This window comes from Methyloversatilis universalis EHg5 (assembly GCF_000378945.1).
GTDB lineage: Bacteria > Pseudomonadota > Gammaproteobacteria > Burkholderiales > Rhodocyclaceae > Methyloversatilis > Methyloversatilis universalis_A.
In genome coordinates this window covers 1,266,886-1,322,934 of record NZ_KB900539.1, presented here as the reverse complement: position 1 = coordinate 1,322,934, position 56,049 = coordinate 1,266,886, and the positions used below count along the sequence as shown (strand labels likewise).

The window sequence follows — 56,049 nt, the reverse complement described above, 5'->3', positions numbered from 1 at the left end:
CACGGGTCTGCGGGCAGCGGTAGAAGCGGTCGAACACCCGCCCCCTGTCCTCTTCCGCAATGCCCGGCCCGTCGTCCTCGACTTCGAGAAAGGGGCGCCCGTCCTCGACCCCGGTGCGCACCGTGACCCGGGCACCCGCCGGCGCGTGAGTCAGCGCGTTGTCGATCAGGTTGGACATCACTTCGCGCAGCAGCCAGGTCGATCCCAGTATCCGCGCCGGGGCCGCTTCGAGCCCGAGGTCGATGCCGCGCTCCAGCGCGCGGTCCAGCGCGTCGCTCACCGCCTCGCCCGCCAGCTCGGGCAGATCGACCTGATGGTGGTCGTGCCCGGCCGCCGCTTCAGGCGCCGCCCGCGCGAGCGCCAGCAGCTGGTGCGCCAGATGGCCGATGCGGTGCGCGGCCGCCAGCAGCTGACGGATGCGCCCCTGCTGCGCCGGTGGCGCCTCTTCGTGCGCCAGTTCGAGCTGGGTCTGCAGCGCCGCCAGCGGGGTGCGCAGCTGGTGGGCCGCGTCGGCCAGGAATTTCTGCTGCGATTCGGAGGCGGCACGCAGCCGGCCCAGCAGACGGTTGATCGCGCTGACCAGCGGCAGCGCCTCGGCCGGCACGCCTTCGACCGGCAGCAGGCCGAGATCGCGCGCCGAACGCGCTTCGATCTCGCGGCTCAGCGTACGCAGCGGACGCAGCCCGATGCTCACCGCCGCGATCACCAGCACCAGCGCGACCAGCATGAAGGTCAGATTGGGCCACATGACCGCAAACAGGATGCGGTCGGCCACCATGCGGCGCTTGTGGGTGGTTTCGGCCACCACCACGGTCACCACGCCGGCGCTGGTGGGCGTGCGCAGTACCGCAGTGCGCACCGGGCGGCCGTCCAGCGTGTCGTCGCCGATGCGCAGCGTGTCGCCGCGCGCTGGCGGCTGCAGGTCCGGCACCCCGGCCAATGTGTCGCCATCCGGCGCGATCACGCGGTAGAACAGCTGGTCACCCGAGCCGCGCAGGATGCGGATCACGTCTTCCGGCAAGGTGACCTCGATGCCGGTATCGCGTACCCGGATACGCGCGGCGATCGCGGCGGCGGCATCGGCCAGTTCGTGATCGTAGGCATCGTTGGCCTGGTCGAGCGCGAAGCGGTAGTCCAGCAGCAGGCTCACCACCAGCAGCAGCACCAGCGGCACGATGAGCAGCGCCATCAGGCGCCGGCGTATGCTTTTCATTCAGCCGGCGCCTCGATCCGGTAGCCCAGCCCGCGCACGGTCAGGATGCGCACGCCGCCCGGCTCCAGCTTGGCGCGCAGCCGCGACACATACAGTTCGACCGCATTCGGGCTCAGTTCGCGGTCCCAGGCACTGAGGCTGTCCAGTATCTTTTCCTTGGCCACGACACGCGGCGCCGCCAGCAGCAGCAGTTCCAGCGTCGCCCATTCGCGGCCGGTGAGCGCCAGCGGTGCGTCGCCCAGCTTCGCCTCACGGGTGGCCATGTCCAGCGTCAGCGCGCCGTGGGTGATCAGCGACGACGCCACCGCCCGGCTGCGCCGGATCAAGGCCCTTACCCGCGCCACCAGTTCGCTCAGGTGAAAAGGCTTGATCAGGTAGTCGTCCGCGCCCAGTTCAAGCGCATCCACCCGGTCTTCCAGCGTGTCGCGCGCGGTCAGGATGAGCACCGGCAGCGCCAGGCCGTCGCGTCGCATGCGGCGCACCAGTTCCAGCCCGTCCATGCGCGGCAGGCCGATATCGACGATGGCGAGGTCGTAGGGCGTGAGCCGCAGACCGGCCAGCGCCGCCTCCGCGGTATCGATCGCATCGACGTTATAGCCTTGGGCTTCGAGCCCTTCGCGCACGCCGCTCGCCAGCAGCACGTCATCCTCGACCAGCAGCAGTCGCATTGCGGTGTCCGTCCTTGTCAGGTCCGGCATCGTAGCGCGGCGGCGGCACTGCGAAACGGGCATAGAGCGTGGGCAGCAGCAGCAGCGTGAACAGCGTGGCCGAAATGACGCCGCCGACGATGACCACCGCGAACGGCCGCTGCGTCTCGGAACCGATGGCGTGCGACAGCGCAGCCGGCAGCAGGCCCAGTCCGGCCATCAGCGCAGTCATCAGGATGGGCCGCAGTCGCGCCACCGCACCTTCGGTCACCGCCTCGAGCGAAGGCTTGCCGTTGTCCAGCAGTTCGACGATCTGCTCGACCATGATGACGCCGTTCTGGACCGAAATGCCGGCCACCGCGATGAAGCCGACCGCCGCCGACACCGACAGGTGCAGGCCGGCCAGCCACAGGCCGACCAGGCCGCCGACCAGCGTGAAGGGCACCAGCGCCATGATGAGCGCGGCCACCCGCATCGAGCGGAAGGCCCAGAACAGCAGCGAGAAGATGGCCAGCAGGCTGACCGGCACGATGACCGCCAGCCGCTTCATCGCCCGCTGCTGGTTCTCGAACTGGCCGCCCCAGCTCATGCGATAGCCGGCCGGAAGCTTCACTTCGCGCTCGACCACACCCATGGCTTCGGCCACGAAACTGCCCTGGTCGCGGCCGATCAGGTTGGCTTTCACGGCCACCGTGCGGCCACCCGCCTCTCGCTGGATGCGCGACGCGCCCTGGCGGATTTCGATGTCGGCCAGTTCGGACAGCGGCAGCACGCCGCCGGCCGGCAGCGACACCTGCAGCCGGCCGAGGTCTTCGACCGCATCGCGGTGCGGCTTGTCCAGCCGCACCACCACGTCGAACACCCGCTCACCCTCGTAGAACTGGCCGACCGCATGGCCGCCGAATGCGGTCTGCACGACACCTGACACGTCGCCCACCCGCAGGCCGTAGCGCGCCAGGCGCGAGCGGTCCGGCGTGACCAGGATTTCCGTCTGGCCGCCGGTCTTGATCGCCGCCACGTCGGTGCTGCCGCGTATGCGGCCGAGAATGGCCGCCACCTGGTCCGCCTTGTCCTGCAGGATGTCGAGATTGGGCCCGTAGATCTTGACCGCCACCTCGCCTTTCACGCCGGACAGCGTCTCCTCGACGTTGTCCTGGATCACCTGCGAAAAGTTGGTCGGCAGGCCCGGTATCGCCTTCAGCTTCGCGGTCATGTCGGCCACCAGCGCTTCCTTGCTGGCGAAGCGCCACTGGTCGTGCGGCTGCAGGTCGGCCAGCACCTCGATGTTGTTCGGGCCTTTCGGGTCGGTGCCCTCGTCCGGCCGCCCAACCTGGGTGAGCACGCTTTTCACTTCCGGGTACTGGCGCAGCAGCGCGCGGATGTCGCGCTCGACTTCCTTGGTCTGTGCCAGCGCGGTGGCCGGAGCCAGCGCCACGGTGAGCCAGATGTTGCCTTCGTCCAGTTTGGGCAGGAATTCGCTGCCCAGCCAGGGCACCAGCGCCAGCGACGCGCACAGCGTGCCAACACTGGCCAGCAGCAACGCGGCCAGACGGTTGCGCAGCATGCCCAGCAGCGCGCGGTAGCGGTTCTGCAGCGTTTCCATCCAGTGCAGGTGCACCTCGGCCATGTCGCGCTTCATCAGCACACCGGCGAGCAGCGTGGGCACCAGCGTGAGCGTGAGCAGGATGGCGCCCAGCAGCGAGAAGGACAGCGTGTAGGCCACCGGCGAGAAAATCTTCCCCTCGACCCGCTGGAAAGTGAAGATGGGCAGGAAGGCCAGGATGATGATGGCCTTGGAGAACAGGATGGGCTTGGCCAGGCTGGTCACGGTGTTGCGCAGCGCGTGCAGCCGGAAGGACACCGGATGTTCGCGCGCCGACACGTCGTTGGCATGCACCGCCAGCCTCACCATCAGCGCCTCGACCATCACCACCGCACTGTCGATGATGATGCCGAAGTCGACCGCGCCGAGCGAAATCAGGTTGGCCGAAATGCCGCGCGCATCCATCAGGATGAAGGCGAACAGCAGCGTCAGCGGAATGATGCTGGCAACGATGAGGGCGGCACGCCAGTTGCGCAGGAACACGATGAGCACCGCCACCACCAGCGCGGCGCCGACCGCGAGGTTTTCCGCAACGGTGTGCACCGTGTGGTTGATCAGGTCGGTGCGCTCGTAGATCGAACGGATCTTCACGCCGGCCGGCAGCTGCCCTTCGGTGTTCAGGCGATCCACGCGTTCCTTCAGCGCCTCGACCACCTTGACCGCGTTCTCGCCCTTGGTCATCACCACGATGCCCTGCACCACCGAATCGCGGTCGTCATAGGCGACCATGCCGGTGGGCAGCGCTTCCCCGGTGGTGACGGCTGCGACGTCACCGACGGTAACGGTGCGCCCCTGGTCGGCGCTCACCACCACGGCACGGATGTCGTCCAGCGAGCGGAACAGACCGATCGAGCGCACCAGCAGGTTTTCCTCGCCGCGCCGGAGTACGCCGCCGGAGGCATTGGCATTGTCGGAAGACAGTGCCGCCGAAATCTGATCCAGCGTCACGCCATAGCGACCCAGTCGCGCCGGATCGACCGATACCTGGAACTGCTTGACCGTGCCGCCGAAGCTCACGATGTCGGCGATGCCGGGCACGCGGCGCAGCGTGGGCCGCACCACCCAGTCCTGCAGCGCGCGCACTTCGGCCATCGGCATGTCGGGCGGCGCGTCGACCACGTAACGGAACACCTCGCCCACCGCAGTGGCCAGCGGGCCGAGCTGGGGCTGCACGCCGGGCGGCAGATCGACGGTCTGCAGCTTTTCCAGCACCTGCGAGCGCGCAAAGCGGTCTTCGGTACCGTCGGAAAACACGAGCGTCACCACTGACAGGCCGGTCATCGACACCGAGCGGATCTGGGTGGCGCGCGGCACACCGCTCATTTCGCGCTCGATCGGCAGGCTGATCGAACGCTCGACCTCTTCCGGCGACTGGCCCGGAAACTGGGTGACCACCTGAACCTGCACGTCCTGCACGTCCGGGAAGGCTTCGATCGGCAGTTCAAGCCAGGCGCGCAGACCGAAGACGGTCAGCGCGAAGGTGATCAGCAGCACGAACACGCGCTGCTGGATGGCAAAAGTGGCAAGCCGCGCGAACATCACTTGGCCTCGCCCAGTTCGGCGTCCAGCAGCAGTGCCCCGCGCACCACCACGGTGTCACCGCCGCGCAGGCCGTCAGGCTCGGCCGGCTGCACATAGGCTTCGCGCGCATCCTGCCGCAACGCCTTGACCCGGCGCTTGCTGAACTGGCCGGGCGCGGTCTGCACGAACACGGCTGTATACAAGCCGTCACTGACCAGCGCCGAGGTGGGCAGGCGCAGCACCCGCTGGCCGCTGTCCGACAGCACGTGGGCGCGGGCGAACATTTCCGGGCGCAGGCGGCCGTCGGCATTCGGCAGGTCGCAGCGCACCTGCACGCGGCGGGTCTGCGGATCCAGCACCGGCGCGATGCGCGACACGGTGGCGGAGAAGCGCTCGTCCGGCCAGGCGTCGATGGACACCTCGATGCGGTCGCCGACACGGAACTTGCCCAGTTCCTGCTCCGGCAGGTCGATCAGCAGCCACAGCCGGGACAGGTCAGACACCACGAACAGCGGCTGTTCGGCGTCCGGCCGTACTTCAAGACCGGGCGTGGCGTGGCGCTCGGTGACCACGCCGGCCAACGGCGTACGCAGCGCCAGGGTCTGGCCGCTGACCCCACGCGGCGCCAGGCTCTGCAGTCGCTGACGCGCGCGCTGCACCTCGGCGTCGGCGGCAGCCGCTTCGGCCTGCGCCACTTCGAATTCGCGCCGCGGCAGCACCTCGGCATCGAGCAGCGTGCGCGCACGCGCCAGCGCCTTGTGCCTCAGGTCGGCATCGGCTTCGGCACGGCGGGCGTCGGCCGAAGCCTGGCCCAGATCCGGCGCGTCGATGTCGGCCAGTGTGGCGCCGGCCGGCACCGTGTCGCCCGGCGCGGCAGCCAGACGCAGCACGCGCCCGACCAGCGGGCTGAACACCCGTGCGGTGCGGTCCTCGGCCACCGCGACCCGTGCATTCAGCGGTGCGGTGAGCGGCAGTTCCACCTCGTCGGTACGGGCGGTGACGATGAAGGACAGCTGGCTTGCGCCCTGCGGCAGCGCAACGCCGCTGCCGGGGGCGGCCGCCGGCGCCGGCGCGGCGGCCTCGACCGGCGGACGGCTGCGCAGCAGTCCGTAGGCAGCAGCGGCGGCCAGCACGGCAGCAGACACGATGAGGACGGTACGACGCCGGCGAGCGGCGACAGAAGACGTTTCGGTCATGGCGGTCAGAAATCGGAATTGAGGGCAGCGGCCAGTTCAGCGCGCGCGCGGGCAAGGTCGGCCTGGGCGTCCAGTGCTTCGGATTCGATGGCGCGCAGCGTGCGGCGCGCATCGAGCACGTCGATCACGCCGACTGCGCCGTGACGGAAGGCGAATTCGGTCGCTTCGGCCGAACGGCGGGCGGTGGGCAGCACGGTGTCGAGGTAGCGGGCCGCGCGGGCGGCCTGCACGTCCAGTTCGGCGCGGCGCAGCTTCAGTTCGGCATCGGCTTCGGCAGCGACGCGCAGCCGGTCATCCTCGGCCGCGCCCAGTTCGGCATAGGCCGAATCGACCTCACCACGGTAGTCATAGCCGTTGAACAGCGGGATGGACACACCGAAGCCGTACATCGCACGCCCGTCCGGCGGGAAATGTTCGTACTGCACGCCGACCGTGATGTCGCGGGTGCGCAGGCTTTCCGCCAGGCTGCGCCCCTGCTGTGCGGCCTGCAGCCGCGACTGTGCGGCGCGCAGATCGGGCCGGTCGGCCGGCAGTTCGGCCGCGGCGACCGCGGTCACCGGCACCACCGGACGCGGCCACGGGTCGGCCGCATGCAGCCGGCCCGCCATGCCTTCCAGCGCCAGCAGGCGGGCCAGTTCGGCCTGGGCGCGGCGCTGCACGGTTTCGGCGACGCGCAGATCGGATTCGGCGCGCAGCCGGTCGAGGCGGATGCGTTCCAGGTCGCTGGGCGCCAGATCGCCCGCCTTCACCCGCACTTCGGCACGGGCGACCGTATCGTCCAGCAGGCCCAGGGTCTGCTGCAGCAGCGTCAGCTTGTCCTCGGCCAGCTTGAGATCGAAGTAGGCGACGCGCAGCGTGCGCAGCTGCTGGCGCAGCGCGTCGGCCTGATCGGCGCGCGCGGCGTCGAGCAGCGCATCGGCGCGGGCCATGCGCAGTTCGCGCTTGCCGCCGCGCTCGAAGGTCTGTTCCAGCCGCACCGTGGTGTCGACCTGCTTGTCCCAGACGGGCCCGGCGCCGATGCCGCGCCGGGGGTTGATGTCAGTGGTATCGATGGACAGCGTCGCGTTCGGGCGGGCGGCCGCACTGCCGGTCGCGGCCTGCGCACGTTCAACGTCACGGCGCGCACGCTGCAGGTCTCGGCTGGCTTCACGCAGCCGCGTCTCGGCAGCCTGCAGCGTGAGCGCGCTTTCGGGCGGCGCCGTCTGTGCCAGCGCGTCGCGGGCCGGATGCAGCAGGCCGAGCGCGCAGGCAAGCAGCAACAATCTGAGTCGCAGGCCACGATGCTGGCAGCGGGAACGCAGGAGGTGTGCGGAATGGGACATGGTCTGCACAGTCTAGACAGCCAGGCTGTCACTTTCCTGTCAGACGCGGTCAGGGATGACCGAATGCCGATGGTCTGCGCTGCCGCCACCGTCATGAGAGACACGCCGCGCGGCCGGCCCGGGGCATCTTCGAGCCGGATTTTCAGGCTGGCGAAGCCTGGCTTGGGTCGGGCTGCAGCACGGCGAAGCGGAGATTCCGTACCAGCGGCGCCGAGCTGCGGTCTTCCGGCAGGGGATGTACGGCCCACCGACGGGGAGACCCGGCACGGCTGACCGCCTGGACCGGCGGGTGACAATGCAGGCGGAAAACGGCACTGCTGCGACAGACGGCCATCCCGCCGATTGGCCGAAACCGGCCGAAACCGGCCGCATCAGGGCTGCACGAATGCAGAAAAGCAAAAGGCCAGTCCTCGCGAACTGGCCTATCTGCTTGATAAATCTGGTGCCGCTTGTCGGAATCGAACTGACGACCTACCGCTTACAAGGCGGTTGCTCTACCAACTGAGCTAAAGCGGCGGCGGCCATGATTATATCGCCTGTCGCAGCTCAATCCGCATGGATTAAACTCACGGTCACCCATAACGATGCCTTCGCGCGTCAGCGCGGCGACCGAAGTCGCCGCGGACGAAGGCCCAGCCGATGCCCGATCCGACCATGCCTACCCAGACGGCTCAGCGCACGCTCAACGTTCTCCTGATCGAGGATTCGGAGGACGACGCACTGCTGCTGCTGCACCGCTTCCGCCAGGCCGGCTACACGGTGCGTTCGACCCGGGTCGAGGACGAAGCCGGCCTGCGCGAAGCGCTGGCTGCGCGCACCTGGGACGCCGTACTGTCCGACCACAACATGCCGCAGTTTTCGGCCATGGCCGCGCTGGGCATCCTGCAGGCACTCGGCCTGGATCTGCCCTTCATCATCGTATCCGGCGTGATCGAAGAGGACATCGCAGTGTCGGCGATGCGCGCCGGCGCTCACGACTATCTGAGCAAGGGCAATCTGGACCGGCTGGTGCCGGCGGTCGAACGCGAGATGCGCGAGGCACGCAACCGCGCCGAACGGCACAGCGCACTCGACGCGGTACGCGACAGCGAGGCGCGCTTCCGGGCGCTGGCCGCCAACATTCCGGGCATGGTGTTCCAGCTGCTGCGGCACGACGACGGCGGCTGGCGCTTCCTGTTCGTCAGTGACGGCTGTCTGGCACTGCTCGGCCTGAAGCCGACCGATCTGATCGCGCAACCCAGCCGCTTTCTTGAAATGGTGGTGCCGGAGGACATGCCGGAACTGAACCGGGCGATGAAACAGTCCGCCCAGTCGCAGTCGACGGTGAACTGGGAAGGCCGCATCCGCCTGCCGGACGGCGACGTGAAATGGGTGAACCTGCGTTCGTCGCCACGGCTGCTGGCATCCGGCGTGCCGATCTGGGAAGGCATCGTTTCCAACATCACGCAGAGCAAGCTGACCGAGCGCGAACTGCGCCAGTCGCGTGGCCAGCTGGCCGAACTGTCGTCCCACCTGCAGATGGCGAAGGAAGAGGAACGTGAGCGCATCGCGCGCGACATTCACGACGAGCTGGGCGGCCTGCTGGTGGCGCTGAAGTTCGAGGTGTCGCTGCTGGCGAGCAAGACCACCGCCGACCCGGAGGCCATCCGCAAGCGTTCGGACAGCATGGGCAAACTGGTCGATGACGCGATTCTGACGGTGGGCCGCATCGCGCGCGAACTGCGTCCGGGCATCCTGAAGGAATTCGGCCTGGCGCCGGCGGTGGAAAGCCACGCTGAAGACTTCGCTGCCCGCACCGGCCTGCAGTGCGAGCTGCTGTGCGTGGACCACGATATCGAGGCGGACGAAGAAACGTCGATCGCGCTGTTCCGCGTGTTCCAGGAAGCGCTCACCAATGTGTCCAAGCATGCGCAGGCGCACAGGGTCGAGGTACGCATGACCCAGGAAGACGACGACATCGTGCTTGAAATTGCCGACGACGGCCGCGGCCTGTCGACGGCCGACCTGAACAAGCCCAAATCATTCGGCCTGCGCGGCATCCGCGAGCGGGTCGCCCACCTGAACGGCCGCTTCGAGGCCAGCGGTCGCGAGGGCGGCGGCACCCGGCTGCTGCTGCGCGTACCGGCCTGCCGCCGCACCGTACTGGAGTTCGCACGATGAGCAGCATTCGCATCCTGATCGCAGACGACCACGCCATCGTGCGCTCGGGTCTGCGGCAGATCCTGTCCGACAGCCCCGATCTGGTGGTGACCGGCGAAGCCGAAAACGGGGTCGAGGCGATGCACAAGCTGCGTGACGGCAACGGCAATGCGAGTTTTGATCTGGTGCTGATGGATGTGTCGATGCCCGACCGCAACGGCATCGACACGCTGAAGCTGGTGCGCAAGGAATATCCGAAGCTGCCGGTGCTGGTGCTGTCCATGCATCCGGAAGAACAGTATGCGATCCGGGCGCTGAAGGCCGGTGCGGCGGGTTATCTGACCAAGCAGAGCGCGCCCGACCAGCTGGTGACCGCCATCCGCCAGGTGGCCAGCGGCAAGAAATACGTGTCGCCGTCGCTGGCGATGGAACTGGCCAATGCGATCACCGACGACAGCGAACGGCCACCGCACGAAAAGCTGTCCGACCGCGAATACCAGACCCTGGTCATGATCGCCTCAGGCAAGACGCTGACCCAGATCGGCGAGGAACTGAACCTGAGCGTCAAGACGGTGAGCGTCTATCGCGCCCGGCTGCTGGAGAAGATGCGCATGAAGAACAACGCCGAACTGACCCACTACGGACTCAAGCACGGGCTGGTCGACTGAGCGCCAGGATCGCACGCGCCATCCGCCGTGAATCTTTTCACATGCGACACCCCTAAAGACCGTCGGACCGCTGCCGTTGTTGTCCTTCGTTACAGACCGTTAAACCCTGCCTTCCATGACTGACTCCATGCAGCCGCTCGATATCGCTCGCGAAGCCTTGCGACGGCTGGCCATGCGTCAGTTGCAGCCGACCCCAGAAAACTACCGCTCGCTGTACCACGAGATTGCCGGTACCAAGGCGGAAGAACTGTTTCCGGAGCGTGCCCTCAAGCTGGTGTGCTCCACGCTACCGCGGCTGAACCAGGCACAGATCGAATTCGCACAGCGTCTGGAAAGCGCGATCGGCAGCCGCAGCTGGTCCGCCATCAGCGGTTCGCTGGTCGGACTGCTGCGCGCCCAGGCTGCGCCGCAGCGCAAATGGACGGCCTTGCTCAAGGACGTGTTCAGACAGCTCGAACGCACGCATGCCTCGCTCAGCTTTGCCCAGAAGAACCAGTCATTGCAGCAGGTGCTCGATTCAAGTAACGGCGAACTGGATGCGCTCTATTCGCGATTGAGCGCGCTGGCGGACAAATGGGAAGCGGCCGATGCTGCCGCCACACCTTCGTCGGCGCCGGTCGAGGCACCCAGCGCAGCCGCGGCCACCGACAACAGCGACGCCGCACTGCGGGATCTGTTTGCACGCACGCTGGAAGGTGTAGTGTCCAGCCTGCTCATCGCCGCGCCTGAACTGCGTGACGAAGCCATAGAGCTGGGCGGTGTGCTGCGTGAAGTGCGCGACATGCGCGGCGTCGATGATCTCGCCGCCCGCCTGCGCAACCTGATCTACCGCCTGAACTGGGTGGTGGATGATCAGGCCGAAATACGCACCGGTCTGATGTCCCTGCTCGATCTGCTGCTGAAGAACATCAGTGATCTGGTGGTCGATGACCGCTGGATGCGCGGACAGATCGACGCGCTGCGCAATCTGTGCGACCACCCGATCAGCGCGCGTGAGCTGGACGAGGTCGAACGGCGGCTGCGCGAAGTGATCGAGCGTCAGGGCTCGCTGCGCGGCAACATCGACGACGCCAAGCACCAGATCAAGCTCATGCTGGCCGGCTTCGTCGAACAACTGGGCAGCTTCACCGATGCCACCACAGGCTTCGGCGACAAGATGGAAGGCTATGCCCGCACGATATCGGAAGCCGACGACATCGGCTCGCTGCAGGGCGTGATCGCCGAGGTCATTTCGGCCACCCACGAGATGCGGCAGACCACCGAACGGTCGCGCAACGAGGTCGACACCATGCGCGACCGCGTACGTGCGGCCGAAGCCGAAATCGAACGCCTGCAGCTTGAACTGGAACAGACCAGCGAACGCATGCGGCACGATCCGCTGACCGGTGCGCTCAACCGCAAGGGGCTTGAAGAGTCCTATGCCAAAGAGGTGTCCCGCGCCTCGCGGCGTGGCACGACGCTTTGCCTGGCAGTGCTGGACATCGACAATTTCAAGCGGCTCAACGACACCTACGGCCACAACACCGGCGACGAGGCGCTGCTGCATCTGGTCGCAACAGTGCGTGACTGTCTGCGTCCGCACGACACGCTTTCGCGCTACGGCGGCGAAGAATTCGTCATCCTGCTGCCGGAAACGTCAATCGACGATTCCGTGGTGGTGCTGCAGCGCCTGCAGCGCGAGCTGACCAAGCGTTTCTTCCTCGCCAACAACGACAAGCTCCTGATCACCTTCAGCGCCGGCGTCACCGTCGTGCTGCAGGACGAAAAGCAGAGCTCGGCCATCGAACGGGCCGACGTCGCGATGTATCAGGCCAAGGCCACCGGCAAGAACCGGGTGGTCGTATCACCGGCAGACGCTGCCACCGTCTGACTGTCGCCTCCGGCCTTCCGGTCGGCATTCCGCTCACATTTGGTAACAGTTGAAGCCCAGCACCGGCGCGGGTTTCCGGGCGGATTTCACGTCTGCCATGCAGCAGAAGGGGCGCGGCGCAAGCGCCCTAAAGTTTTCAGAGGCTGCGGCACAGCCGCACCGGCCGGCCATTTCCGCGGCATGCGCCTGAAAACCGCGAGCACAAAGGCTTTCATCCAGACAAAGGTCTAAAGTTTTGTCTGCCCTCTCCGTTACTTGACTCATCGGCGACACACACGCCGGGACAAACCCGGCAACGCCGTAACAAGACCACTTCGTGACAGGAGAAAGAAAATGCCGCAAATCATCAACACCAACGTTGCCTCGCTCACCGCTCAGCGCAACCTCAATTCCTCGCAGAACTCGCTCACGACCTCGCTGCAGCGTCTGTCGTCCGGCCTGCGCATCAACAGCGCCCGCGATGACGCCGCCGGTCTCGCGATCTCGCAGCGCATGACCGCCCAGGTCAAGGGTCTGAACCAGGCGGCCCGCAACGCAAGCGACGGCATCTCGATGATCCAGACCGCTGAAGGCGGCATGTCGCAGATCCAGGACATGCTCATCCGCATGAAGGAACTGGCCACCCAGGGTTCGAACTCGACGCTGGCCGATGCCGAGCGCTCCTTCATCGCCGATGAAATGACCCAGCTGCGCGACGAAATCAACAACATTTCGACCCGTACCAAGTTCAACGGTCAGCAACTGCTGAACGGTTCGTTCGGCAAGGCACTGGACACGACCTCGACCATCCAGGCCGGCTTCAACCTGGCCACCGGCGGTGTCGCCGCCGTGACCAAGGTGGATATCTCCGGTGCAGCCGCCGGCACGACCTTCACCTTCGCTGACGCCAACACCGGCGAACTGACGCTGTCCGACGGCGTGAATTCGCAGATGATCGACATCACCGCGCTGAACGTGGCTGCGGGTGGTTCGTACGAGCTGAACTACAACGAACTGGGCGTGAAGCTGACCATCCGCACCTCGGCAGCAGAAACCGGCGCGAACATCGCGGCCGACCTCGACGCCGGCACCATCATCACCACCGCTGCCACCGGCGCAGAAATCCAGGTGGGTGCCGATGACCAGGCCGACAACCGCCTGACGCTGACCTTCGGTGACACCCGTATCGGTGCAACGTCCGCTGATGCTCGCATGGTTGCGCTGAATGCGGACATCACGACTTTCTCCGGCGCCACCACCGCCGCGAACTCCCAGTCGCTGCTGACTTCAGTGGAAGACGCGCTGACCTACGTTTCGGAACAGCGCGCCGCACTGGGTGCCCAGCAAAACCGTCTGGACTACACCGTTGCCAACCTGCAGACCCAGGCCGAGAACATCACGTCCTCGAAGAGCCGGATCACCGACGCGGACTTCGCGGCTGAAACCGCGAACCTGACCCGCGCCCAGATCCTGCAGCAGGCCGGTACCGCGATGCTGGCGCAGGCCAACTCGCTGCCGCAGAATGTGCTGAGCCTGCTCCGCGGCTAAGCAAGCCCGCCAAACCGGGCGGGGTACGGGTAACCGTACCCCGCTCCTGATGTAAGGGAGACCATCATGGCTATCACGCCGATCTCGATGACCCCGGCCCAATTCACCCCGTCCGTCCAGGCGACGAACGGGGTGAAGTCCATGGGGGATTCGTCCACGCAGGTCGACGTCACCGCTGCCCAGGCGCTTACCAGCGAACAGATCGAGCAGACCGTCGATGAAATCCGCAAGCGGATCGAACCGGTGGCACAGAATTTGCAATTCTCGATCGACAAGGACACCGGAAAGACCATCGTGAAATTGATCGATACGAGTACCAAGGAAGTGCTGCGGCAGATTCCCTCGGAAGAACTGGTTGCGATCGCCCGCGCGCTCGGCAAGAGCCACGGCGGCCTGATCGAGCGCAAGGCCTGAGGAGACCGCCATGGCATCGTCGCTGGCATTCGGTACCAATCTGGACATCAACACCATCGTCACGCAGCTGATGACGGTGGAAAAGCGTCCGCTGACGCTGCTGGCTGCCAAGCAGTCGGCGATCGACGCCAAGATTTCCAGCTACGGCATGCTCAAGAGCGCCTTCTCCACGCTGCAGACCGCCGCGGAGGGGCTGAGCAAGGCAGACGTTTTTGCCGCCAGGAAGGCAACGATTGCCGACGGCAATGTGGCAACAGTTGCCGCCTCGACCACCGCCACGCCCGGGAACTATTCGATCGAAGTCAGCAGTCTCGCGCGCGCCCAGGTCACCGCGTCTGCCGCGTTCTCCGGCGGCTCAGCCGCCACCGTTGGCAGCGGCTCACTCACCATCGAACTCGGCAGCTACAGCGGCGGCGCCTTCACGGTCAATCCGGACAAGACACCGGTCACCGTCACGATTCCGAATACCGCCACCTCGCTGGGTGACGTGCGTGACGCGATCAATGCCGCCAATGCAGGCGTGACCGCATCGCTGCTGAACGACGGCACCGGCACCCGCCTCGTGATCAACTCGAAGGACGGTGGAACCGCGAATGCGGTGCGCATCACCGCCAACGACAGTGATGGCGACAACACCGACGCCGCCGGCCTGTCGCGGTTGATCTACGACGCGTCGACCGGCGGCAGCTCGAACATGAGCGAAAAGGTGACGGCGGCCGACGCGCTGCTCAAGGTGAATGGCATCGATGTGGTATCCAGCACCAACACGCTGACCAACACGATCGAAGGCGTGACGCTGTCGCTCAAGAACACGAATGTCGGCAGCCCGACCACGCTTACCGTCAGCAACGACTCGAGCGGCGCCAAGGCAGCGGTCGACAAGCTGGTCAAGAGCTACAACGACGCCATCCTGACCATCAAGAACCAGACCGCCTACAACTCAACCACCGAGAAAGGTGCGGCACTGAGCGGCGAAAGTACCGTGCTCAGCCTGCGCAGCCGACTGGCTTCGGTGGTGACCGGTGAGATCGCGCCCGGCGTGTCGCTTGCCAGTATCGGGGTGTCGGTGCAGAAGGACGGCTCGCTGAAGGTCGATTCGGACAAGCTGGCTACTGCGCTCGACAACGGCAAGGCCAAGGCACTGTTCGTCGGAAGTACCGGCGTGACCGGACTCGCCTCAAAGATCGGTTCGATGATCTCGGCTGCCATCGACGACGAGGGCCTGATCGGTAACCGCCTGTCCGGCATGGACGATGCCAAGAAGGCGATGAAGGTTCAGGAAGAGCGTCTGAACGTTCGCATGGATCTGATCGAAGCGCGCTATCGCCGTCAGTTCAGTGCGCTGGACTCGCTGATGAGTTCAATGAACCAGACCAGCGACTATCTCACCAAACAACTGGCCAGCCTTTCCAGTTCGTAAGCGGGCTTAAGGCGTTGCAGTTCCACCCACTCAACCGGGAATCCTGAACATCATGTTTGCCTCTCTTTCCAATCCGCGCATGGCCTACAACCAGGCTGGCGTCGAAGCCCGGGTTGCCAGCGCCGATCCGCATCAGCTCATCCTGATGCTGTACGACGGTGCCCTGATGGCCATCGCAACCGCCAGTCACCAGATCGAAATCGGCGATGTATCCGGCAAGGGCCAGTCCATTTCACGCGCGATCGACATCATCGGCAACGGGCTGAAGGTCAGCCTGGACATGGAAGCCGGCGGCGAACTGTCGCAGCGCATGTACTCGCTTTACGAGTACATGTGCGCCCGGCTGCTGCATGCCAACTCGCAGAATGATCGCGCAACGCTGACCGAAGTAAGCGCCCTGCTCGGCGAACTGCGGAGCGCCTGGGAGGAAATCCGGCAAAAATTGGCGCAAGGCGCGCCGCTCTGACCGGAATCGGTTGAAATAGCACGGTAAAAATCGGCCACATGCACGCCTCGAAAGCAGGTGGCACCTGTAGGCTAGCGGCAGGTTCGGATGCCCGGCGGTTCTGCCTCCGGCACCCCTCACGACAAGACGGTTCGGACACATGAACTCACTGATACTGCTCGAAAACATGCGTCAGATCGCCAGCGACATGGTCGAGGCTGCCCGGGCCAACGACTGGGATCGTCTGGTCACGCTCGAACAGACCGTGGCGGCCATGCGCAACAGCCTTGCCGCCAACGACGAACCGTCGTCATCGCCGGCGGAACGTGCCCGCAAGTTCGACCTGATGAAACAGATACTCGCTGACGATGCCGAAGTGCGTCGTCACGTCGAACCCTGGGTGCAGCACGTGAAGAGCTACCTCGGCCGGCTGCCCGCGGGAACGGCGGAGAACAGCTGAACGCGGCATGAACAACCTGCTGCCAGGGCTCGCACAGCGTCTGGCGGCGCTGACCCGCGACGCAGTCCAGACCACCGGGTCGATTGCGGCAATCGCGGACCAGCTTCCGGACTTCCAGCCGGGCGAACGCTACACCGCCCGCATCCTCCAGACGCTCAGAGACGGCCTGATACGCGCTGACATCGGCGGTCAGGCGGTCACCGTCAAGCTGCCGGAAGGTGCGCCGCTGCCTCCAGGCAGCACCGTCACCCTGACCCATGTCGAACGTTCAGCACAGACGCTGATCGCCACACTCGATGGCGATACCCAGCCTGCGCCAGCCAATGCGACGCCCCCGAACGATGATGCCGACCCGGTGCGCCTGAGTATCCCGGGCCGCACCATCGCCAGCCTGCTCGACGATCCGCCGCCACAGCCCCCCAGGCTGGCGAACGGTCAGCCCATGCTGGACCCGGCACGCATGCTGGATCCGAGCACTGGTGTGCCGACCGGCAATGCCACGCCGCAGATCGCTGGCCGACTGGCACAGGCGATCGGCGACAGCGGGCTGTTCTACGAATCACATCAGGCGCAGTGGGTGGCCGGCCAGCGGCCGATCGAATCGAGCGCAGCCGAACCTCAGCGCGCCTTCGACCCGGGTCTTCCGCAGCCGGCAACAGCCGATCGCAGCGCCGGCACGCCTCCCGCACCAACAGCCCTGCCCGCGACGACTGCCGACGACTTGCCGGCCGCCGCCACGGACAGCGAAGGCAACGAAACCTTGGCCGTACGCAGCGAGACCAGCACACGGGCACGGGACGACACGATCCGCACCGACGACGGCCCGCCGGCCGAACTGCGGCCGCTGGTGCAGAACCAGCTGCTCGGACTGTCCCAGCCGACGCTCGCGTGGGACGGACTGGCCTGGCCCGGCCAGCCGATGCGACTGGAGATCGACGACCCGCAACCCGAACGCAGCGGCAGTGGCGATGGCTCGGCGGACGAAGGCGCTCCCGAAGTCCCCTGGACCACGCGCGTGCGCATGGTGCTGCCCGGCCTGGGTGAAATCGAAACTTCGCTGACGCTGTGGAACCGGGAACACGCGCTCACCCTGGGCATCGCCGCTGACGACGACGCACGCCTGCGCATGGGCGCGGGACTGCTCGATCTGCAGCAGCGCATGACCGACGCCGGTTTGCGTCTGGGCACCGTCAGTTTCAGCGACGCACCGGCCGCCGATGATGACGCCGGAGCAGCCGCATGAACACCTCGCCCCGCGCCCAGGCGGTCGCGCTCGCCTATGGCGCGGGCGACGCCGCGCCGCGCGTGGTCGCCAAAGGCCGCGGCATGGTGGCGGACGAAATCATCCGTCGCGCACGCGAAGCCGGCGTGTTCGTGCATGAGTCGCGCGAAATGGTGTCACTGCTGATGGGACTGGATCTGGATCAGCGCATTCCACCCGAACTGTATGTCGCGGTCGCCGAACTGCTGGCCTGGATCTACCGGATCGAGAACGGAATGTCCGGCCTGCCCGCGCCACCCGTTAAACTCCCGCCTGCCCAGACATGATTTTCCGTGCGGAGGCTCATCGCCTCCGCCTTCCCGTGACAGGACTGCCTGAATGACCGACGCCATCCGCTTCGATCTGCTCGAGGCCGACGATTTCGCACGCTACGTGCTGGACGGCCAGACCGATATCGCCTTCTATCTGCGCGCGATGAAGGACAGACGCGTCAATCTGTCCGTGTACGCCGGCCGCGCGCCATCGCCCTTCCTGACCGCGGTACTTGCGGTCGATGACAGCCGTGGCACCGTGGTGCTGGATGCGCCGCGCGACCCCGCCCAGCTGGAGCAGGCCGCTTCGGCCTCGCCGCTGGTGGCGCTCACCTCGCTGGAAAAGGTGAAGATCCAGTTCATGGTGGAGCGCTGCACGGTGATCGACCACGAAGGCCATCCCGCGCTGGAACTGCCCTTCCCCGGCCGCATGCTGAGGCTGCAGCGCCGCGACTACTACCGCCTCATCCTGCCGCCAAACCCGCCGCTGCGCTGCCTGCTGCCGTCGCCCGACAGCGATGGGCGCATGGTCGATGCCGCCGTGGTCGATATTTCCGGCGGCGGTCTGGCGGTCATCGTGCCGCCGAGCGGGCTGGATGTGAAGGTGGACAGCGTGATCGACAACTGTCAGATCACGCTGCCCGAACTCGGCACCGTCACCGCCACGCTGCAGGTGCGCAACATGTTCCGGGTGACCGAACGCGGTGGTACCGAACTGCGCGCCGGCTGCCAGTTCATCGGCCTGCCGGCGGCGGCCGATGCGCTGATCCAGCGCTACATACTGCGCATGGAACGCGACCGCAACGCCCGCCAGGGCGGCTGAACACGGCCCCTGGACAAGGCCGGCCGATGAAGCTTTCGTGACAGCTGCATCCGTTTCCGGCCTTCCCGTGTAGAGCGGAGGACAACTCACCGATGGTGACGCGTCCCTCTTCAACCGCCCCGCACAGGAAAGGTCAGACATGTCCGCACGCCTACTCACGGCGCTCGTCGCCACGCTCGGCTTCGCCACCCACTCCGTACACGCCGCCGATTTCATCGGTCTCACCACGGGCAACCAGATCGGCCTGATCAGCGGCGCCAACCCGGCTGCCGCCAGCTTCACCGCCATTTCCGGCCTGACCGCCGGCGAGCGCATCCTCGGCATCGATCTGCGGCCGAGCAATAACATGGTCTATGGCGTGTCCAGCCTGAATCGGCTGTACACCGTGGATGCCACCACCGGCGCCGCCAGCTTCGTCGCCACGCTGAACAACGCCATCATCAACACCGGCATTGCCTACGGCATCGACTTCAATCCGGTGGCCGACATCAATGGCGCCGCGTCGCTGCGCTTCGTAAGCCAGGCCGGCAACAACTACGCCATCAACGCAAACACCGGCGCTGTCGGCAATCTGGCCGGTACCGTGCAGAGCGGCATCACCGCGGTCGCCTACACCAACTCGGACGCTTCGAAGCCGACGATGGCACCGGCCTCGACCGCGCTGTACTACATCAACACCGCAACCGACAGCCTGCTGTTCGCGCCGTCGGCCTTCAACGCCCCTACGCTGAGCACGGTGGGTTCGCTGGGCCTGGGTGCGGACGTGATCGGCGCCAACGGCTTCGAGATCGACGCCATGGGCCGCGGCTGGGCCGCGCTGACGCTGGACAACGGCGACAGCGGCCTCTACATGATCAACCTCGCGACCGGCGCGGCCACGCTGTCCGGCGCCTTGAACGCCAACCTGCGCGGCCTGACCTCGGCACCTTTCATGGCACCGGTGCCGGAGCCCGAAACCCATGCACTGCTGCTGGCCGGGCTCGGCCTGATCGGAGCCTTTGCACGCCGCCGCATGGCACGCAGCTGACCGCATCCGCTTCCGTTCGCGGCCTGCTCCCCCGGGCCGTGTTTCGGGCGCCGCGCTCCTGCGGCGCCCATTTTTCGTTCAGCGGCAGGCGAATGTCCGTGCCTCCCGGCCCGCAGGTTCAGTCAAGTTCAAACTCATCGTCCTGCTCCGGCACCACTGCCCGCCAGCCAAGCTCGCGCTCAAGCTTCTGCCGCAGGCTGTCGGCGGCGACCGGTTCGCCGTGGGTGACGAACACGCGCTCGGGCGACGGATTGACCGGTTTGAGCCAGTCCAGCAGCTCGCGATAGTCAGCGTGGGCAGACAGGCCGTCGATCTGTGCCACCTCGCAGCCTATCGGGGCATCACGGCCAAAGATGCGCAAGCTGCGTGCGCCCTTGAGCAGCGCGTCGCCGCGCGTGCCTTCGGCCTGGTAACCGGCAATCACCACGGTATTGCGCGGGTCGGCACCGAAAGCCAGCAGGTGGTGCAGGATGCGCCCGCCATTGAGCATGCCGGCACCGGCAAGGATGATTTTCGGAAAGCGGTTGGCCGACAGCGCCTCGGATTCCTCCGGCGAACGGGTATAGGTCACCATGGCCTGCAAGCGCTCACAGGCGTCCGGACCGAGTCGATGCTCGCCCTGGAAATGGCGGAACACGCCGGTCACGTCAATCGCCATCGGGCTGTCGAGAAACACCGGCATCGTCCGGATGCGCTGTTCGTCCATCAGCCGTGACAGCAGATACATCAGCGCCTGAGTACGGCCGACCGCGAACGAAGGCAGCAGCACGGTGCCGCCGCGTGCCGCAGTACGGTTCACGATGTCGGCCAGCGCGGCATAGGGATCGTGCTCCGGATGCAGGCGATCGCCATAGGTCGATTCCAGCACCAGCCAGTCGGTCGGCGCCAGCCGCTCCGGCGGCAGCATGACCGGATCATCCGGACGACCCACATCGCCACTGAAAGTGATGCTGCGCCCGGCGCACTCCACCCGCACACTGGCTGCACCCAGGATATGGCCAGCGCGCTGGAAGGTGATCCGGAACGGACCGACGCTCACCGGCTCGCCGAAACCTGTGGCGCGGAACTGCTTCATCACCTGCCGCGCATCCTCGGCGGTGTAGAGCGGCTCGGCCGGATGGTGCTTGCTGTAGCCGTAACGGTTGGCGTGGCGCGCGTCTTCCTCCTGCAGATGAGCACTGTCTGCCAGCAGGATGTCCGCCAGTTCGCGGGTGGCCGTAGTGGCCCATACCGGGCCGTGAAAGCCTTCGCGCATCAGTCGCGGCAGAAAGCCTGAGTGGTCCAGGTGAGCGTGGGTCAGCACCACCGCGGAAATGTCGCGCGGCGCAACCGGAAAGGGTTTCCAGTTGCGGCTGCGGATGTTCTTCACGCCCTGGAACAGGCCGCAATCGACCAGCAGCCGATGGGCACCGTGGGTGAGCAGATAGCGCGAGCCGGTGACGGTCGCCGCTGCGCCAAGAAATCGTATTTTCATTTCCGTGCCTCCTGCAGCGCAGTGTAGAACGCCTGAGCAGACGAAAACCGGGACGAAAAAAAACCGGCCCGAAGGCCGGTTTCTGTCGTCTGACGCGGCTTCCGTCAGACGCCCATGTTCATGATGTCCTGATAGGCATTCACCAGCTTGTTGCGCACCTGCACCATCTGCTGGAAGGACAGGCTGGCTTTCTGCGACGCGATCATCACGTCCTGAAGGTTGGCTTCGGTATTGCTGCCGGTGATGAAGCCTTCGGACATTTTCTGCGCTTCCTGCTGCGCCGCATTCACCTGTTCGATCGCGTTTTTCAGCGCTTCGCCGAAGTCGGCGCCACCGGACGCCGCGTCAACCTTGCCGACCGGTTTGCTGGCAGCGACCTGCGCGGTCGAGCGCAGTTCGGTAATCATCTGGTTCAGGCTGGTGTTCATGCACGTTCTCCTGTGTCCGCCGGCAAAAAATGCCGGTCGCGGACGACCCTGTGGGGCATTTCGGGCTTTTGTCCCCTGTTCAGCAGATTCCTTGCAATATCCGGGCCAGACGTCAGGCGCGCTGCTCTTCAGCCTTCGCGCAGCAGTCCGTCTGCCTTGTAGCGTGCCAGTTTATACCGCAGTGTGCGTTCCGAAATACCCAGTTTCTCGATCGCCTTCTTGCGCGAACCACCGACCGCGGCCAGCGTTTCCAGTATCAGGTCACGCTCCATGTCGCGCACCGACTTCACCTTGACCGGCGCTTCTGGCGTCGCGCTGGGCGGTGCGTCGTTGGCCGCGGACGGAGCGACCGGCGCGGCGGTCACCGGCGCCGGCTCGACCACCGGCCGGCCGGCCGGCCGCTGGCTGCCAAGCACGATGTGCTCCGCTTCCACCGTGTCGTCCGGCGCCAGAATGGCGGCGCGCTGCATGGTGTTTTCCAGTTCGCGCACATTGCCGGGCCAGTCGTGACCGGCAAGGATTGCCGCCGCCGATTCGCCCAGCTTGAGCGCCCTGCCCTGCGCCTTGGCGCAGCCGGCAAGGAAATGGCGCGCCAGCGGCACGATGTCGCCCGGCCGTTCGCGCAGCGACGGAATGGCGATCGGGAACACGTTCAGACGGTAATACAGATCTTCGCGGAAACGGCCAACGCGGGCTTCGGCTTCCATGTCGCGGTTGCTGGTGGCCAGCACGCGGATGTCCAGTGGCACCGGCTTCTTGCCGCCCACCCGCTCGACCTCGCGCTCCTGCAGCACGCGCAGCAGCTTGGCCTGCAGCGACAGCGGCATTTCGGAAATTTCATCGAGCAGCAGCGTGCCGCCATCCGCCTGTTCGAACTTGCCGGCCTGGGCAGTGGTGGCACCGGTGAAGGCGCCCTTCTCGTAACCGAACAGCGTGGCTTCCAGCAGATTGTCCGGAATGGCGGCGCAGTTGATCGCGATGAAGGGCTTGGCGGCGCGCGGCGACTGCTGGTGGATGTAGCGCGCGAACACTTCCTTGCCGGTGCCGGATTCACCGGTCAGCAGCACGGTCGCCTCCGATTTCGCCACGCGCGAAGCCAGGCCCAGCACCTGACGGGTGCGCGGATCTTCCGCCACCATGTCGGTCGGCGTCACCACCGGCGCCGCATAGCGTTCGATGTGGGCGAGCAGCACGTCCGGTTCGAAGGGCTTGAGCAGGAAGTCGCAGGCGCCGGCGCGCATGGCCGCCACCGCCTTCTCGACGTCGCCGAAAGCGGTCATGAGCAGCACCGGCAGCGCCGGCTCGCGGGCGCGGATTTCCTTCAGCAGTGTCAGGCCGTCCATCGGCAGCATCTTGAGGTCGGTGATGACCAGATTCAGTGCGTGCTCGCCGGTGTTGCGCTCCAGCATGCGCAAGGCCTGCGGGCCGTCGGCCGCGCCGATCACGCGGTGGCCGGCGCATTCGATCGCCAGGCACAGCGCATCGCGCAGATTGGGTTCGTCCTCGACCACCAGGATGTTCAGCTTCTCGCTCATTGCCCGTTCTCCAGCACTACTTCCTGCGTCTGCACAGGCAGGCGCAGGGTGAAACGGCTGCCCGCGCCGGGCGCGGACTCGCATTCGATGTCGCCGCCGTGCACGCGGGCCACGCCGCGTGCGATCGCCAGCCCAAGCCCGGTCCCCTCTTCCCGCGTGGTGAAGAAGGGCTCGAACAATCTTTCCTGTATCTCGCGCGGGATGCCGCGACCGTTGTCACGCACCACGAAACTGACGTCATTGCCGGCGAAATCCACCGACAGGCCGACTTCTCCGCCGCCAGCGCAGGCCTGTACCGCGTTTTCCAGCAGGCTCACCAGCGCGCTGGCCACCGCCTTGCGGTCGCCGGACACGGTGCCGGCCAACGGCGGAACCACCGTCAGCGTCACCCCGGCCTGACGCGCCACCGGCTCCACCGTGTGCTGCAGTTCATCAAGCAGCGCCACAACATCGATCGCTTCCCGCCCCAGCACTTCACCACGCGCAAACATGAGGGTGTCGCGGATCAGCCGCTCAAGGTGGCGCAGCCGGTCCTGGGCGCGCGACGAAATCGATCTGACATCGGCCGGCGCCATTTCGCGCGAAATCAGCGTGCCGACATAGAGCGTGGCGGCCGCCAGCGGCGTGCGCAGCTGATGCGCCAGCGAGGCGGCCATTTCGCCCATGGCGGCCAGGCGTTCGTTGCGCGCAGCGGCAATCTTCAGCGCGTGCTGGCGGGTCATGTCGTGCAGCAGCACGATGCGGGCATGGCCGCCTGCCAGCGCCGCTTCACTCATCGACAACCGGCGCGGCTGACCGTTCTCGCCGGTACAGTCCCATTCGGCCGGCGCATCGGCCGGCGCCAGCCGTGCCGCACTGGCGCTCCATTCGGCGCCGGGTCGGGCACCGACCATGTCGAGCGCAGCCGGATTGGCTTCTTCGATCATGCCTGCGCCATCAACCACCACCACGCCGGCCGGCAGCCGGTTCAGCAGCGTGCTGAGACGATCGGTGAGGCGGGCCTTCTCCTCGTACTGGCGGCGCAATTCGCCATTGGCCTGCGCCAGTTCTTCGGTCAGGCTGGCCACCTGCTTTTCCAGCGTGCCGTAGGCCTCGGTCAGTTCGGCCGATGCCGCGTTGAACAGGCGGAAAGCTTCCGCCAGCCGCGCAGCCTCTTCCGGGGCGATGCGGGCGGGTTCTGCCGGGCTGACGGGCGGTTCGGACATGCGCACGATGCAGGGGGATTGATCGACCGTTGCAGCGTAGCAAGCACAGCACCGCCTCTTGGCCGGAATCAGCCGGCCAAAAACCCGCCTTATCCACAGACCGCCGCGCGCGGGACAGTCCGAAAATCCGTGCCATCCTCGCAGAAGTGCCTGTTGTGCCCACTGGATGGCACCGCCCGGCGAGCAACCGCAAGAGACGAACCATGGCCGACGCCGTACTCGATCCGAACGCCGCACAGACCGCCCTGCCCTCGACGCCGCTCGCGCTGGCGCAGCAGCGTCTGGCCGCGATGCCGATGCAGAAGAAAATGGCGCTGGCCGGTAGTCTGGCGATGGCGATCGCGCTGCTGGTCGGTCTGCTGCTCTGGAGCCGGGTGCCTGATTACGAGGTGCTGTTCTCCAACATCAACGACAAGGACGGCGGCGCCATCGTCGCGGCGCTGCAGCAGGCCAACGTTCCGTACAAATATTCCGAAGGTGGCCACGCCATCCTGGTGCCGGCCCAGCACGTGCACGACACCCGTCTCAAGCTCGCCGCCCAGGGCCTGCCGCGGGGCGGATCGGTCGGCTTCGAACTGATGGAAAGCCAGAAGCTCGGCCAGTCCCAGTTTTCCGAACAGGTGACCTATCAGCGCGCGCTGGAGGGTGAACTGGCACGCACCATCGGCACGCTGGCCGCAGTCGATGGCGCCCGGGTTCATCTGGCCATTCCGAAGCAGAGCGCCTTCCTGCGCGACGACCAGAAGCCGTCGGCTTCGGTGGTGGTAAGCCTGCTGGGCGGCCGTACGCTGTCACCGGAACAGGTGGGCGGCATCGTGCATCTGGTGGCCTCCAGCGTGCCGCAGCTGCAGCCGACCGCGGTGTCGGTGCTGGACCAGAACGGCAACCTGCTGTCGAACAATCGCGACGCCAAGGACAACGCGTCGCTGAACCCGACCCAGCTCAAGTATGTGAGCGAGATCGAAGCGGCCACGATACGGCGCATCGAAGGCATCCTGGAACCGCTGGTCGGTCGCGGCAACTACCGGGTTCAGACCGCCGCCGACATCGATTTCAACCAGGCCGAACAGACCGCCGAAACCTACAAGCCGAATCCGCTGCCGCAGACGGCCATCCGCAGCCAGCAGCTGAGCGAGTCGGTAAGCAATCAGCCGAACGCAGGCGGCGTGCCGGGCGCGCTGACCAATCAGCCGCCGGCACCGGCCACTGCGCCGATCACCACGCCGCCGGCCCCGGGCACGCCCGCCCCGGCCGCAGGGGCGCAAGGCGCTCAGGCCGCCACCAACGCGGCCATCCCGATCAACAGCCGCAAGGATTCGACCACCAATTACGAACTGGACAAGACCGTCCAGCACGTGAAGCAGTCGGTCGGCCAGATCAAGCGGCTGTCGGTGGCGGTGCTGGTGAATCAGAAGGTCGAGACCGACAAGGACGGCAAGGCGGTGCCGGTGCCGCTCAAGGAAGAGGAAATCCAGCGCATCACCGCGTTGGCGCGCGAAGCGATGGGCTTCAACGAAGCGCGCGGTGACACGCTGAACGTCGCCTCAGCCCCCTTCACTGCGGTGGCTGAACCGGAACTGGATACGCCGATCTGGAAAGATCCGGAAACCATGGGCTTCGCCCGTGAGCTCATCAAATATCTGCTGGTCGCCGGCGTCGCCGCCTATCTGCTGCTGGGCGTGCTGCGTCCGCTGGTACGCAGCCTGACCGCACCGAATGACACCGAGGAAGATGAACCGGAAGTGCGCGATGTGACGCTGGACGAAAACGGCCAGCCGGTCGGCTCCTTGCAGGGCGGCGAGGCGGCCCAGATCGAAATGTCGCCGGAAGCGCGCGCCCAGCTGGATTTCGAAACCAAGCTGGGTGCGGCGCGCGACTACGCGAAGAACGATCCGAAGGCGGTGGCCGAGGTGATCAAGCACTGGGTGAGCGGCGATGAATGAAGAAGGAATCGAACGCAGCGCGCTGCTGCTGGTGACGCTCGGTGAAGATGCCGCCGCCGAGGTGCTCAAGCATCTGGGTCCGCGCGAAGTGCAGAAGATCGGTACCGCAATGGCCAGTCTGAAGAATGTGCCGCGCGAGAAGGTGCAGGCGGTACTCGATCTGTTCGACGAAGCGACGTCGGCTGGCAGCCGCCTGTCGGCCGACGAAACGCTGATCCGCAACATGCTGACCAAGGCGCTGGGCGAAGAACGCGCGGGCCATCTGCTGTCGCGCATCCTGAACGACTCCGACACCGCCGGCATCGAAGGCCTTAAATGGCTGGATCCGGCCACCATCGCCAATCTGATCAAGAACGAACACCCGCAGATCATCGCCACCATCCTGACCCATCTGGAATTCGATCAGGCGGCCGAAGTGCTCAAGCTGTTCGTCGAGCGGCTGCGCAACGACGTGGTACTGCGGATCGCGACGCTGGACGGTGTGCAGCCGGTGGCGCTGAAGGAGCTGAACGACGCCATGTCGCGCGTGCTGTCCGGCTCGGCCAAGATGAAGAAGACCACGCTGGGCGGCATCAAGGCCACCGCGGAAATTCTCGGCTTCGTCGGCAGCGCCAACGAATCGGCCATTCTCGACGCGGTCAAGGAATACGACGCCGATCTGGCGCAGAAGATCGTCGACGAAATGTTCGTGTTCGAGAACCTGCTCGACATCGACGACCGCGGCATCCAGACCCTGCTGCGCGAAGTCAGCGGCGACCAGTTGGTGCTGTCGCTCAAGGGCGCCTCGCCGGAACTGCGCGAGAAGATTTTCAAGAACATGTCGTCGCGTGCCGCCGAATCGCTGCGCGAGGATCTGGAAGGCCGCGGTCCGGTCAAACTGTCCGAGGTCGAGGCCGAACAGAAGGAAATCCTGAAGATCGCCCGCCGACTCGCCGAAGAAGGCCAGATCGTGATGGGCGGCAAAGGCGGCGAGGAAATGCTGTAATCGGCCCTGTCGCCGCATTCGGCTGAACCACGATGACAGGACAACCCTTTTCTGCCTGGCAGCTGCCGGTGTTCGATGCACCGCAGGAAGCGCCTTCCGCCCTGCCGGTACAGTCGGTCGAGCCCGACCTGCCGCCGGAGGTCGATACGCAAGCGGTCGCGCAGCTGCCGGCCGACAGCGCAGAGGTCAGCGAGGAAGACGCCCCCGTCTTCCGTCTGCCCACCGCGGAAGATCTCGAAAAACTGCAGCAGGACGCTCACCGCGAAGGCTATGCCGCCGGCTACGAGGAAGGTACGGCCCGCGTGCGCATGGAGGCGATGCGCCTGCACAGCGTGATCGAACAGCTGGAAGAGGCGCTGGCCACGCTCGATACCTCGATTGCACGCGAAGTGCTCAACCTGAGCGTGGAGATCGCCCGCAACGTGGTGCGCCAGACCATACGGGTGAAGCCGGAAACGGTGATCGCGGTGGTGCGCGAAGCGATCAACCAGTTGCCGCACCAGCACACTGCCATCTACCTGAACCCGGAAGACGCCTCGGTGGTGCGCAGCCATATCGGTGATCAGCTCACCCATGCCGGCCACCGCATCTTCGAAGACGTGGCGATCGCGCGCGGCGGCTGCAAGGTGGAATCCGGTGGCAGCCAGATCGACGCCACGGTGCCGACACGCTGGGGGCGCATCGTCGAATCGCTGGTCGATGGTGCCGAGTGGATGGAACATGACTGACGGCGCGACCGACGAAGCACCCGCCGTCGACAGCTCAGGCGTCGGCGAAAACGCGCAGCCAGCCAATCCGCATGTCAGCAAGTGGGCTGGCTTCCTGTCCGATTGCGGCACGCTGGCCGGCCGGGTCAGCCCCTACCAGCATGCCGGTCGCCTGACCCGCATCAACGGTCTGGTGATGGAAGCTGCCGGCCTCAAGCTGCCGCTCGGTTCAGGCTGCCGCATCATGGTGCCCGGTGGCAACAGCTGCGAAGCCGAAGTGGTCGGCTTCAACGGCGAAAAGCTGTTCATGATGCCGACCGACGACGTGGTTGGCCTCGCTCCGGGCGCCCAGGTCATTCCGCTCGAAACCGCACCGCAACGCCCGACGCCCACCGAGCGGCTGGAACCGCGCCGGCGCGCGTCCGACCGTGCCAAGCACCTGCCGGTGGGTGACGCGCTGCTCGGTCGCGTGGTCGATGGTGCCGGCCGTCCGCTCGACGGCATGGGCCCCATCGTCACCCGTCATTCGCGCTCGGTGGCCAGCCGCGCGGTCAACCCGCTGCTGCGCGAACCGATCAAGCGCACCATGGACACCGGCATACGCGCCATCAACTCGCTGCTCACGGTTGGCCGCGGCCAGCGCATCGGCCTGTTCGCCGGCTCCGGCGTCGGCAAATCGGTGCTGCTCGGCATGATGGCGCGCTTCACGTCGGCCGAAGTCGTGGTGGTGGGCCTGATCGGCGAACGGGGCCGCGAAGTGAAGGAATTCATCGAGCAGATTCTCGGCGCCGCCGGCCTGCAGCGTTCTGTCGTCGTGGCTGCACCGGCAGACACCAGTCCGCTGATGCGGCTGCAGGGCGCGGCCTACGCCACCACCGTAGCTGAATGGTTCCGCGATCAGGGCCGCCACGTGCTGCTCATCATGGATTCACTCACCCGCTACGCGATGGCACAGCGCGAAATCGCGCTGGCCATCGGCGAACCACCGGTCACCCGTGGCTACCCGCCGAGCGTGTTCGCGCGACTGCCTCAGCTGGTCGAGCGCGCCGGCAACGGCCCGGAAGGTGGTGGCTCGATCACTGCCTTCTACACCGTGCTGGCCGAAGGCGACGACCAGCAGGATCCGATCGCCGACTCGGCCCGTGCCATTCTCGACGGCCACTTCGTGCTCACCCGGCAGCTGGCAGATTCCGGCCACTATCCGGCGATCGACATCGAACAGTCGGTGTCGCGCGCGATGCACGGTCTGGTCAAGCCCAGCCATTTCGATCTGGTCCGTCGTTTCAAGGGCTACTGGTCGCGCTACCAGCGGGCACGCGACCTGATCGCGGTCGGCGCCTACGCGCCCGGTTCAGATCCCCAGCTGGATCAGGCAGTGCAGATGTTCCCGACGCTGGAGGCTTTCCTGCAGCAGCGCATGGACGAACGCGAAGGCTACGAGGACGCGGTGCTCAAGCTGCACCAGATCTTCGGACTGACGCCATGAGGCCGCCCTCACGGATTGCAAAAAACCGTGGCGGCTTGAAAATGCTTGACGCAGATCACGCCTGATCCCGGCGTGCGGATAGAATCTGCCGGACCATGGCTGAACCATTCCGACTCCAATCCATACTCGACCTGAGCATCACGCGCATGGACGAGGCCGCCAAGGCCCTCGCCGCGCTGATGGCCAGCGAGAAGGATCAGACCCAGAAGCTCCAGATGCTCGAGCAGTACCGTGCCGAGTATCAGGGGCAGTTCATGGCGGCTGCGCGCGCCGGCCTCACCCCCAACCAGTGGTCGAACTACCGCGCCTTCCTCGCCCGCATCGACGATGCCATCGTGCATCAGCAGCGCCAGGTCGATCATTCCCGCGACCGCGCCCAGGCCGGCCAGCGCGAGTGGCTGGACACCCGTACCCGGGTCAAGGCGTTTGAAACCTTGTCTGACCGGCATCAGGTCACGGTGCAACGCAAGCAGGCCAAGGCGGAACAACGGGTCGCCGACGACCGCTCAGGCCGTCAGGTCAATCAGGACTGAGCGGCACGCAGGGCTGGCACAGTTAGTGCTGTGAAGCCTCCGTCACAGGAGACTTCAACATGCCTGAAATCGCACTGAAAATCCCCACCAGCGCCACGCCCCTGGCCGGTTCCGGCCCGATCAGCGAAGCGCGCGCCATCACCGGCGAAATGGGCGCGGAAGACGCCGCCAGCTTCGCCAATCTGCTCAAAGGTAATCTGCAGGCCGCCCAGGGCAAGGAATTGCCGCCCGAACTGCTGGCCGACCTGATGGCCGACGCCATGAAGCCGGACGAAGACGTGCAGACCCTGATCACCAGCGAAGACTTGCCGGCAGGCGCCGAAGCCATTGCCGCCGCGCTGATGCTGGCGCCGGCGCTGCAGCAGGCCGAGGCCATGAAGGGCATCCAGCAGCCCGCGGCCGATGCTGAAGACGCCCTTGCGTCAGCCACGGAAGGCGGCGGCAAGTCGAAGGGCGATGATCTTGCCACCCTGTCGCGGCAAGCGGCAGGGATTGCCGCCGAAGTCGGCAGTGCAGCCGATGCCGCCGGCAAGCCGGTGCCGGAACTGGAGCGGGCCAACGAACTGTTGAAGGACAGCTTTGCCGACAGCACCGCGGGCACGCTGCAGCAGGCCCAGCACGCCGATTTTCGCGCTCACATGGCAGCGGCACAGGCGCCGAAGGCCGAACTGGCCGTGGCCACGCCAATCACCCACCCGGGCTGGGCAGAGGACGTCGGTCACCAGATCACCTGGCTGGCCGAACAGGGCACGAGCAAGGCGGAACTGGTGCTCACCCCGCCGCATCTCGGTCGCATCGAAATCAAGCTCGAAATCGGCACAGACCTCAGCACCGCACAGTTCGTATCAGCCAGCCCGCAGGTACGCGAGGCACTCGAACAGGCCATGCCGCGACTGCGCGAAATGCTCGCCCAGGGAGGCATTTCGCTGGGCGAAGCCAATGTGAGCAGCGACCAGCCGTCGCGCGACGGCGGTGGCAGCGATTCACGCAGCCAGCGCGGGCGTGACGGCGGTGGCGACATTGCGGTTGCACCTGCAGCACGGCGCGGCGTCGGCCTGGTCGACCTGTTCGCCTGAAGGTCTGATTGCACCTGTTGAGGCAGAAAACGGCACCAGCGCTAAAAAAACGGAACATTCGGCCGTTATTCGGACATTGAAAGGCATCAGTGCCCGCCGACAATTCCGATCCAGACAGGAGCAGACGATATGGCCAAAGCCGCCGCAACCCCAGAAGAAGCCGGAGCAGAGGCCCCCAAGAAGGGCAACAAGATGCTCATCATCATCATCGCCGTACTGGTGGTGGTGATCGTCGGTGGCGCGGCCGCCTTCTTCCTGATGGGCAACAAGCATGCTGACGAAGGCGAGGACGGCGGCGACGAGGTGGTGGCCGAAGAGGACCATGAAGCTGCCGCCAAGGAAGCCAAGAAGGCCAAGCTGAAGAAGAAGAAGGAAGCCGAAGCCAAGGGCCTGCCGCCGGTGTTCGTCGAACTCGACCCTTTCACGGTCAATCTGCAGGCGGAAAGCGCGACCGATCAGTATCTGCAGGTGAAGGCGACGCTGCGTGTCGATGAACAGCACGCGGCCGACCACCTGAAAGCCTACATGCCGGAAATCCGCCACAAGGTGCTGCTGCTGCTGTCGGGCAAGAAAGCGTCAGAACTGGCTACGCCGGACGGACGAGAACAGCTGGCGGACGAAATCAAGAACGCGGTCAACGCCATCGTCGGCGAGGTACCCAAGGGCAAGAAGGGCGAACCGCAGGAGCCGATAGGTCCGATCGAATCCGTGCTGTTCACCTCATTCATCGTGCAGTGATGCACCGACAGGCGTAACGGATCAGGAACAGACGAGGTCGAACATGTCCGACTTTCTTTCCCAGGAAGAGGTGGATGCCCTGCTCAAGGGCGTCACCGGCGAAACCGAAGAGGCGACCCAGGAAGAGGACACGGGCGGCATACGTCCGTACAACCTCGGTACCCAGGAAAGAATCGTCCGCGGGCGCATGCCCACGCTGGAACTGATCCACGAGCGCTTCGCCCGTTACCTGCGCATCGGCCTGTTCAATTTCATGCAGCGCAGCGCGGAAATTTCGCTCGGGCCGATCCGCGTGCAGAAGTACTCGGAATTCATCCGCAATCTGGTGGTGCCGACCAATCTGAACCTGGTTCAGGTCAAGCCGCTGCGCGGCACCGGGCTGGTGGTGTTCGATCCCAACCTGGTGTTCCTGGTCATCGACAACATGTTCGGCGGCGACGGCCGCTTCCACACCCGGGTCGAAGGCCGCGATTTCACGCTGACCGAACAGCGCATCATCCACGGGCTGCTGGAGGTGTTCTTCGCCGAATACGAGCGCTCGTGGGAGCCGGTGCACGCCATCAAGTTCGAGTACGTGCGCTCGGAAATGAACTCCCAGTTCGCCAACATCGCCACCCCGTCGGAAATCGTGGTGGCCGCCACCTTCACCGTAGAACTGGGCGGCGTATCGGCGGAAATGCACATCTGCCTGCCCTATTCCATGGTCGAGCCGATGCGCGACACGCTGAATTCGTCGATGCAGAGCGACAGCGTCAGTTCGGACAACCGCTGGATACGTCTGCTCACCCGCCAGGTGCAGGACGCAGCGGTGGAACTGGTGGTGCACCTGGGTGACGGATCGCTCACGCTGGGCGGTCTGAACAGCCTAAAGGTCGGCGACATCATTCCGATAACCATTCCAGAAACGGTCAAAGCCGAAGTCGATGGCATCGATGTTCTGGAGTGCAAGTACGGCATACAGAACGGCCATTACGCACTGAAGATCGAGCGCTTCATGGCCGGTGAGGACGAACTGATCGAGCACGCGCTGGGCGCGCGCAGCAAGAACACAGGTGAGGAAGAGCCATGAGCGAAGCCGCTGCAGAAGAACAGGTCAGCGAGGACGACTGGGCCGCCGCGATGGCGGAACAGACCACCGCTGAAGAAGCGCTGGCCGCACTGGATTCCGGCGGGGCTCCCGCCGCGCAACCGGCCAACATATTCCCCCAGTTCGGGGAAAGCGCGCACAAGCCGGACGAAGGCCTGCGCGACTTTGAAATGATTCTGGACATTCCGGTCCAGCTCACCGTTGAACTGGGCCGCACCAAGATTTCCATCCGCAACCTGCTGCAGCTGGGACACGGCTCGGTGGTGGAGCTGGATGGCATGGCCGGCGAGCCGATGGACGTGCTGGTGAACGGCACCCTGATCGCACAGGGCGAAGTGGTGGTGGTGAACGACAAGTTCGGCATCCGCCTGACCGACATCATCACCCCGGCCGAGCGCATGAAGAAGCTCAAGCGCTGATGCACACCTCCTCCTGATCCTCGACAAGGATCAGGCTTCGGGCGACCTCGGGGTCGCCCTTTTTATTTCCGCTTCACGAAAAAGGCCTGGGACAGCAGGCACTTGCGCCCTGCTGTCCCAGGCCAGGGCACTCACGCCAGTCGCGGTGTGCCGTCGGGGGCCACCAGCGGCAGGGTAGCGTCGCTCTCGTCCTTCAGGCCAACGCCGGTCAGTCGCAGCACGCCGGCCTGCTGCATCAGCCAGTTCAGGCGATAGGCCGCCGCGCCATAGGGCTGGCCCTCGGGCCGCACATTCGAAATGCAGTTGCGTTCGGCGTCCGAGCGGCCCACGCGCGGCGCCCAGGTGAGATAGATGCCCAGGCTGTCCGGCGAACTGAGACCCGGGCGTTCGCCAATCAGCATGGCCACCATGCGCGCACCCAGCGCCTCGCCCACTTCGTCCGCCAGGGCCACCCGGGCCTGGGTAGCGATCACTACCGGCGCGATGCACCAGTCCTCCGGCAGCAGCGGATACAGCGCGCCCAGCAGCGGCACCGCGTGACGCGCCACCGCCGCCGACGACAGGCCGTCGCCGATCACGATCGCCAGATCGCAGCCCTCGCCGCGCATGCCGTCCAGCCGCACCCGGTCGTCGGCGTCGAGCCGGCGACCGAGATCGGGTCGGCGCAGATAGATTTCACGGTCAGGTGCGCGGCTTTTCGCCGGCAGCGCCGGCCAGCCCTGCGCATTCAGTTCGGCCGCCAGTGCGGCCACGTCCAGCGGCGTGTGGATGGCGTCGCGTGCCAGCGCGTGCGCCAGTCCGAAGCCCAGGGTTTCGGCGGTGGGCACCGCGGTGCCCACACGGCCGAGACCGATGCGCGCCGAAGTCCAGGTTTTCCACAGCGCCCAGGCGTCACCGTTGTCGCTCAGGGCGGACTGCTTGTCATCATCAGCCATCGGAACTCTCTTCGCTTCACGAGGGCGTTGCCGGCGCTCACGCACCGGCAACGCCCGCCCATCAGAACGCCTTGGTCACGCTCACGAACAGCTTGTCCTTCGCGATATCGGAGGTCGAGCGGCCATTGTCCAGGCTGACGAAGTCCTTGTACGCGTTCGGCTCGCTGGACGCCGAATAGAACAGGCCGGCCGACCAGCCGTCGGGCAGCGTGCGGGTAACGCCCACCTTGTAGTAGCTGATGTCCAGCCCGGTCGAATGACGCACGATCTGGCGACCGATCTGGCCGCTCACGTTCCAGCCTTCGGCCACGTCGTAGGCGGCGTTCAGTTCGAAGTAGTGCGAACCGCGGGTGTTGCCGGTCACGCCGGCGTTCAGGTCACCGAAGAAGCCGCCATTGACCGGCGAATTGTTGGTGCTCCAGCCGAAGTACTCGTTCAGCGTGCGGCCGGTCTTGAAGGTGAGCCATTCCCAGCTCACCGCGACATAGGCTTCGGCGGTGTCCAGGCGGTTGCGGGCGTTGAAGCCGGTGAAGGGCGAATCGCTCCAGTTGGCACCCGGGTACATGTAGTAGACCGCGCCGACATCGACGCCGAAGGTGTCGGCCACCTTGGTGCGGTAGCCGCCGTAGAGGTCGGTTTCGACTGCCGCGCCCGGCAGCCAGTGGTCAGACACATTGGAGGCGAAGAAGCCGGCGTAGAAGCCGGAGCTGTGCGCTGCCTCGATGCTCACCTGCAGCGCCGGGCCGCCCCAGGTCTGGGACTGACCGCGGAAAATGTAGTCGCTGACCAGCGTGACGCTCATCGGCACGGTCCAGTCGGAAGCTGGCGCCGGATCGGCGGCGTGGGCGGCCGGCAGCAGGCAGAGGGCCGCGCAGGCGGCAACGAGGGTGCGGATGCGTGTGTTCATCGTGACTCCTGTTTTCATGAAGGGATTCGGTTTGTTCAGGCCGCACGCGGTGTCGGCAGCGCGGCCAGCGACGAGAAGCCATCGACCAGTGCGCGGCCGCTGCCGCGCAGCAGTTCGCCGGTCGGGTCGGTCAGGCCGATGGACTGCAGCCAGCGCTCGAATTCGGGCGCGCGCTTCAGGCCCAGCGTGCGGCGCAGGAACAGCGCGTCGTGGAAGGAGGTGCTCTGGTAATTCAGCATGATGTCGTCCGCCCCGGGCACGCCGATGACGAACGGAATGCCGGCCGCCCCGAGCAGCACCAGCAGCGTGTCCATGTCGTCCTGGTCGGCTTCGGCGTGATTGGTGTAGCAGACGTCACAGCCCAGCGGCAGGCCGAGCAGTTTGCCGCAGAAGTGGTCCTCCAGCCCGGCGCGGATGATCTGCTTGCCGTCGTACAGATACTCCGGGCCGATGAAACCGACCACGGTGTTGATCAGCAGCGGCTTGTAGCGGCGTGCCACCGCGTAGGCGCGCGCCTCGCAGGTCTGCTGATCGACGCCGAAATGCGCGTTGGCAGACAGCGCGCTGCCCTGCCCGGTTTCGAAGTACATGACGTTGTCACCGAGCGTGCCGCGACCGAGTGACAGCGCCGCCTCATACGCCTCGTCCAGCACCGCGAGACTGACGCCGAAGGACGAGTTGGTTTTCTCGGTGCCGCCGACCGACTGGAACACCAGATCCACCGGCGCGCCCTGCTCGATCAGCTTCACCGTATTTGTCACGTGGGTCAGCACGCAGCTCTGGGTCGGAATGTCGAAGCGCTCGATCAGCTCGTCCAGCATGGACAGCAGGTTGTGGATGGCCGGCAGACTGTCGGAGGCCGGGTTGATGCCGATCACCGCGTCGCCGGCCCCGCACAGCAGGCCGTCCAGCGTCGAGGCGGCCACGCCACGCAGGTCGTCGGTCGGGTGGTTGGGCTGCAGCCGCACCGCCAGGTGGCCGGGCAGGCCGATGGTGTTGCGGAACTGCGTCACCACGCGGCACTTGCGCGCCACCGCGATCAGGTCCTGGTTGCGCATGAGCTTGCTCACCGCGGCCACCATTTCCGGCGTCAGGCCCGGCGACACCGCGCTCAGCGCGTCGGCGTCGGCCGCGTCGTCCAGCAGCCATTCGCGAAAACCGCCCACCGTCAGGTGGGCGATGGTCGCGAAGGCGGCGCGGTCATGGCTGTCGATGATGAGGCGGGTGATTTCGTCCTCCTCGTACGGCACCAGTACCTCGTTCAGAAAGGTGGCGAGCGGGATGTCGGCCAGCGCGTGCCGCGCCGCCACCCGGCGCAGCGCCGAACCGGCCGCCACGCCGGCCAGCACGTCGCCGGAGCGGGCCGGGCTGGCGCAGGCCATCACCGTTTTCAGGTCGGGGAAGGTGAAGGTTTCACCCCCCACCATGACGCGATACGCCATGTCGTTCTCCTCAGCGGCTGCCTGCCAGCATCGCGTCTTCCGGCGCATCGGCACGCTGCTGGCCGGTCATGAAGAAGTAGGCGGCAGCCAGTGCGAACAGGCCCAGGAACACGCCGGCCAGCAGGGTGTTGAACCACACCATCGCCCCCAGGCAGAACACGCCGAGCGCCAGCGCAATCGCCGGGAACACCGGATAGAACGGCGCACGGTACGGACGTTCCAGATTCGGCTCGGCGGCGCGCAGCTTGAACAGCGAAGCCATGGACATGATGTACATGACGATGGCGCCGAACACCGACATGGTCACGATGTTCGCGGTCAGCGTCTGACCGCCGAAACTGATCCAGGAATCGCTGAAGATGGCGGCCACGCCGATCACGCCACCGGCCACCAGCGCGCGGTGCGGCGTCTGGAAACGCGGGCTGAGCGCGGCGAAGTAGGCAGGCAGGTAGCCGGCGCGGGCCAGCGCGAAGATCTGGCGCGAGTAGCCCATGATGATGCCGTGGAAGGAGGCAATCAGACCGAACAGACCGATCCAAACCAGCATGTGCAGCCAGCCGCTGTTGTCGCCGACCACCGCCTTCATCGCCTGCGGCAGCGGGTCGTTGATGTTGGCCAGCTGACGCCAGTCGCCGACGCCACCAGCGAACAGCATGACGCCGAAAGCGAGCGTGAGCAGGGTCAGGATGCCGGCAATGTAGGCGACCGGAATGGTGCGCTTCGGGTCCCGTGCCTCTTCGGCTGCCATGGCTGCGCCTTCGATCGCCAGGAAGAACCAGATCGCGAACGGGATGGAGGCGAAGATGCCGGCCAGCGCGGCGCCGGAGAATTCGTTCTCGCCGGCCCAGCCGTGGGCGATGAAATTGTCGAAGCTCCAGCCGGGGGCCACGATGCCCATGAACAGCAGCAGTTCGAAGATGGCCAGCAGGGTCACGAACAGTTCAAAGGTCGCCGCGATGCTCACGCCCACCCAGTTCAGCGCGATGAACACCACATAGGCGCCGAGCGCGATCATTTTCGGATCGACACTGGGGAACTGCACGTTCAGATAGGCGCCGATGGCCAGTGAAATGGCCGGTGGCGCGAATACGAACTCGACCAGCGTGGCGAAGCCGGCGACGAAGCCGCCGAACGGCCCGAAGGCTCGGCGCGCGTAGGCGAACGGGCCGCCGGCATGCGGAATCGCGGTCGACAGTTCGGTAAAGCTGAAGATGAAGGTCGCGTACATCGCGGCCACCAGCACGGTCGCCGCCAGAAAGCCCAGCGTGCCGGCGGTGTTCCAGCCATAGCTCCAGCCGAAGTACTCGCCCGAAATGACCAGGCCGACCGCAATGCCCCACAGCTGCAGCGGGCCCAGCACCTTTTTCAGCGACTGCGGACCACCCTGCCCCGCATTCAGTGTTGACGACATGTTTTTTTCTCCCGGATCCGTTCCGCCCCACGCGGAACCTTTTTCCATTCGAGCACCGGGGATGGAATCCAGACTATCCGGAATCGGAAAAGTCGTGTGCGGCGCACTATCCGGAATCGGAAAACATGTGTCCGCCGTCTGGCACGCCTGATGCTAAATCCCCGTAACAACGGTACATTCCTGTTCGCGCGAGCGACAGGAGGAGAAGCTCAAATGGGACAGAACGACTTCGCGCCAGCACGGAATCCGGAACACGCCGACAGAAGCGTGCCGGGTGACGGCATCCGTATCAGCCGCAGCCACGACGTGGCCGAGCATGCGGACAATATTTCGCGCTGGCATCAGGAATACGAGCAGTTGTCGGGCGGTGTATTCACCGGCTGCATCCGGGAAATGCTGGCCGAAGAAGGCCCGCAGCTGCAGGTGTTTCACGAATACACCGAGCAGGAAACCAGTCAGCAGTGCGGCCCCTGGGCCGGCTCGGTATGGATGGGCCTGCCCGATCTGTCACGCACCGGTGAAGTGCGTTTCTGCGGCCGGCCGCACAGCGATGGGGTGCATCTGATGATGGCGCGTGCCAGCAGCGGCTTCACGCTGCGCACGCCGCGCGCCTTCGGCATCTACGGCATCGTGGCCGACGAGGACTGGCTGGCCGCCCGCCTGAAGGGCCAGCACGGCCACCGGCTGGAACACCTGATCACCCATGGCTCGGTCGCCAGCCGCGCGATCAGCACGGCGCGGCACAGCGAACTGTGTTTCCTGATCGAAGGCCTGCTCGATCCGGCCGGCGCGACCACGCCCTCGGGCGATCTGTGCGCCGATCTGGTCGATCTGCTGCTCGACAGTCTGGGCGACAGCCCCGAGCCGCCAGCCCGCACCGCGCTCGAACAGCGCCGCTTTGACGTGGTGATGCAGGCACGCCGCTTCGCGCTGCAGCCGGAATCGGCGATGGACGGGGTCGATGACCTGTGCGAGCGGCTGCATGTCACCCGTCGCACGCTGCAGAACCACTTCAACACGGTGCTCGGCATGGCGCCCAAGGACTACCTGAAGCGGGTGCGCCTGAACGCGGTACGGCGCGCGCTGCAGTACGGCAGCGATCCGTCGCGCAGCGTGCACGACGTCGCCATGCACTGGGGCTTCTGGCATCTGGGCCACTTCTCGCATGACTACCGCGAACTGTTCGGCGAACTGCCCTCGGCCACGCTCAAGCGTTCGCTGTCCGGCGTCTGAACCCGGCCTTCCTCCGCTGAGCGCAAACAAAAAGGGCGACCGCTTGCGCGATCGCCCTGCGCCCACCTGTCTCACGACAGTTGGACGTTTGAATCAGGTCTGAATCAGGTCTTCGGTTTTTCCGGCTGGGAGCTCTGGGGTTTGGCGTCACCGTGCTTGTCGCCCGGGCAGGCAAAAACGGCGGCAGACGACGCAAACATCGCCAGCCCCAGCAGGATCGCGAGACGTTTCATCACGGATCACCTCCTTTCGTGGTTGAAGAGCCTTTACGATAGGCGCTCCCCCGCCCCCGATCAAGCAAGGATTGTCACCGCATGCTGCACTGGCTGCGGCGCGCGTTCGCGCCGTCCGAACCCGACCTGCCCGAAGTACCGGCCGCCCAGTGGGCGCGCATCGAAGCCCGGCTGCCCTTTCTCGATTTCCTCGACGCGGATGACCGCCCAGCGCTGCGCGAACTGGCGCGCCGCTTCGTCGCGACCAAGGAATTCCACGGCGCACACGACACCGCGCTGAGCGACGACATGCTGCTGGAGATTGCGCTGCAGGCCTGTCTGCCGGTGCTGCGGCTGGGTCTGGACTGGTACGACGACTGGGTGGGCGTGGTGGTCTATCCGGGCGACTTCATCGTGCCACGGCGGGTGACCGACGACGCCGGCGTGGTGCATGAGTACGAGGACACGCTGGTGGGCGAGGCCTGGGAAGGCGGCCCGGTGCTGCTGTCGTGGCAGCCGGAATCGCTGGCGGCCGACGGCATCAATGTGGTGATCCACGAATTCGCGCACAAGCTGGACATGCGCAATGGCGAAGCGGACGGCCTGCCGCCGCTGCACGCGGGCATGAGCGTGCAGCGCTGGGCACGCGTGTGGTCGACGGCCTACGAACGCTTCTGCGCCGATGTGGACGCCGGGGTCGACACCGGCATCGATCCGTACGCAGCGGAAAGCCCGGCCGAGTTTTTCGCGGTCATGTCCGAGTGCTTCTTCGAAATTCCGGATCTGATCCAGCAGACCTGGCCGGATCTGTACGACCAGCTCGCGCAGTTCTACCGGCTGGATCTGGCGCCGCGCGCCCGCGCGCTGTTTCCACCGACCGCGCCGTGATCGAGGAACTGTTCGCCTGGACGCGGCTGGACTGCCTGCCCGCGGCACAGCGTCTGGGACTGCGCCGCGAAGCGGCGGCGCTCGCGGTGCGGCACCGTCGCCTGCGCACGCACTGGGCCGGGCATATCGAACAGACGCGCACCGCCCTGCTCGCCTCCGCCCGCCTTGCCATCGCGTCGCCGCACGCACCGCGGCGCGCCTGGATCATGGGCGCCGGCCTGCTTCAGGATGTGCCGCTGCAGGCAATGCTCGAACTGTTCGATACGGTCGATCTGGTCGACGTGTGCTTCGGCCCGGCAGCCCGTGCCGCCGCCGCCCGCCACCCGGGCCGGGTGCACTGCGTGGCGCAGGATGTGAGCGGCGTGCTCAATGACCTTTCATGTGACCCGCTGCAGGCCGCGCCCGCGATGCCGGCCGACGCCTGGTGCGCTTCGGTGAACCTGCTGTCGCAGTTGCCGCTGCTGCCGTGCACGGCGCGGCTGAAGCGCGGCGACAGTGAAGCCGACGTCGAACGCTATGGTGCGGCGATACAGCAGGCCCACGTCGACGCCCTCGGCCGCGTGCGGCATGCCTGCCTCATCATCGAATACGCGCAGACCCGGCCGGGCGCGCCGGACGAGGTGCTGCTGCCGGGCCTGCCGGCGCGCCTCACGACCGGAGGCTGGACCGCCGGCCCGCGCTGGCAATGGCCGCTGAACCCGGTTGGCGAAACCGCCGAACCGACCGGGCGGGCGATGCAGGCGTGGTGGCGCACCGGAACAAGCGCACACACGCCGTAGGCGCGCGCGGAGGGTGCTGGTCAGGCCATCTCCGCCAGCACCCGCGCAAACGCCCGCAGAAGCGGCGCGCGTGCCGCGTCAGCACCTTCCATCTGGGCACGCACGATGGCGCCTTCGATCGCCAGCAGCAGGTCGGCCGCGACCTCGTCCGGCCGCACGCATCCGGCCTCGTGGCAGGCGCGCTCGATGCGTACCGCCAGTTCCCGCTTGTGGATGACCGTCATCGCCGGTGCGTCGGTGCCGGCTTCGGCATGCCCGTTGATGAAAGCGCAGCCGCGGAAGCCGGGCGCGCGAAACCAGTCGTCCAGCGCGTCCGGCAGCGCGGCCAGCCAGGCCCGCGCATCCGGCGTCGCCGACAGCCGGCTTTCCAGCCAGCCCATCCAGCGCGCGTGGCGCAGATCGAGATAGGCATCGACCAGCGCCAGCTTGGTCGGAAAGTGGCGGTAGAAAGAGGCCTTGGCCACGCCGGACTCGGCAATGATGCGGTCGATGCCGGTGGCGCGCAGGCCGTGCCGATAGAACAGCCGGTAGGCGCATTCGAGCACACGGGTGCGCGCGTCCTGATCGGGCAACGGACCGGGACCGGCGAGATCGTCGAGGGTTGTGAACATGAATGCATGTTGACAGACAGATCTGTCTTGTTCAAGCATGTAGACAGACCTGTCTCTTTTCTGTCACCACCGGAGCACCGCCATGACCGACGCACCCCGCCCGCCTCTGCCGCCTTTCACCGCAGACACCGCCGCCCAGAAAGTGCGCACCGCCGAAGACGGCTGGAACAGCCGCGACCCGCAGCGGGTATCGCTGGCCTATACCGCCGACAGCCGCTGGCGCAACCGCTCGGAATTCGTGACCGGCCGCGCGGAGATCGTCGACTTCCTGACCCGCAAGTGGTCGAAGGAGCACGAGTACCGGCTGATCAAGGAGCTGTGGTGCACCGCCGGCAACCGCATCGCGGTGCGCTTCGCCTACGAGTGGCACAACGACGCCGGCCAGTGGTTCCGCGCCTACGGCAACGAGAACTGGGAATTCGACGACAACGGCCTGATGGCCCACCGCCACGCCAGCATCAACGACCTGGCGATCAGCGAGTCGGAGCGCCTGTTCCGCTGGCCGCAGGGCCGGCGGCCGGACGACCACCCCGGGCTGACTGAACTGGGTCTGTAAGGCAGTCATCGGTGGCGCGAACTTCGTGGCACGGCGGCGATCAGGGTAAATTCCCGGCGCACGCCTCGTGCTGCCCGATCACCGCTCAGTGAAAGACGCCCCATGTCCAGCCTGCTCTTCCAGCCCTGCGAACTCGGCCGCCTGCGGCTGCCCAACCGCATCGTCATCGCGCCGATGTGCCAGTACTCGGCCCTCGACGGCAACGCCACCGACTGGCATCTGATGCATATCGGCCAGATGGCGCTGTCGGGCGCCGGCCTGTTCGTGATCGAAGCGACCGCGGTCGAGCCGGAAGGCCGCATTTCCGCCGCCGACCTCGGTCTGTGGAACGACGACAACGAGGCCGCACTGCGCCGCGTGCTGACCGCCACCCGCGCGCATTCGGACATGCCGATCGCGATCCAGCTCGCACACGCCGGTCGCAAGGCCTCGGTCGCCCGACCGTGGGAAGGCGGCGCGCAGATCGCGCCGTCCGCAGGCGGCTGGCAGACCGTGGCGCCCTCGCCGGTTCCGCACGCTGCGCACGAGCATCCGCCGCAGGCACTCGACGCCGACGGCCTGCGCCGGGTGCGCACCGCCTTCGCCGAAGCCGCCCGTCGCGCGGCGCGGCTGGGCATCGATGCAATCGAGGTGCACGGCGCGCACGGCTATCTGCTGCACCAGTTCCTGTCGCCACTGCCGAATGTGCGGACCGACGCCTACGGCGGCACGCTGGAAAACCGGATGCGCTTCCCGCTCGAAGTGTTCGACGCGGTGCGCGAAGCCTTCCCGCACGAACGGCCGGTGGGCATGCGCATTTCCGCCAGCGACTGGGTGGACGGCGGCTGGGATGTCGAACAGAGCGTGGTGCTGGCGCAGGCACTGAAGGCGCGCGGCGCGGATTTCATCCACGTGTCGAGCGGCGGCGTGTCGACCGCGCAGCAGATTCCGGCCGTGCCCGGCTATCAGGTGGGTTTCGCCGAACGCATCCGCGCGGCGGTGGGCCTGCCCACGATCGCGGTCGGCCTGATCACCGAAGCCGAACAGGCGGAATCGATCCTGGCCGCCGGTCAGGCCGATCTGATCGGCGTCGCCCGCGCCATGCTGTACGACCCGCGCTGGCCCTGGCACGCGGCTGCGCGTCTGGGCGCGCAGGTGAAGGTGGCGCCGCAGTACCTGCGCTGCGCACCGCGCGAGGTGTCCCGACTGTTCAGCTGAAAAAAAGAGCCGGGCACAGGCCCGGCTCGAACGAAACGCCCGGTTGCCCGGGACGAGCGTGATGCTCAGTTGGGCTGCTTGCGACGGCGGGCCGCCAGACCCACCATGCCCAGACCGGCCAGCAGCAGCGCATAGGTTTCAGGTTCCGGCACCGGCGCGGTGACCGGTGCAAAACCTTCGAAGGTGGCGACACGCAGCGGCGGCGAAACGCCATCGAGGCTCGGCGCCTGCCGGATGGTGACCGCATCGACCAGATAGGTGAATTCGGTCGCGTTGGTTTTCAGCACGTACCAGGCCGTCGTCGGGTTCTCTTCCTCGACCGAAACGTCGGTACGGAAATCCACCACGTTGTCGTCGAACACATCGACCGGATTGGTCGGGCGGGTGCGCACGCCATTCGAGTGCGCCACGCTCTGCAGGCGCATGTCGCTGTCGGTACCCGAGTCGTACCAGCCAACCGACACGTCGTAGCCGGCATAGCCGCGACGCAGGATGTCGTTGATTTCGGTTTCGTAGGCGAAGGCGCCGGTGTCGATTTCGCCCACGTCCAGTTCGAAACGCGACGCGAACGCCAGCGTGCCATCGGTGTAGCGATAGACGAAATCGTAGAAGGTGCCGATGTCGGTGCCGTCATAGATGACCGAACTGATGCGGCGGGCGACACGGGTGTAGCCGTTGTCCGCCGGATTCCAGTCAAAGCCCAGGAAGAGCGGATCAGCCGCCGGATTGTTGCTGCCGGTGATGCGCAGCGGGCCGGTCTCCGGCAGGGAGACGAAGGCGTATGCGGACTGGGCCGACAGGCCCAGCAGCAGCGAGAAGGCAAGTGCTTTGAGTTTCATGCTGACCTCTGGTGTGTATGCAGGGAAGGCTGTGGATTCAGGCACGCAGGCGACGGCGCGCGGCCACGCCGATCAACCCCAGACCGGCGAGGAACAGTGCGTATTCAGACGGTTCCGGCACTGGCAGATTGGGCACCACGACCGGCGGCGGTACGGTCGGTGCAAAGCCGGCGATCGTGTTGTAGAGCAGTGCCTGCCCTTCCTCGCCGGCCTGGAAATAGCCGATCGCGCCGGCCATGGTCTTGTAGGCGGTGGCATCGGTCTTGATCAGGTACAGACCGCTGAACGGGTTGCCTTCCGACAGATTGATGTCGGACTGGAAGCTCACTGCGTTCAGGTTCAGCGTCGGCGTGCCGATCAGGCTGCGCAGGTCAGCGCGGGCCGCGTTGTACAGCCGCAGATCGGTGTTGCCGAGGAAGGTCCAGGCAATATCGGTCTTGAACACGGTGCTGCCTTCGACGAAACCGTAGCGGTAGAGGTAGTTCAGTTCCGCGTCCTGATCGTAGGTCGGTTTCTGCCCCAGTTCGACCCGGGTACCGAACACCAGCGTGTTGTCGCGCGAGTCACGGAACACGAAATCGTAGACATCGCCGATGGCAACGCCTCCGAGAGAGGCGCCGAACGTGACGTGTGAATCCACCAGCGTGAGCGTGCCCTGTGCGGTGTGCGTGCCGCGCGCAGGCACCCCGGCCTGGGTGCGCCATTCGGTTGCGAAGTAATCGATAGCCAGCGGTATCTTGCCGTTCTCGCTGCTGTAAAGGATGGGCTTGTAGGCGGGTGTCGTCGCCGTAGCGGCCCGTGCATCCGGTACCTTCAGGTAAAGCTTGTCGCCCTGCACATTACCCGCGCCGGACACCTTGGCCGTCGTGTCGTCCGCCGTGCCGAGGACGCGATCCGGACCGGCGCCGACCGCGTTGGTGTCATCGGCGGTTCCCCACTTCAGGTCGGCGCCAGGGCCGGTGCCGTACAGCAGGCTGGTGAAGTCGCCGGCGTGGGCTGGCAGGGCCGTGGCCGCGAACAGCACGGCCAGGCTACGGTATCTGAGTTTCATCATGGACTCTCCTCGGGTGGACTGCACTCGTGCGGCTTGAATGGGATCGAAGAAGGCGTTCACTGCACGGACGCGACCGTGTCGAAGGCGTAGGTCAGCCCGAACCAGCCAGCGCGCGGCGAGCCGGGGCCGACGAACTGGGAGTGGGTCCATGCGAACGAGTTGTAGTTGAAGCCGGACGCATCGCGGCCACCGAAGCCGCCGGCGACGAAAGGGTTCAGTTCGAGTTCGCTGGCGGTCAGGTACTGCTTGTCGAAAATGTTGTCGACGCGTGCGAAGAGCGTCAGGTCGCGGGTGATGCGATAGCGGCCGACGAAGTTGAAGATGGCGTAGCCGGAGGTACGGCCCCTGCCGATGTAGGCACGCCCGAGGCCGTTGGCACCGCCGCCGAAGGACTCGCCGAAATTGTCGTCACCACCCGCCTGGTGCTCGTTGTTCTCGTTGCCGCGCGAGAACGACCCGGCGTGGGCAATCATGTTGATGCCGACATTCATCCTGTCGTTCACGTCGAAGGCCCAGCCCATGCGCAGCACATCGCGCGGTATGCCGGGTATGCGGTCGCCCGGTTCGATCGTGAATTCGTTCAGCTGGCCGGCGGTGCTGTTCGAACTGCTGTTGGACTGGTTCACCACCTTGGCGTAGGAGCCGAATTTGGCGTCCAGCCGGGTGTAGGCGATGCGGAAGGTGTGCGCCCCGACCTTGGCATTCAGGCCCAGTTCAAAGCCGCGGCGGGAGGTGTGCTTGAAGGTGTCGAACACGCCGCGGTTCTTGCGGCCCAGCGACACGAACAGGATGTCGTCCTCGAGCTGGGTTTCGAACATGGTGGCGTTGAATTCCAGCTTTCCGTCATAGGCTGAACCGCGCACGCCCAGTTCGGTACTCAGCGAACGCACCTGTGGCAGATAGGGATCGCTGGTCAGCGCGGTCGGCACCGAACAGCCGATGCTCTTGCCGTTGTTCGCGTTCTCCAGTTCCTTGTCGCGCGCACAGCCCAGTTCGATCACCGACGGCGTACGCGCACCCTGGCTCACGTTCAGGTACAGGTTGAGCGCCGGTTCCGGCAGCCAGGACACGCCGAAGGACGGGTTGGTGCTGTAGTAGGTGTAATCGCCTTCGGAGCACAGGAAGCGCGCCGCCGCATCGGCCAGCGTGCCGCAACGCTGCTGACGGCTGTTGAGAAAGGCCGGTGTGAACTGGTAGAGCGGAATCGGCTTGTCCGACACCAGCTGATTGCGCACGTGGGTACGGCTCCAGCGCAGGCCGTAGTTCACGAACAGGTTGTCGCGCACGGTCCAGGTATCGGTCGCGAAGAAGGCGAGCGATTCGTTGCTGCCGGTCAGGAAGTTGCGCTGGATCACCGTGTCCAGCGCCGACAGGCCGAGATCCGCCGCCTTGGCCGGATCGGTGTACACATTCCGGTCGGCATCGATGAAGCCCAGCATCTGGCCCTGACCGTAGCTGAGGTCGTTGCGGTCGAAGGTGCCGCCGAACACCAGCTGGTGTTCGTCACCGACATGCACCCACTGCACCGTGGTACCGATCGCTTCCTGCGAAGTGCCGCCGATGTTGAACAGGCCGTTCGGCGCGAAGCCCGGGCAGCCGGGCGAGGTCGGACCGTTCGGATCGTAGGCGCCGTTGGCGGACACGAAGGGAAAATGGCTCAGCGGGCAGTCGTCCAGCCGGCCGTAGGACAGACGGTCAAAATCGTCCCAGAAGTCGCCACCCACCGAGCGCTGGGTGAGCTTGCGCTGATACACGCCCACCGACACGCTGTCCCGGTCGCTGACGTCGAAACGGGCGCGCAGATTGACGTGGGTGAGATCATTGTCCGTGGTGTCCGGCGAGGTAAACACCGACTGAGGGCGGGCCTGCCATTCCTCGTAGGGCACAAGGCCATTGCCGGTCAGCCTGTTGTCCACCTTGAGCAGCGAGGCGGTCCATTCGCTGGCACCGATGCGCGCGTCGATGCGGCCGAAATACTGGTTCACCTGACTGGGCGAATTGTTGCGCCAGCCATCCTCCCGGAATTCGCTCAAGGCAACGAAGCCGGCCAGCGTGCCGTTGTTGCCGCCGACCGCCAGCTGGTTCTGGCTGCGCCCCCACGAACCCTGGGTACGGGTGGCTTCGAAGCGCTCCGACGTGAAGCCGGATTTGGTCTGCAGCGACAGCGCGCCGCCCAGCGTATTCAGACCGAACAGCGGATTGGAACCCGGGATGAGATCGGTGCGGGAAATCGCCAGCGTCGGAATCAGATCCCAGTTCACCACTTCGCCGAAGGGCTCGTTTACCCGCACGCCGTCGAGATACACCGACAGGCCCTGTGGCGTACCCACCAGCGGCGAGGCGGAGAAGCCGCGGAAACTGATGTCCTGCTGGAAAGGGTTGCCGGCGTAGTCGTTGACGGTGATCGACTGGCCCTGCGTGTTGAGGTAGTCGGCGATGTTGATCGACTGCTGGTTGCGCAGATCGGCGTCGGTCGCGCTCTGAACGTTCACCGTCGTCTGCTCGCGCTCCATGCTCACGCCTGGCAGAGGCGTGACGATGCGCGGCGCCCGGATGTTGACTTCCTCCAGGCGCACCTCGGTCTTTTCCTGTGCATTGGCGCCGCCGCAGAGCAGCACCAGGGCGGGCACGAAGCACGCCGCCCCTCCTCGCTTGTCGAGCCTCTTCATCGGATTCCGGGTAGGACAGATTCCTACACGACCACGGGCAGTTTGTTTCCGCGAGTTGTACTGGGCACAGGGCCAGCGGACACAGGGAAATCCTCCCGATAAATTCACGCAGGGAAAATTTCCCGTCCTGTACGCACATTCCGCGCGCATCGACTGCCGGCCACCCCATCCTGCATGCATGAACCGGATGGCGAGCACGCGCCGTATCGCGTACCGGCCGAGCGCTTCCGCCCGGTTCCGGCCAAGCCCCGCACAGGGTGACGAATATCTTTCAGGCAGGCCGCGCGAGCAGGCGCAAACGGGTCAGCCGGGCCCGGGACGGCAGACATCAGCGGCCGTCAGGTGGAGGGGAAAGCTGGGGGAAAGGAAGAAAAGGAACGGAAGCAGAGCGGGCTCGCGACAGGCAGGCGGTACGGCCGCTGGCCGCAACCGCCCGTCGCAGCGACTCAGTCCTGTTCGTCGGCCTGCGCGTCGGCCTGTTCGGCGTCGCGGGCGGCGCGCAGCCGCTCCACCACCTCTGCCGGCGCCTGCGCCGGGATGCGCGGCGTGGCCACCTCGACGTCGCCGCACTGCGCACGGTGGCGCAGCGCGTGGTCGATCAGCACCAGGGCCAGCATGGCTTCGGCCACCGGTGTCGCGCGGATGCCGACGCAGGGGTCGTGCCGGCCGTGGGTGTTCACGATGACCGGATTGCCGGCCTTGTCGATCGAATGCCGGTCCAGCCGGATGCTGGACGTGGGCTTGATGGCGATGGACACGCGCAGGTCCTGGCCGGTCGAAATGCCGCCCAGCACGCCGCCGGCGTTGTTCGACAGGAAGCCTTCCGGCGACATTTCGTCCGAATGTTCGGTGCCGCGCTGTTCGACGCTGGCGAAGCCGGCGCCGACCTCGACGCCCTTGACCGCATTGATGCCCATCATCGCGTAGGCGATGTCGGCGTCGAGCCGGTCGTACACCGGCTCGCCCCAGCCCACCGGCACGCCGCTGGCGACCACGTCGATGCGCGCGCCGCAGGAATCGCCGGACTTGCGCAGCTTGTCCATGAACAGTTCGAGTTCCGGCAGCACGCTGACGTCCGGCGCGAAGAAGGGGTTGTTCGCGATCGCGTCGCGGTCGCGGTACTCGATGCGGATCGGGCCGAGCTGGCTCATCCAGCCGTGGATGTCGATGCCGTAGCGCTCGCGCAGCCACTTGCGCGCGATCGCGCCGGCCGCCACCCGCACCGCGGTTTCGCGTGCGGACGAACGACCGCCGCCGCGGTGGTCGCGGATGCCGTACTTCTGCCAGTAGGCGTAGTCGGCATGGCCCGGGCGGAAGGTTTCGGCGATGTTGCCGTAGTCCTTCGAGCGCTGGTCCTGGTTGCGGATGAGCAGGCCGATCGGCGTACCGGTGGTGACGCCTTCGAACACGCCGGACAGGATTTCCACCTCGTCCGGTTCGCGACGCTGGGTCACGTGGCGCGAGGTACCCGGCTTGCGGCGGTCCAGTTCGGCCTGGATGTCGGCCGCGTCGAGCTTCAGCCCGGGCGGGCAGCCATCGACCACGCAGCCGATGGCCGGGCCATGCGATTCACCGAAGGACGTGACACGGAACAGCGTGCCCAGAGTATTGCCGGACATGGGAAAACCCGCGATTTTTCGAGCCCGTGAGTTTACCATGCAGGCCCCTGCGGCCTTCCGCCGCCCCGCCTGACTGCGCCCCGCCCCCATGAACGCCCCGCTCGCCCTCGCCACCGCACTGACCATCGCCGGCGGCCTGTGGCTGGACGCCTGCGGTCTGGCCTGGGCGCAGCCGGCGGTCGCGCTGTGGACCTGGCTGCTGTTCGGCTTCATGTGGTGGTCAGGCCACGCGGACCAGCGCATGCAATGGACCGTGTGCCTGGCCTGGGCCACCTTCGGCGAAATCGTGCTGTCGCTGCTGTGGGGCCTGTACGACTACCGGCTGGGCAATCTGCCGCTGTTCGTGCCGCCGGGCCATGTGCTGCTGTACGCGCTGGGTGTATGGCTGGCCGACCGGCTGCCACATCGCGCCATCGACGCGGTGCCGCCGCTGGCTGCCGGTCTGGTGCTGGCCGGCCTCGCGGTGGGTGGCGACACCGCCAATCTGCCGCTGTTCGCGCTCTACCTGCTGGCGCTGCGCTACGGCCCGTCGCCGCGGCTGTACTCCACCATGTTCGTACTGGCGCTGTGCATGGAGCTGTACGGCACCGCGCTCGGCGCCTGGACCTGGCGCAGCGAAGTGCCCGGCCTGGCGCTGGTGTCTGCCAATCCGCCGCTGGCCGCCGGCGCCTTCTACTGCATGCTGGACTGGCTGACTGCGCTGCGGCCGCGCCGGCGCGCGGTGCCCGCGTGATGTTCCCGCCCTTCACACTCACCCGCCAGACCGTGCTCGCGCGGCTGTTCCAGACCCTGCGCGCAGGGCACCGCTGGCTGGGCATCGCCGGCTGTCTGCTGTTCCTGATGTGGTTCCTGTCCGGCCTGGTCATGAGCGTGGTCGGCTTCCCGTCGCTGACCGACGCCGAGCGCCTGCGCGGACTGGCGCCGCTCGACGGCAGCCTGCTGCGGGTGACGCCGGACGCCGCACTGCGCGCCGCCGGTGCGCACAATTTTCCGCGCAAGCTGTGGCTGGAATCGCTGGTGCGCGAAGACGGCAGTCGCGAGCCGGTATGGCGCATGGTGCTGGCCGACGGCAGCCGGCACACCGTGAGCGCGCAGACCGGCACCCGCATCGACGCGGTGGACGTGGCACGCGCCGAAGCGATCGCCCGAGCCTTCGCTGGCGCACTGCACACCCGCTGGACCGGCACCGTGGAGCGCGACCAGTGGACCGTGCTCGCCACGCTGGACCGCCAGCGCCCCTTCCACCGCATCGCGCTGGACGATGCCGCCGGCACCGAGCTGTACATTTCGGCACGCAGCGGTGAAGTGGTGCGCGACACCAGCCGGCGCGAGCGGTTGTGGAACTGGCTGGGCGCGGTGCCGCACTGGTTCTACTTCACGCCGCTGCGCGAGAAGTCGGATCTGTGGCGTCAGACCCTGCTGTGGGTGTCCGGCATCTGCTGCCTGTCCGCGCTGAGCGGTCTGGTGCTCGGCCTGCAGCGTCTGCGCCGGCAGTCGCCGTTCAGCCCCTTCATCGGCTGGATGAAGCTGCACCACATGGCCGGACTCGGCGGCGGCCTGTTCGTACTGGCCTGGATGGTGAGCGGCTGGCTGTCGATGTCGCCCGGCGACTGGCTGCGCAACACGCCGCCGGGCAAGGCGGCGATGGCCCGCTACACCGGCAGCGTGGCGCCGGAATTCCCGTGGCCGCAGCAGCGCGCGACGCTCGATGCACTGCTGTCCGAAACCGGCTGGAAGGACATCCAGCTTTACTGGGTGGATGGCCATGCGCGGATGACGCTGACCAATGGCGAAGGCTACCGCCGTGCGCTCGACCTGCCTGGTTTCGATCACCCGGACGTGACCGAACAGCACGCTGAAACCGTGGCGCGTGCGCTGCTGCCGGACGCGCGCATCAATGCGATCGAGCGGCTCACCGCGGAAGACGCCTGGTGGTACGGCCGACGCGATCCGAAGGAACTGCCGGTGTGGCGGGTGCAGATGGAAGATCCGGCCGAAACCTGGGTCCATATCGACGCCCTGGACGGCCGCCTGCTCGGCACCATGGACCGCGACGCACGGCTGCGCCGCTGGCTGTTCAACGCGCCGCATGCGTTCGAGATTCCGGCGCTTTCGGCCCGCCCGGCACTGCGCTGGAGCCTGATGTGGCTGGCCGCCTTCGCCGGCATCGCGGTATCGCTCAGCGCGGTGGTGATCGCCGCCCGGCGTCTGACGCGATAGCACGCACGCTCAAAGACCCGTCACCTTCCTGACTGCGGCGAAGTACAGCCGACCCGGCAGCAGGCGCAGAAGCAGCAGCCAGCGGGTGAAGCGCTTCGGGAAATGGATGTGGAAATCGCCGCGCCGCAGACCGGACAGAATGTGGCCGGCCGCCGCGTCCGGGCTGATCAGTGCCGGCATGTGAAAGTCATTGTTCGCGGTCAGCGGTGTCTCGACAAAGCCCGGGCACACCAGATGCACGCCCAGACCGCGCGGGTGCAGGTCCAGATACAGCGCCTCGGCGAAATTGATCAGGGCCGCCTTGCTGGCGCCATAGACCAGCGCCTTCGGCAGCCCGCGATAGCCGGCCACGCTGGACACGATGACCAGCGCACCGCTGCCCCGCTCCAGCATGGCCGGCAGCACCGCGGCGCAGCCCTGCATCACCGCCGCCACATTGGTGCGCAGGGTCGCATCGATATCGTCTGTCTCCAGTTCCCAGGCGCGCACCGCACGGTAGCGGGCCGCGACGAAGAACACCGCATCCACGCCGCCCCAGCGGGCCGCGATGTCCGTCGCCACACGCTGCAGCGCACCGGGTTCGGCCACATCGAGCGGACACAGGCACACCTGCGGCGACAGACCGGCCACATCGAGCGGACACAGGCACACCTGCGGCGACAGACCGGCCACTTCGGCGAGCCGGCCGGCGTCGCGTGCCGACAGCGCCACCCGGGCGCCTGCGCGTATCAGCCTGCGCGCCAGCGCGGCACCGATGCCGGTGGATGCACCGATCACCCAGACCCGCTTGCCGGCCCAGTCGGCCAGCGGCGGATTCAGCGGCCCGAACATCAGGGCGTACCGCGAGTGAAGGACAGCGTCACCTCACCCAGATGCACGCCGAACTTGCTCATGGCCGAGCGGTTGAGCATCACCCTGTCGTCGATCAGATACATCCAGTCGTCGAAATCGACGTTGTAGACCTTGTCGCCGACCGGCAGGGCCAGCACATAGCGCCAGCGCAGCGCATTGCCGCGTGCCTCGCCCTGCGCCTCGCCCACCACGTCGTCCGCCCGCCCGCTGTAGCGGCCGTCACCGAGGTGCTTCAGCGTCCACACCCGGCGGCTCCGGGTGCCGTCACTCCATTCGAACTGTTCGTCCAGCGTGCCGGTGTCCCCCTGCCAGCGGGCGTCGATTCGCACCACGAAACGCTTGATCACCTCGCCGCCGCGGTCCTGGAACATGCCGTGCCCGAGCACCGGCCCGTTGAAGTACTGCTTCAGATCCAGCACCGGGGTCTGCGCCGCGTAGCGTTCGACCGGAACACCGCCACAGCCGGCCAGCCCCAGTGCGGCCAGCAGCGCACATATCGTCTTTCTCATGCCTTCACTCCTTCGCTTCGATACAGGTCGCCCGCTTCAAGCCAGCGCATGGCCGGCCACAGCAGGCACAGCGCCGCCGCCTTCAGGCCGAGCGGCAGCAGCGCATAGACCGCGGTCAGCGCCGCTCGCCCGGCCTCGTCCTGAACACCCGGGCGGTAGCCGAGCAGGGCCAGTGCCGGCAGCGCCAGCCCGGCGGCCAGCGCCAGATTCAGTTTGGTGACCAGGGTCCAGACGCCGAAGGCGCCACCGGCCGGCAGCGCTTCGCGCCGATCGGCGATCAGCCCGGCCAGCAGCGCCGGCGGCAACGCCAGATCGGCGCCCAGCGCGATACCGGAGCCGATGCAGATGGCCATGAACAGCGGCGCATCACCGGCCTCCAGCGTCCACGCGCCGCCGAAGGCCGCGATCGCGAGCAGCATGGACAGCGCCCAGCAGCGGGCGCGGCCGAAGCGGTCGGCCAGCCAGGTCCACATCGGCAGTGCGGCGATGCCGGCCATGAAATAGAGCGCCAGAAACAGGCCCTCGCGCGCCGGCTCGACCAGCACGTCGGCAATGAAGAACAGCACCAGCGTGCCGGGTATGGCCGCGGCAATGCCGTTGAGCGCGAACACCGCCAGCAGCCGGCGGAAGCGCGCGTGCGCGGCGAGCTCGCGGGCGGTGTCGCGCAGCGGTGGCTGCACCGCCGCCGCGCGCGTATCCGGCACCCGGGTGAGCGTGAGCGCCGCCGCCAGCACAAGCCAGGGCAGCCAGTACAGCGTGGCCCGCCACAGCCCGGCGGGCGCCTGATCGGCCAGCAGACCGGGCGCGACCGAGGCGGCGACCACGCCAACCAGCGCCCAGCCCTCGCGCGACGCGACCAGCCGGGTACCCAGTGCCGGTGTCGCCGACAGTTCGGCGCCCCAGGCCCCGTAGTTGATGGTGGCCAGGCTGTAGCCGGCATAGACCAGCAGCAGCGCGCCGGTCAGCCAGAGCACCGGGTCGATGCCGGCCGCGGGCCGCACCAGGGCCGGCAGGCCGATGGCCAGCGGCAGCAGGCCTGCCAGCACCAGCACGCGGCGGCCGCGCGCGCGGTCGCTGAAGGCGCCGATCAGCGGATCGGCCAGCGCGTCGAGCAGCCGCGCCGCGAACAGCAGACCGCCCAGCAGCGCGAGCGACAGCCCGTAATGTTCCGCGTACAGCTTGGGGATATGCAGATAGACCGGCAGCGCAGCGGCCGCAAGCGGCGCGCCGAGCAGTCCATAGGCGGCGATTTCGCCGGTCTTCACCGGCCGCCGCCGGCCTCGGCCAGCAGACGTTCGCGCAACGCCGGCTCGCGCGTGCGCGGGTCCAGCCAGATCGCGAAGAAGGCGTCGGACAGCGCCCTCTCCTCGACCGCCGGCAGGCCCTTGCCCTGATGGAAGAAACGCGCGCTGCCGTCGGCTCGCTTCACCCCGGTGATCACTTCGCCGGCCTTCACGTTCGGGAACACGCTTTCGAGCACCGACTGCCAGCGCGCGAGCTTGCCCTCATCGCGCTCACCCAGGCGGCGTATCTCATCGATGCTGGCACGCGCCAGCCGCACGCCATCGAAGTCGCGCGCATAGCGCAGGCTCAGCGCAAAGCCCCCTTCTGCGCGGTACTGCCCGCCGCTGGCCCACAGCGTGGCGTCATACAGCTTGAGGCCGAACCAGCGCATTTCGCCGCTGCCCAGCGGCTTCGGGTCGTCCAGTAGCTCCGCAACGCCGGCCGGCGGCTGGGCGCAGACAGTCGCCGTCACCAGACAAAGCAGCCAGAGCAGTCGTCGCATCACGGCTTGACCAGATGGAACTGGTGCACGTCGATCGAGCCGGCACGGAAGCCTGCTTCGCAGTACGCCAGATAGAAGTGCCACAGCCGCTGGAAGCGGGGGTCGAAACCCAGCGCGCGCAGCGCGTCCGAGTGCTCGGTGACGCTGTCGCGCCAGCGCGCGAGCGTCAGCGCGTAATCCAGACCGAAGCGGAAATTCTGCTGCACCTTCAGACCCGCCTTTTCCGCCTGCCGGGTGAACACCGAAGGCGACGGCAGCATGCCGCCCGGGAACACGTACTGCTGGATGAAATCGGTGCCACGCCGGTAGCGCGGGAACAGTTCGTCCGCGATGCTGATGGTCTGGACCACTGCCTCGCCACCCACCCTGAGCAGTCCGCCCAGCTTGCGGAAATAGGTGGGCCACCAGCGCTCGCCCACGGCTTCCAGCATTTCGATCGACACGATGCGATCGACCTGGCCGCGCAGGTCACGGTAGTCGCGCAGTTCGAAGGTCGCGCGGTCGGCAAAGCCGCCGCGCTGCGCACGCGCCTGGGCCCACTCGAGCTGGGCCGGCGACAGCGTGACGCCATGCACCTGCGCCCCGAAATCGCGCGCCGCCACTTCGGCGAAGCCGCCCCAGCCGCAACCGATCTCGATCACCGGCTGTTCGCGCTGCAGCCGCAGCACGCGGGCGATGCGTTCGTACTTGGCGTGCTGGGCGGCCGCCAGATCCCGCTGCGGATTGCCGTCGAACAGCGCGCTGGAGTAAGTCATCGTGCGGTCCAGCCACAGCGCGTAGAAATCGTTGCCCAGGTCATAGTGGGCCATGATGTTGCGACGGCTGCCCGAGCGGGTGTTGGCGCGCGCCAGATGGCGCAGACGGGCCAGCGCCAGCGACAGCAGGT

General features: G+C 66.6%; 52 protein-coding genes and 1 tRNA gene (2 of these 53 cut by a window edge). 28 read left to right on the top strand and 25 right to left on the bottom strand.

Features of this window, described 5'->3' with window-relative positions; translation table 11 throughout:
• The 6 genes from METUNV2_RS0106160 to METUNV2_RS0106135 form a co-directional block, all read right to left on the bottom strand.
• Positions 1-1,213, bottom strand: partial view of a sensor histidine kinase gene (locus METUNV2_RS0106160; protein WP_018228615.1) — the 5' portion only. The gene continues 140 nt to the left of window position 1, outside the view; 1,213 of the gene's 1,353 nt are visible here — the first part of the coding sequence; it begins with the start codon at positions 1,211-1,213; its stop codon lies off the left edge, out of view.
• Positions 1,210-1,881, bottom strand: a complete 672-nt coding sequence (locus METUNV2_RS0106155; protein ID WP_018228614.1) for a response regulator — start codon at positions 1,879-1,881, stop codon at positions 1,210-1,212. Before METUNV2_RS0106155 ends, METUNV2_RS0106160 begins: the two co-directional genes overlap by 4 nt.
• Positions 1,856-5,002 carry an efflux RND transporter permease subunit gene (locus METUNV2_RS0106150; RefSeq protein WP_018228613.1) on the bottom strand — a complete coding sequence of 1,049 codons (3,147 nt, stop codon included), beginning with the start codon at positions 5,000-5,002 and terminating at the stop codon, positions 1,856-1,858. The genes METUNV2_RS0106155 and METUNV2_RS0106150 overlap by 26 nt, the downstream gene beginning before the upstream one ends.
• Positions 5,002-6,180, bottom strand: coding sequence for an efflux RND transporter periplasmic adaptor subunit (locus METUNV2_RS0106145; RefSeq protein ID WP_026187921.1), 1,179 nt, complete (start codon positions 6,178-6,180; stop codon positions 5,002-5,004). The genes METUNV2_RS0106150 and METUNV2_RS0106145 overlap by 1 nt, the downstream gene beginning before the upstream one ends.
• Positions 6,181-6,185: 5 nt before the next feature.
• On the bottom strand, positions 6,186-7,442 hold the full coding sequence (locus METUNV2_RS0106140; protein WP_232415625.1) for a TolC family protein: 1,257 nt from the start codon (positions 7,440-7,442) through the stop codon (positions 6,186-6,188).
• A gap of 500 nt (positions 7,443-7,942) precedes the next feature.
• A tRNA-Thr gene (locus tag METUNV2_RS0106135) sits at positions 7,943-8,018 on the bottom strand.
• A 138-nt stretch (positions 8,019-8,156) separates the two neighbouring features.
• Here METUNV2_RS0106135 and METUNV2_RS0106130 point away from each other — a divergent pair.
• The 12 genes from METUNV2_RS0106130 (at position 8,157) to METUNV2_RS0106075 (ending at position 19,828) form a co-directional block, all read left to right on the top strand.
• Entirely contained in the window at positions 8,157-9,662 is a 1,506-nt protein-coding gene (locus METUNV2_RS0106130) for a hybrid sensor histidine kinase/response regulator (RefSeq protein ID WP_232415623.1), read from the top strand.
• Positions 9,659-10,309: a response regulator gene (locus tag METUNV2_RS0106125; RefSeq protein ID WP_018228609.1), complete on the top strand. Its 651-nt coding sequence runs from the start codon at positions 9,659-9,661 to the stop codon at positions 10,307-10,309. Before METUNV2_RS0106130 ends, METUNV2_RS0106125 begins: the two co-directional genes overlap by 4 nt.
• 127 nt (positions 10,310-10,436) lie before the next feature.
• Positions 10,437-12,179 (top strand): GGDEF domain-containing protein, encoded by a 1,743-nt coding sequence (locus METUNV2_RS0106120; RefSeq protein ID WP_018228608.1) that lies wholly within the window; start codon positions 10,437-10,439, stop codon positions 12,177-12,179.
• 333 nt (positions 12,180-12,512) lie between these two features.
• Positions 12,513-13,706, top strand: a complete 1,194-nt coding sequence (locus METUNV2_RS0106115) for a flagellin N-terminal helical domain-containing protein (protein ID WP_018228607.1) — start codon at positions 12,513-12,515, stop codon at positions 13,704-13,706.
• 66 nt (positions 13,707-13,772) lie between these two features.
• A complete protein-coding gene (locus tag METUNV2_RS0106110; RefSeq protein WP_026187919.1) occupies positions 13,773-14,120 on the top strand; it encodes a flagellar protein FlaG in 348 nt (115 codons plus the stop codon).
• Positions 14,121-14,130: 10 nt separating this feature from the next.
• Positions 14,131-15,540 carry a flagellar filament capping protein FliD gene (gene fliD, locus METUNV2_RS0106105; protein WP_018228604.1) on the top strand — a complete coding sequence of 470 codons (1,410 nt, stop codon included), beginning with the start codon at positions 14,131-14,133 and terminating at the stop codon, positions 15,538-15,540.
• A 52-nt stretch (positions 15,541-15,592) separates the two neighbouring features.
• On the top strand, positions 15,593-16,006 hold the full coding sequence (gene fliS / locus METUNV2_RS0106100; RefSeq protein WP_026187918.1) for a flagellar export chaperone FliS: 414 nt from the start codon (positions 15,593-15,595) through the stop codon (positions 16,004-16,006).
• Positions 16,007-16,145: 139 nt separating this feature from the next.
• Positions 16,146-16,445 carry a flagellar protein FliT gene (locus METUNV2_RS0106095; protein ID WP_018228602.1) on the top strand — a complete coding sequence of 100 codons (300 nt, stop codon included), beginning with the start codon at positions 16,146-16,148 and terminating at the stop codon, positions 16,443-16,445.
• 7 nt (positions 16,446-16,452) lie between these two features.
• Positions 16,453-17,688: a flagellar hook-length control protein FliK gene (locus tag METUNV2_RS0106090; RefSeq protein ID WP_018228601.1), complete on the top strand. Its 1,236-nt coding sequence runs from the start codon at positions 16,453-16,455 to the stop codon at positions 17,686-17,688.
• Positions 17,685-17,993, top strand: coding sequence for an EscU/YscU/HrcU family type III secretion system export apparatus switch protein (locus METUNV2_RS0106085; RefSeq protein WP_018228600.1), 309 nt, complete (start codon positions 17,685-17,687; stop codon positions 17,991-17,993). Before METUNV2_RS0106090 ends, METUNV2_RS0106085 begins: the two co-directional genes overlap by 4 nt.
• Positions 17,994-18,045: 52 nt before the next feature.
• Entirely contained in the window at positions 18,046-18,801 is a 756-nt protein-coding gene (locus METUNV2_RS0106080; RefSeq protein WP_018228599.1) for a flagellar brake protein, read from the top strand.
• Positions 18,802-18,940: 139 nt separating this feature from the next.
• Positions 18,941-19,828 (top strand): DUF4394 domain-containing protein, encoded by an 888-nt coding sequence (locus METUNV2_RS0106075; protein WP_018228598.1) that lies wholly within the window; start codon positions 18,941-18,943, stop codon positions 19,826-19,828.
• Between the two features lie 118 nt (positions 19,829-19,946).
• Here the strand turns inward: METUNV2_RS0106075 and METUNV2_RS0106070 are convergent, their stop codons facing one another.
• From METUNV2_RS0106070 to METUNV2_RS0106055, 4 genes are all read right to left on the bottom strand, one after another.
• Positions 19,947-21,302, bottom strand: coding sequence for an MBL fold metallo-hydrolase RNA specificity domain-containing protein (locus METUNV2_RS0106070; RefSeq protein ID WP_018228597.1), 1,356 nt, complete (start codon positions 21,300-21,302; stop codon positions 19,947-19,949).
• Between the two features lie 104 nt (positions 21,303-21,406).
• The gene (gene fliE / locus METUNV2_RS0106065) at positions 21,407-21,730 is read right to left on the bottom strand and encodes a flagellar hook-basal body complex protein FliE (RefSeq protein WP_018228596.1); all 324 of its coding nucleotides are present in this window, start codon (positions 21,728-21,730) and stop codon (positions 21,407-21,409) included.
• 128 nt (positions 21,731-21,858) lie between these two features.
• Positions 21,859-23,265: a sigma-54-dependent transcriptional regulator gene (locus METUNV2_RS0106060; RefSeq protein ID WP_018228595.1), complete on the bottom strand. Its 1,407-nt coding sequence runs from the start codon at positions 23,263-23,265 to the stop codon at positions 21,859-21,861.
• On the bottom strand, positions 23,262-24,470 hold the full coding sequence (locus tag METUNV2_RS0106055) for a sensor histidine kinase (protein WP_018228594.1): 1,209 nt from the start codon (positions 24,468-24,470) through the stop codon (positions 23,262-23,264). The genes METUNV2_RS0106060 and METUNV2_RS0106055 overlap by 4 nt, the downstream gene beginning before the upstream one ends.
• A 203-nt stretch (positions 24,471-24,673) precedes the next feature.
• Here METUNV2_RS0106055 and fliF point away from each other — a divergent pair, with 203 nt between their 5' ends.
• From fliF to fliN, 9 genes are all read left to right on the top strand, one after another.
• Positions 24,674-26,413, top strand: a complete 1,740-nt coding sequence (fliF, locus tag METUNV2_RS0106050) for a flagellar basal-body MS-ring/collar protein FliF (RefSeq protein ID WP_018228593.1) — start codon at positions 24,674-24,676, stop codon at positions 26,411-26,413.
• The gene (fliG, locus tag METUNV2_RS0106045; protein ID WP_018228592.1) at positions 26,406-27,398 is read left to right on the top strand and encodes a flagellar motor switch protein FliG; all 993 of its coding nucleotides are present in this window, start codon (positions 26,406-26,408) and stop codon (positions 27,396-27,398) included. The genes fliF and fliG overlap by 8 nt, the downstream gene beginning before the upstream one ends.
• Positions 27,399-27,430: 32 nt before the next feature.
• Positions 27,431-28,126, top strand: coding sequence for a flagellar assembly protein FliH (locus tag METUNV2_RS0106040; protein ID WP_018228591.1), 696 nt, complete (start codon positions 27,431-27,433; stop codon positions 28,124-28,126).
• Positions 28,119-29,591, top strand: a complete 1,473-nt coding sequence (fliI, locus tag METUNV2_RS0106035) for a flagellar protein export ATPase FliI (protein WP_018228590.1) — start codon at positions 28,119-28,121, stop codon at positions 29,589-29,591. The genes METUNV2_RS0106040 and fliI overlap by 8 nt, the downstream gene beginning before the upstream one ends.
• 95 nt (positions 29,592-29,686) lie before the next feature.
• Positions 29,687-30,124, top strand: a complete 438-nt coding sequence (gene fliJ / locus METUNV2_RS0106030) for a flagellar export protein FliJ (protein WP_026187917.1) — start codon at positions 29,687-29,689, stop codon at positions 30,122-30,124.
• Positions 30,125-30,183: 59 nt separating this feature from the next.
• Positions 30,184-31,200: a flagellar hook-length control protein FliK gene (locus METUNV2_RS0106025; RefSeq protein WP_018228588.1), complete on the top strand. Its 1,017-nt coding sequence runs from the start codon at positions 30,184-30,186 to the stop codon at positions 31,198-31,200.
• 129 nt (positions 31,201-31,329) lie between these two features.
• Entirely contained in the window at positions 31,330-31,938 is a 609-nt protein-coding gene (locus METUNV2_RS0106020; protein WP_018228587.1) for a flagellar basal body-associated FliL family protein, read from the top strand.
• A gap of 43 nt (positions 31,939-31,981) precedes the next feature.
• The gene (gene fliM, locus METUNV2_RS0106015) at positions 31,982-33,007 is read left to right on the top strand and encodes a flagellar motor switch protein FliM (protein ID WP_018228586.1); all 1,026 of its coding nucleotides are present in this window, start codon (positions 31,982-31,984) and stop codon (positions 33,005-33,007) included.
• On the top strand, positions 33,004-33,444 hold the full coding sequence (fliN, locus tag METUNV2_RS0106010) for a flagellar motor switch protein FliN (protein ID WP_018228585.1): 441 nt from the start codon (positions 33,004-33,006) through the stop codon (positions 33,442-33,444). The genes fliM and fliN overlap by 4 nt, the downstream gene beginning before the upstream one ends.
• 131 nt (positions 33,445-33,575) lie before the next feature.
• Here fliN and eutC read toward each other — a convergent pair whose 3' ends face one another.
• From eutC to eat, 4 genes are all read right to left on the bottom strand, one after another.
• On the bottom strand, positions 33,576-34,379 hold the full coding sequence (eutC, locus tag METUNV2_RS0106005) for an ethanolamine ammonia-lyase subunit EutC (RefSeq protein WP_018228584.1): 804 nt from the start codon (positions 34,377-34,379) through the stop codon (positions 33,576-33,578).
• Between the two features lie 61 nt (positions 34,380-34,440).
• The gene (locus METUNV2_RS0106000; protein WP_018228583.1) at positions 34,441-35,286 is read right to left on the bottom strand and encodes a TorF family putative porin; all 846 of its coding nucleotides are present in this window, start codon (positions 35,284-35,286) and stop codon (positions 34,441-34,443) included.
• Positions 35,287-35,321: 35 nt separating this feature from the next.
• A complete protein-coding gene (locus METUNV2_RS0105995) occupies positions 35,322-36,728 on the bottom strand; it encodes an ethanolamine ammonia-lyase subunit EutB (protein ID WP_018228582.1) in 1,407 nt (468 codons plus the stop codon).
• A 10-nt stretch (positions 36,729-36,738) separates the two neighbouring features.
• Positions 36,739-38,139 carry an ethanolamine permease gene (eat, locus tag METUNV2_RS0105990; RefSeq protein WP_018228581.1) on the bottom strand — a complete coding sequence of 467 codons (1,401 nt, stop codon included), beginning with the start codon at positions 38,137-38,139 and terminating at the stop codon, positions 36,739-36,741.
• Between the two features lie 213 nt (positions 38,140-38,352).
• Here eat and METUNV2_RS0105985 point away from each other — a divergent pair, with 213 nt between their 5' ends.
• Positions 38,353-39,372: a helix-turn-helix domain-containing protein gene (locus METUNV2_RS0105985; protein ID WP_018228580.1), complete on the top strand. Its 1,020-nt coding sequence runs from the start codon at positions 38,353-38,355 to the stop codon at positions 39,370-39,372.
• A gap of 104 nt (positions 39,373-39,476) precedes the next feature.
• Here the strand turns inward: METUNV2_RS0105985 and METUNV2_RS20200 are convergent, their stop codons facing one another.
• Positions 39,477-39,605 carry a hypothetical protein gene (locus tag METUNV2_RS20200; RefSeq protein ID WP_018228579.1) on the bottom strand — a complete coding sequence of 43 codons (129 nt, stop codon included), beginning with the start codon at positions 39,603-39,605 and terminating at the stop codon, positions 39,477-39,479.
• An 81-nt stretch (positions 39,606-39,686) separates the two neighbouring features.
• On the opposite strand from METUNV2_RS20200, the gene METUNV2_RS0105975 reads away from it, so the two are divergent.
• Together METUNV2_RS0105975 and METUNV2_RS0105970 are read left to right on the top strand one after the other, a co-directional pair.
• A complete protein-coding gene (locus tag METUNV2_RS0105975) occupies positions 39,687-40,472 on the top strand; it encodes a zinc-dependent peptidase (RefSeq protein ID WP_018228578.1) in 786 nt (261 codons plus the stop codon).
• Positions 40,469-41,251 (top strand): hypothetical protein, encoded by a 783-nt coding sequence (locus tag METUNV2_RS0105970; RefSeq protein ID WP_018228577.1) that lies wholly within the window; start codon positions 40,469-40,471, stop codon positions 41,249-41,251. The genes METUNV2_RS0105975 and METUNV2_RS0105970 overlap by 4 nt, the downstream gene beginning before the upstream one ends.
• 20 nt (positions 41,252-41,271) lie before the next feature.
• Here the strand turns inward: METUNV2_RS0105970 and METUNV2_RS0105965 are convergent, their stop codons facing one another.
• On the bottom strand, positions 41,272-41,862 hold the full coding sequence (locus tag METUNV2_RS0105965) for a TetR/AcrR family transcriptional regulator (protein ID WP_018228576.1): 591 nt from the start codon (positions 41,860-41,862) through the stop codon (positions 41,272-41,274).
• An 82-nt stretch (positions 41,863-41,944) separates the two neighbouring features.
• Between METUNV2_RS0105965 and METUNV2_RS0105960 the strand changes: the two genes are divergently transcribed.
• Complete coding sequence (locus METUNV2_RS0105960; protein WP_018228575.1) at positions 41,945-42,418, top strand: nuclear transport factor 2 family protein; 474 nt, start codon at positions 41,945-41,947, stop codon at positions 42,416-42,418.
• A 102-nt stretch (positions 42,419-42,520) separates the two neighbouring features.
• Complete coding sequence (locus METUNV2_RS0105955) at positions 42,521-43,615, top strand: NADH:flavin oxidoreductase/NADH oxidase (RefSeq protein WP_018228574.1); 1,095 nt, start codon at positions 42,521-42,523, stop codon at positions 43,613-43,615.
• A 65-nt stretch (positions 43,616-43,680) separates the two neighbouring features.
• Here the strand turns inward: METUNV2_RS0105955 and METUNV2_RS0105950 are convergent, their stop codons facing one another.
• The 4 genes from METUNV2_RS0105950 to aroC all read right to left on the bottom strand — a co-directional run bounded on the left by METUNV2_RS0105950 (position 43,681) and on the right by aroC (position 49,796).
• On the bottom strand, positions 43,681-44,454 hold the full coding sequence (locus METUNV2_RS0105950) for a PEP-CTERM sorting domain-containing protein (RefSeq protein WP_018228573.1): 774 nt from the start codon (positions 44,452-44,454) through the stop codon (positions 43,681-43,683).
• Between the two features lie 37 nt (positions 44,455-44,491).
• Positions 44,492-45,508: a PEP-CTERM sorting domain-containing protein gene (locus METUNV2_RS0105945; RefSeq protein ID WP_018228572.1), complete on the bottom strand. Its 1,017-nt coding sequence runs from the start codon at positions 45,506-45,508 to the stop codon at positions 44,492-44,494.
• A gap of 56 nt (positions 45,509-45,564) precedes the next feature.
• Positions 45,565-48,177, bottom strand: coding sequence for a TonB-dependent receptor (locus METUNV2_RS0105940; protein WP_232415621.1), 2,613 nt, complete (start codon positions 48,175-48,177; stop codon positions 45,565-45,567).
• 446 nt (positions 48,178-48,623) lie between these two features.
• Entirely contained in the window at positions 48,624-49,796 is a 1,173-nt protein-coding gene (gene aroC, locus METUNV2_RS0105935) for a chorismate synthase (RefSeq protein ID WP_018228570.1), read from the bottom strand.
• Positions 49,797-49,884: 88 nt separating this feature from the next.
• On the opposite strand from aroC, the gene METUNV2_RS0105930 reads away from it, so the two are divergent.
• Both METUNV2_RS0105930 and METUNV2_RS0105925 read left to right on the top strand, forming a co-directional pair.
• On the top strand, positions 49,885-50,529 hold the full coding sequence (locus tag METUNV2_RS0105930) for a hypothetical protein (RefSeq protein ID WP_018228569.1): 645 nt from the start codon (positions 49,885-49,887) through the stop codon (positions 50,527-50,529).
• Positions 50,529-52,016, top strand: coding sequence for a hypothetical protein (locus METUNV2_RS0105925; protein WP_018228568.1), 1,488 nt, complete (start codon positions 50,529-50,531; stop codon positions 52,014-52,016). The genes METUNV2_RS0105930 and METUNV2_RS0105925 overlap by 1 nt, the downstream gene beginning before the upstream one ends.
• A gap of 9 nt (positions 52,017-52,025) precedes the next feature.
• On the opposite strand, the gene METUNV2_RS0105920 is transcribed toward METUNV2_RS0105925, so the two are convergent.
• The 5 genes in view from METUNV2_RS0105920 to METUNV2_RS0105900 are tightly spaced (each overlapping or abutting the next) and all read right to left on the bottom strand, a layout consistent with a single transcriptional unit that may run on beyond the window.
• Complete coding sequence (locus tag METUNV2_RS0105920) at positions 52,026-52,847, bottom strand: SDR family NAD(P)-dependent oxidoreductase (RefSeq protein WP_018228567.1); 822 nt, start codon at positions 52,845-52,847, stop codon at positions 52,026-52,028.
• Positions 52,847-53,377, bottom strand: a complete 531-nt coding sequence (locus METUNV2_RS0105915; protein WP_018228566.1) for a DUF3833 domain-containing protein — start codon at positions 53,375-53,377, stop codon at positions 52,847-52,849. Before METUNV2_RS0105915 ends, METUNV2_RS0105920 begins: the two co-directional genes overlap by 1 nt.
• Positions 53,374-54,642: an MFS transporter gene (locus METUNV2_RS0105910; protein ID WP_018228565.1), complete on the bottom strand. Its 1,269-nt coding sequence runs from the start codon at positions 54,640-54,642 to the stop codon at positions 53,374-53,376. Before METUNV2_RS0105910 ends, METUNV2_RS0105915 begins: the two co-directional genes overlap by 4 nt.
• A complete protein-coding gene (locus METUNV2_RS0105905; RefSeq protein ID WP_018228564.1) occupies positions 54,639-55,163 on the bottom strand; it encodes a hypothetical protein in 525 nt (174 codons plus the stop codon). Before METUNV2_RS0105905 ends, METUNV2_RS0105910 begins: the two co-directional genes overlap by 4 nt.
• On the bottom strand, positions 55,163-56,049 hold the 3' portion of the coding sequence (locus METUNV2_RS0105900; protein WP_018228563.1) for an SAM-dependent methyltransferase. 328 nt of this gene lie beyond the right edge of the window; 887 of the gene's 1,215 nt are visible here — the last part of the coding sequence; the start codon falls outside the window, past its right edge; the stop codon is at positions 55,163-55,165. Before METUNV2_RS0105900 ends, METUNV2_RS0105905 begins: the two co-directional genes overlap by 1 nt.

Bases quoted from the DNA above. Each gene is read 5' to 3' on its own strand.
- METUNV2_RS0105905 (WP_018228564.1), bottom strand. From the start codon at position 55,163: ATGCGACGACTGCTCTGGCTGCTTTGTCTGGTGACGGCGACTGTCTGC.
- METUNV2_RS0106120 (WP_018228608.1), top strand. From the start codon at position 10,437: ATGCAGCCGCTCGATATCGCTCGCGAAGCCTTGCGACGGCTGGCCATG.
- METUNV2_RS0106155 (WP_018228614.1), bottom strand. From the start codon at position 1,881: ATGCGACTGCTGCTGGTCGAGGATGACGTGCTGCTGGCGAGCGGCGTG.
- METUNV2_RS0106095 (WP_018228602.1), top strand. From the start codon at position 16,146: ATGAACTCACTGATACTGCTCGAAAACATGCGTCAGATCGCCAGCGAC.
- METUNV2_RS0105945 (WP_018228572.1), bottom strand. From the start codon at position 45,508: ATGATGAAACTCAGATACCGTAGCCTGGCCGTGCTGTTCGCGGCCACG.
- fliF (WP_018228593.1), top strand. From the start codon at position 24,674: ATGGCCGACGCCGTACTCGATCCGAACGCCGCACAGACCGCCCTGCCC.
- METUNV2_RS0105985 (WP_018228580.1), top strand. From the start codon at position 38,353: ATGGGACAGAACGACTTCGCGCCAGCACGGAATCCGGAACACGCCGAC.
- METUNV2_RS0106130 (WP_232415623.1), top strand. From the start codon at position 8,157: ATGCCTACCCAGACGGCTCAGCGCACGCTCAACGTTCTCCTGATCGAG.
- METUNV2_RS0106000 (WP_018228583.1), bottom strand. From the start codon at position 35,286: ATGAACACACGCATCCGCACCCTCGTTGCCGCCTGCGCGGCCCTCTGC.
- fliN (WP_018228585.1), top strand. From the start codon at position 33,004: ATGAGCGAAGCCGCTGCAGAAGAACAGGTCAGCGAGGACGACTGGGCC.
- fliG (WP_018228592.1), top strand. From the start codon at position 26,406: ATGAATGAAGAAGGAATCGAACGCAGCGCGCTGCTGCTGGTGACGCTC.
- METUNV2_RS0105955 (WP_018228574.1), top strand. From the start codon at position 42,521: ATGTCCAGCCTGCTCTTCCAGCCCTGCGAACTCGGCCGCCTGCGGCTG.
- METUNV2_RS0106125 (WP_018228609.1), top strand. From the start codon at position 9,659: ATGAGCAGCATTCGCATCCTGATCGCAGACGACCACGCCATCGTGCGC.
- METUNV2_RS0106110 (WP_026187919.1), top strand. From the start codon at position 13,773: ATGGCTATCACGCCGATCTCGATGACCCCGGCCCAATTCACCCCGTCC.
- METUNV2_RS0105915 (WP_018228566.1), bottom strand. From the start codon at position 53,377: ATGAGAAAGACGATATGTGCGCTGCTGGCCGCACTGGGGCTGGCCGGC.
- fliS (WP_026187918.1), top strand. From the start codon at position 15,593: ATGTTTGCCTCTCTTTCCAATCCGCGCATGGCCTACAACCAGGCTGGC.
- METUNV2_RS0106055 (WP_018228594.1), bottom strand. From the start codon at position 24,470: ATGTCCGAACCGCCCGTCAGCCCGGCAGAACCCGCCCGCATCGCCCCG.
- METUNV2_RS0105930 (WP_018228569.1), top strand. From the start codon at position 49,885: ATGAACGCCCCGCTCGCCCTCGCCACCGCACTGACCATCGCCGGCGGC.
- METUNV2_RS0106025 (WP_018228588.1), top strand. From the start codon at position 30,184: ATGCCTGAAATCGCACTGAAAATCCCCACCAGCGCCACGCCCCTGGCC.
- METUNV2_RS0106060 (WP_018228595.1), bottom strand. From the start codon at position 23,265: ATGAGCGAGAAGCTGAACATCCTGGTGGTCGAGGACGAACCCAATCTG.
- METUNV2_RS0106090 (WP_018228601.1), top strand. From the start codon at position 16,453: ATGAACAACCTGCTGCCAGGGCTCGCACAGCGTCTGGCGGCGCTGACC.
- METUNV2_RS20200 (WP_018228579.1), bottom strand. From the start codon at position 39,605: ATGAAACGTCTCGCGATCCTGCTGGGGCTGGCGATGTTTGCGTCGTCT.
- fliD (WP_018228604.1), top strand. From the start codon at position 14,131: ATGGCATCGTCGCTGGCATTCGGTACCAATCTGGACATCAACACCATC.
- METUNV2_RS0106075 (WP_018228598.1), top strand. From the start codon at position 18,941: ATGTCCGCACGCCTACTCACGGCGCTCGTCGCCACGCTCGGCTTCGCC.
- METUNV2_RS0105950 (WP_018228573.1), bottom strand. From the start codon at position 44,454: ATGAAACTCAAAGCACTTGCCTTCTCGCTGCTGCTGGGCCTGTCGGCC.
- METUNV2_RS0106070 (WP_018228597.1), bottom strand. From the start codon at position 21,302: ATGAAAATACGATTTCTTGGCGCAGCGGCGACCGTCACCGGCTCGCGC.
- METUNV2_RS0106020 (WP_018228587.1), top strand. From the start codon at position 31,330: ATGGCCAAAGCCGCCGCAACCCCAGAAGAAGCCGGAGCAGAGGCCCCC.
- fliM (WP_018228586.1), top strand. From the start codon at position 31,982: ATGTCCGACTTTCTTTCCCAGGAAGAGGTGGATGCCCTGCTCAAGGGC.
- fliE (WP_018228596.1), bottom strand. From the start codon at position 21,730: ATGAACACCAGCCTGAACCAGATGATTACCGAACTGCGCTCGACCGCG.
- METUNV2_RS0106115 (WP_018228607.1), top strand. From the start codon at position 12,513: ATGCCGCAAATCATCAACACCAACGTTGCCTCGCTCACCGCTCAGCGC.
- fliJ (WP_026187917.1), top strand. From the start codon at position 29,687: ATGGCTGAACCATTCCGACTCCAATCCATACTCGACCTGAGCATCACG.
- METUNV2_RS0106080 (WP_018228599.1), top strand. From the start codon at position 18,046: ATGACCGACGCCATCCGCTTCGATCTGCTCGAGGCCGACGATTTCGCA.
- METUNV2_RS0106040 (WP_018228591.1), top strand. From the start codon at position 27,431: ATGACAGGACAACCCTTTTCTGCCTGGCAGCTGCCGGTGTTCGATGCA.
- fliI (WP_018228590.1), top strand. From the start codon at position 28,119: ATGACTGACGGCGCGACCGACGAAGCACCCGCCGTCGACAGCTCAGGC.
- aroC (WP_018228570.1), bottom strand. From the start codon at position 49,796: ATGTCCGGCAATACTCTGGGCACGCTGTTCCGTGTCACGTCCTTCGGT.
- METUNV2_RS0105965 (WP_018228576.1), bottom strand. From the start codon at position 41,862: ATGTTCACAACCCTCGACGATCTCGCCGGTCCCGGTCCGTTGCCCGAT.
- METUNV2_RS0105940 (WP_232415621.1), bottom strand. From the start codon at position 48,177: ATGAAGAGGCTCGACAAGCGAGGAGGGGCGGCGTGCTTCGTGCCCGCC.
- METUNV2_RS0106150 (WP_018228613.1), bottom strand. From the start codon at position 5,002: ATGTTCGCGCGGCTTGCCACTTTTGCCATCCAGCAGCGCGTGTTCGTG.
- eutC (WP_018228584.1), bottom strand. From the start codon at position 34,379: ATGGCTGATGATGACAAGCAGTCCGCCCTGAGCGACAACGGTGACGCC.
- METUNV2_RS0105920 (WP_018228567.1), bottom strand. From the start codon at position 52,847: ATGTTCGGGCCGCTGAATCCGCCGCTGGCCGACTGGGCCGGCAAGCGG.
- METUNV2_RS0105925 (WP_018228568.1), top strand. From the start codon at position 50,529: ATGTTCCCGCCCTTCACACTCACCCGCCAGACCGTGCTCGCGCGGCTG.
- METUNV2_RS0106145 (WP_026187921.1), bottom strand. From the start codon at position 6,180: ATGACCGAAACGTCTTCTGTCGCCGCTCGCCGGCGTCGTACCGTCCTC.
- METUNV2_RS0106085 (WP_018228600.1), top strand. From the start codon at position 17,685: ATGAACACCTCGCCCCGCGCCCAGGCGGTCGCGCTCGCCTATGGCGCG.
- METUNV2_RS0105995 (WP_018228582.1), bottom strand. From the start codon at position 36,728: ATGGCGTATCGCGTCATGGTGGGGGGTGAAACCTTCACCTTCCCCGAC.
- eat (WP_018228581.1), bottom strand. From the start codon at position 38,139: ATGTCGTCAACACTGAATGCGGGGCAGGGTGGTCCGCAGTCGCTGAAA.
- METUNV2_RS0105960 (WP_018228575.1), top strand. From the start codon at position 41,945: ATGACCGACGCACCCCGCCCGCCTCTGCCGCCTTTCACCGCAGACACC.
- METUNV2_RS0105975 (WP_018228578.1), top strand. From the start codon at position 39,687: ATGCTGCACTGGCTGCGGCGCGCGTTCGCGCCGTCCGAACCCGACCTG.